This window comes from Amaricoccus sp. (assembly GCF_017993425.1).
GTDB lineage: Bacteria > Pseudomonadota > Alphaproteobacteria > Rhodobacterales > Rhodobacteraceae > Amaricoccus.
In genome coordinates this window covers 57,672-112,293 of sequence record NZ_JAGOMQ010000005.1, presented here as the reverse complement: position 1 = coordinate 112,293, position 54,622 = coordinate 57,672, and the positions used below count along the sequence as shown (strand labels likewise).

Below are 54,622 nucleotides of genomic sequence, written 5' to 3'. Positions count from 1 at the left end.
GCATCAGCTCCGCCACCGCGTCGTGCGGCAGCGAGCCGTGCAGGGTCACCCGCCCGTCGAGCTTGTGCGCGGCGATGGCCTCGCGGCAGCTTTCGGCCAGCGGGCCGTCGCCGACGATGTCGAGCCGCGCCTCGGGGAAGCGGCCGGCGATGCGGGCGAAGGCCTCGATCGTCAGGTGCGGGGCCTTCTTGTCGACGAGACGGCCGACGGCGAGGAGGCGGTTCGGGTCGGGCTCGCCGGGCTGGAAGCGGTCGACGAGGACGCCGCTCGCGTTCACCCGGATCAGCCCCGGCGGGCAGCCCATCGCCACGACCCGGTCGGCGATGGCCTGGGAGACGCAGAACACCCCCTTCACCTGGGCGAAGAGCTTGCGGTAGCGGCGCTGCATGTGGCCGCGGGTGGCGGTCACGGAGGCGTCCATGCCGCGGAAATAGACGTAGAGCGGGATGCCGAGGGTGCGGCAGACGTCGGCGACCATCACCGCGGAATAGCCGAACTCGCCGAGCACCCGGTCGACCTTGTGCTCGCGGAAGAAGGCGGTCAGCCGCATCCGGTCGTCGTAGCCGAGCGAGGGGCCGTACTTGCGGCGCAGGCGCTGCACGACGTGCTTCAGCCGGGCGTCGAGCCGGCCGAAGGCCACGGGCTCGGGCGCCATGTGGCTGAGGACCGGCAGGCCGTACTGCTCCGCGCCGCGGCTCTCGCGGCAGACGAGGACGGTGTCGCCGGGCGCGAGGGTGCGCACGTGGTCGGCGATGAAGGTCTCGGAGACGGCGTCGAAGCTGGTGGCGACGAGGGCGAGGGTCATGCGCCCGCCTCCGGACACGCTGCTGGCGCTGCGCTGGCGCGCGCACTCGGGATGCTGGTCACGACGGGCACCGCTCACTCATGGCACGCCGCGTCCTCTAGCGCGGGCGGGCCGCGCGATCAACCACGCGCCGAGCAGGACGGTTAGCTGTGCCCGACCAGCCCTCCAGCGTCCGCATGGCGAGCCAAACCCCGTTATATTTCTAAGCCCGTGTGCTGCTCTAGCTTTTTCTTTGCGATAGCAAAGGCAATTCTCTTCACAAGCTCCAATGTAAAACTTCCACCAGCCTCTTCAACTTTGCTTTTTGTCTCTTCCCAGACGCCACTGTCGCGAATTGCATCGAGATAGTCGTGGCCTACCCACGTAATCTCAAAATATACAAAGTCATGATCATCAGATTTCCTTAATATAAATCCAGCGTCCTTAAGTTTATCTATCTGATACAACTCTAGAGGAGATAGCTTGGTATCGAGGGAAAAACCGTCCTCTTCATAATGGCTCACGCGCTCGTAGTGACCGATTGGGTACCACGGATGCTCCGATGCCTCCGCCCTCAAAAGCAGGTCTCGGATAACATCAAGATCTCGCCTCAACGACTGATGCCGCCCTGCAACGTCGGCACGTCGAGGGCGGCGAAGCCGTAGTGGCGGAGCCAGCGCAGGTCGCTGTCGAAGAAGGCGCGCAGGTCGGGGATGCCGTATTTCAGCATGGCGATGCGGTCGACGCCGAGGCCGAAGGCGAAGCCCTGCCACTGGCCGGGGTCGACGCCGGCAGCGGCGAGGACCTTGGGGTGGACCATGCCGGAGCCGAGGATCTCCAGCCAGTCGTCGCCCTCGCCGATCTTGAGCTGGCCGTCCTTCCACGAGCAGCGGATGTCGACCTCGGCCGAGGGCTCGGTGAAGGGGAAGTGCGAGGCGCGGAACTTGAGCTCGACGCCGTCGACCTCGAACATCGCCCGGCAGAACTCCTCGAGCGTCCACTTGAGGTTCGCCATGGTGACGTCCCGGTCGATGGCGAGGCCCTCGAGCTGGTGGAACATCGGCGTGTGGGTCTGGTCGTAGTCGGCGCGGTAGACGCGGCCCGGGGCGATGACGCGGATCGGCACGCCCTGGCCTTGCAGCGCGCGGATCTGCACCGGCGAGGTGTGGGTGCGCAGCACGTGGGGCGGGCGGTTGTCGCCGTCGGCGCGGGCCATGTAGAAGGTGTCGTGCTCCTGCCGCGCCGGGTGCTCGGGCACGATGTTGAGCGCGTCGAAGTTGTGCCAGTCGTCCTCGACCTGCGGGCCCTCGGCGACGGCGAAGCCGAGGTCGGCGAAGATCGCCGCCATCTCGTCCATCACCTGGCTGATCGGGTGGATCGTGCCCTGCGCCGCCGGGCGCGGCGGCAGGCTGACGTCGAGCCATTCCGCGGCGAGGCGGGCGGAGAGCGCGGCGTCGGAGAGCGCGGCCTTGGCGGCGGCGAGCGCCGAGGCGATCTCGTCGCGGAGCGCGTTCAGCGCCGGGCCGGCGACCTGGCGCTCCTCCGGGCTCATCGCCCCGAGGCCGCGGAGCGCGAGCGCCACCTCGCCCTTCTTGCCGATGGCGGCGAGGCGGACCTCCTCGAGCGCGGCCTCGTCCGCCGCGGCGGCGATGGCCGCGAGGTGTTTCGCGCGCAGCTCGGCGACGTCGTCCATGGGCTCCCTCCGGTCGGGCGGGAGCCCTACCATACGGCCGCCGGATTGCAAGCGCGCGGCCCCCTGCGCGCGCCCCTCCGGCTTGCGGGCGGGCGGGGTTGCGACTAGGGTCGCGGGCGCTCCCTGATCCCGAGGCCCCCCATGTTCCGAGGCTCCATCCCCGCGCTCATCACCCCCTTCGCCGGCGGCAAGGTCGACGAGGCCGCGCTGGTGAAGCTCGTCGAGTGGCAGATCGCCGAGGGCAGCCACGGGCTGGTGCCGGTCGGGACCACCGGCGAGAGCCCGACGCTGACCCACGAGGAGCACGAGCACGTCATCGAGGTGGTGGTGCGGACCGCCCGCGGCCGGGTTCCGGTGATCGCCGGCGCCGGCTCCAACAACACCGAGGAGGCGATCCGGCTTATGCGCTTCGCCCGCAAGGTCGGGGCCGACGCGGCGCTGGTGGTGACGCCCTACTACAACAAGCCGAGCCAGCGCGGGCTGTTGCGGCACTACAAGGCGCTGCACGACGCGGTGGAGCTGCCGATCTTCATCTACAACATCCCCGGCCGGTCGGTGATCGACATGGCCCCGGCGACGATGGGCGAGCTGGCGCGGCTGCCGCGGATCGTCGGCGTGAAGGACGCGACCGGCGACATCGGGCGGGTCTCCGACACGCGGATCGCCTGCGGGCCGGACTTCATCCAGCTCTGCGGCAACGACGACATCGCGCTCGGCTTCAACGCCCATGGCGGGGCGGGCTGCATCTCGGTGGTGGCCAACATCGCGCCGCGGCTCTGCGCCGAGTTCCAGGACGCGATGCGCGCCGGCGACTACCGCCGCGCGCTCGCCTATCAGGACCGGCTGATGCCGCTCCACCGCGCGGCCTTCGCCGAGCCCAACCCCTGCCCGACCAAGTACGCGCTGTCGGTCCTCGGCGTCTGCGAGGAGGAAGTGCGCTCGCCGATGGTGACGGTCGAGGAGCCGACCCGGGAGAAGGTCCGCGCCGCGCTGCGCCATGCGGGGCTGGTGAGCGAGGTCGCCGCCTGACGGCCGGCCCGGGCGGGAGGACGCGCCCGGGTTCCGCTAACGAGGTCTCCGCGTTCACTGTCGGCCGTCGGGCGACCTTTGGTCGCGGAGTTCCATCGGACGCTGACAGCGGAGCAGCCGTGCGCGCCTGGGTCGATCTCGAAGACGCACGGGTCGCGGCCCTCGACCAGCTCGCGAAGCGGCTTGGCCGCTCGCGCGCGTCGGTGCTGCGTGAGGCGGTGAACGAATAGCTGCGACGGCATGGGCCGGGCGAGAGGGCGAAGCGTTCGGCCTCCGGGGCAAGGCCGCGACGGAAAGGCCGACGTCTCAAACCGGAACGGGTTCATCTGTTCCGGATTGACAGGCCCGGTACTGTCGAAGTGGTAGGTGGGCAAGCGATCGAGGGCGGTCTGGAAATCCACTTGCTTTGCGCGCAAATGTATTTCGAAATATTTTGAATATGAACGGTGAAAATCATTGCATCGTTATCAGCGCCGCATTTCGCGGCGCCGCTTGACTCACTTTGCAGTTCCGCCGTCCCGGCGCCAGCCGCCCCGCGTCGAGCCGGGTGACATGCGCATGTCACCCGGCAGGCGCCGTCGCGGGAGGGACCTCGCCGCTCGGGAGCGGCGGAGACGCCGGGAGCAGGTCGGGACTGAATTGCCGCAACATGTTTCAGCGCGCGCGGATGGTGAGGCCGCTCACGCCGGGCGGCTCCTCCGGCCAGCTCCGCGTCAGCGTGCGGCCAGCTCCAGCCCGGCCTCGGGCAGCTCGACGCCGGCGAGCTTCCAGGCGTAGCCGTCGCGGCGGAAGACGAGCGCCGCCTCGGCCGGAGCGTCGCGGCGGGCGACGCGGAAGGTCGAGAAGCCGTCGCGGTCGATCGCGAGCTCGCCCTCGGCGCCGAAGCCGCCGAGGGGCGCGGCGCCGCCCCGGGCGGGCTCGGCCGCGAACATCATCCGCAGGCCGGCAGGCGAGACCAGCCCGTCGACGAGCGGGTCGATCATCGCGACGCCGAGCGCCGCGCCGAGGGCGGCCGCGCCGTCCGGTTGGGCGGCGGCCTCGGCCAGCATCGCGGCGGCGAGCTCCGACTTCAGGCTCTCGCGCAGCGCCGGAAAGTCGACATGCGCGGCCAGCGCCGCCGGGTCGCGCGCCGCGGCCGCCGCGCGCATCTCGCGCAAGGTCCACCATGGCGAGGCGATCGCCCAGACCGCCCCCGCCACCAGAAAGGCGAACGCCGCCGCCGAAAACGAGCCCCCGCGCATCGCGCCCCCTCACCCTTTTCCCCGGCGGCAGGGTAGCGCGGGCGCGCGGCGGAGCGTGAGGGCGCAGGCGTTACCCGGTTAAGCGCCGCTCACCACGGATAGGTCCGGCCGTCGTGGTTGGGGAAGCTGCCGGTCCGCGACAGGTCGAGCCCCGCGAGGAGCCGGCGCATGTTCCCCACGCTCTCCTCGACGCGGAGCGGCGCCGAGGCGCCGCCCATGTCGGCGCGGGCGCGGTCCGGCCTTCGCCGGCGGGCGGGCGCACGCGCCGGAGGCCGCGGCTGGCCGAGGGGAGGGGGCCATCAGGCGGCCTCCGGCGCCGAGATCCAGTCGCGGGCGGCGGCGAGGGCGTCGGTCGGGAAGACCCGCACCTCGCCGGGGATCAGCGGCGCGAAGACCCGGACGGAACGGGCGATCCAGTCGATGTCGGTGACGATCGCCACCCGCTCGAAGTCGCTCCAGTGCGTCAGCCCGAGCCGGGCGTCGGCGAGGACGGCGCCGGCGCTGTAGCCGAAGTCCGGCCCGACGAGGTAGAGGAGCTTCAGCTTCGGCCGGAGCCTGAGGCGCGCCTCGATCAGCGGGCGCAGCGTCTCGGCGTAGTCGCGCGCGGTGATCTCGCCGGCGGCGGCGATGCCGAGCACGTCGTCGGGCAGGCCCTCCATCACCCTGAGCCCGCCCGGCGCGGCGATCCAGGCGAGCGCGTCGTCGAGCCCGGAGGCCGGGAAGTGCCGGATCTCCGCCGAGACGAAGAGCCCGGCCACCTTCGGGCCGAAGTCGAGCAGGCGCGAATCGGAGACCAGGGCGATCTTCTCCACCCGGGCCGCGTGGGTGCGCACGAAGTCGAGATGCGCGAGGAAGCCCGCGAAATCCGCCCAGCCCGGGAAGGCGGGCGCGTGGATGACGAGGTTGATCCGGCCGCCGTCGGCGGCGGCGCGGGCCTCGAAGCGGCGGCCGAGCTCGGCGAAATCCTCGCGGGTGAGCCCGCCCGACGGCTCGACGACGAGCGCGTGGCGGGCGGGGTCGTCGGAGATCCTCAGCATGGCGTCCTCTCCCCGCGGCGGACGCCGGCTGGACAGGCGCCGCCGCCGGTCCTACATGCGGACCGCCATGGCCGAAAAGCAACCCCGCCCCGTCAAGCTCGTCGCCGAGAACCGGCGGGCGCGCCACGACTACTTCATCGAGGACGACCTCGAGGCGGGGATCGTGCTGGAGGGCTCGGAGGTGAAGTCGCTGCGCACCGGCAAGGCGAACATCGCCGAGAGCTATGCGAGCGTCGAGGGGGGCGAGCTGTGGCTGATCAACGGCTACATCCCCGCCTATTCCCAGGCCAAGGCCTTCGGCCATGACGAGCGCCGCCGCCGCAAGCTGCTGGTGTCGAGGCGCGAGCTGGCGAAGCTGTGGCAGGGGACGGCGCGCGAGGGGATGACGCTGGTGCCCCTCAGCCTCTACTTCAACGAGAAGGGCCGGGCGAAGCTGAAGCTGGGCGTCGCCAAGGGCAAGAAGGCCCCCGACAAGCGCGCCACCGAGGCCAAGCGCGACTGGCAACGCCAGAAGGCCCGCCTGATGCGCGAGCGCGGGTGATCCGTTTCGGGCTGGCGGCGCAGGACGTTCCCCCGAAGGATCGCAGCGGCACGCCGGCCGGAGGGGCGCGACGGCGCGGGAGGGAGACCCCGCCCTTGCCTTCCGCGCACGGCGCTCCTGAGGCGAACGCCTTGCCCCGACGGTCGGCCCTCGTCCGGCGCAGCTCCCGAGGTCGTGTGCTGGACAGATCGCGGGGATCGGCCTATCGCTCCCGCGACGGGAGCCGCCGGCGCCCCGCGCTGCGCTGGAGCTTGAGCTTGCCCGACATCGACGCTGCGCGCGGAGGCGCCTGATGGAGCACCCGGCGATGAACCCCGCGGCCCCGCATCACCTGCCCGGCTTCGTCGCCGGCCCCGGCCAGTCCGACTGGCTGATGACGGTGATGCTGGTCTTCCTGCTCGTCGCGGTGATCTCCGTCGGCCTCGTCTACCTCAAGCTCCACGCGCTGCCCGAGCACATGGCGCACCGCACCAACAAGGTGCAGCTCCAGTTCGTCGCCGTGCTCGCGCTGCTCGCGCTCGTCACCCACAACCACGTGTTCTGGATCGCCGGCCTGCTGCTCGCCATGGTCGACCTGCCCGACTTCTCGACGCCGCTGAACTCCGTCGCGCTCTCCCTCGAGCGCATGTCGGGGCGCGACCGCGCGCCCGGGCCGGCGTCGCGCTGGAACGACCTGCTCTCCGACGACCTCTCCGACCTGCCGGCCGCGCCGCCCCCCGCCGACCCGAAGGGCCCGGAGGCCTGAGATGCTCGAGCTGCTGCTCTGCTCCGCCGTCACCGTCCTGCCGGACTTCCTCTACCGCCGCTACGGCCAGGGCAAGCGGCTGGGTCGCGAGATCACGCTGTTCTCCGTCTGGTACGAGCTGCGCTGGGGCATCACCCTCTGCGTGATCCTGACGCTCGCGCTCATCACCACGATCTTCTACTTCCACCCCTCGACCTCGAGCGCCGTCTCGGTGTTCCGCACCGTGACCATCCTGCCGGAGCGCAACGGCCGGGTGGAGGAGACCTTCATCGACATCAACCAGCACGTCGTCGAGGGCCAGCCGCTCTTTCGCCTCGACACCACCGAGGAGGAGGCGGAAATCGTCACCGCCCAGCGCCGCATCGCCGAGATCGAGGCCAACGCCGAGGTGGCCGAGGCGCAGCTCGCCGAGGCCGAGGGCCGCGTCGCCCAGGCCCGCGGCGCGCTCCGCCAGGCGCAGGACGAGTATGAGACCCGCGCCGAGCTGATGCGCCGCAACGCCAGCGCCATCTCGCAGCGCGAGGTCGACCGGGCGCAGGTCGCCGTCGAGACCGCGCAGGGCGCGGTCGACGCCGCGGTCGCGGGCAAGGCCGCGGTGCAGTCCCAGATCGACTTCGCCCTGCCGGCGCAGAAGGCCTCCGCCGAGGCCGAGCTCCGCGAGGCCGAGGTCGCCCGCGACAAGGCGCTGGTGGTCGCCGGCACCGACGGGATCGTCCAGCAGTTCGCGCTCCGCCCCGGCGACGTCGTCAACCCGATGCTGCGCCCGGCGGGCATCCTCGTTCCCGACCGCCGCGTCACCGGCCTCGCCGCCGGCTTCGGCCAGATCGAGGCGCAGGTGGTGAAGGTCGGCATGGTCGGCGAGATCACCTGCGCGGCGATCCCGTTCCGGGTGATCCCGGTCGTCGTCACCGACGTGCAGGACGTGATCGCCTCCGGCCAGATCCGCCCGACCGACCAGCTCCAGGACATCGCCGCCTTCGCCCGCCCGGGCACGATCACCGCGATCATGGAGCCGCTCTTCGAGGGCGGCCTCGACCGCCTGCCGCAGGGCTCCTCCTGCATCGCCAACGCCTACACCTCGAACCACGACGCGCTCCAGGACCCGGAGATCGGCGGCTTCCACGCCTTCGTCCTGCACGCGATCGACGCCACCGGCCTCGTCCACGCCGCCATCCTCCGCCTCCAGGCCCTGATCCTCCCGGTCCGCACCCTCGTCCTTTCCGGCGGGCACTGACGGCGACGACGGGGGCTACCGCACGGAGAACACCGCCAGCCGCGACGCGTGCTCGCCGAGCAGAGCCGCCAGCGGCCCCCAGAGGCTCCAGGCGCCGACGCCGGCGAGGGCGAGGACCAGCGCGCCCGCGACCAAAGCCGCCGCCGCGGGTATCCCGCGGCGATCGCGCAGCGCCCGCCCGACCACGTGGAGCAGCGCCCAGAGCGCCGCCGCCCCGAGGATGAAGCCAAGCCCCAGCCAGATCGACACGCTGCCGGCGACCAGCACTGAGATCGCCACCATCAGCACGCCCGCGAACAGCGTCAGCAGCAGCGCCCGCTCCGCGATCATCGCTGGATAGCCCCCGGGCGTGGCGAAGAGCGTCAGGCGCGCCGCGAGCACGCTGCCGCCCCGCACCGGCCGCCCCAGCCTGCCGAGCGCCGCCAGCGCGCCGGAATCCGGCAGGTCGTCGAGCATCCGCGCGAGGATGCGCCCGGCCCGGCTCGCCCACCCGGCGAGCTCGCGCGTCTCCGGATCGAGCGGCTTGTCGTAGAGCGCGCGAAAGCCGTCGCGGTCGGTGATCGGCGGCGCCTTCTCGAAGAGCGGCGCGATCGCGTCGCTGCGGTCCGCGCCGACGAGCCGGCGCAGCATCGCCTGCCGCCGCCGCTCGGATCCCGCGCCGAACTCCTGCCGGAGGATGGCGTCCTGCAGCCGCCCGACATACCCGGCCCGCTCCGCCGCCGCGCCCGGGTCGGGCATCAGCGCCGTCACGATGCGCTCCGCCCCGTCGAGCCGCCCCCACAGGATGTCGTGCTCGCGCCAGTCGCGGCTGAGGAACCCGCCGAAGGCCCCGAAGCTGATCCCCGCCAGCTTGTCGGCCCGCCGGTCCATCGGGTTGTCCGCGGGGCTCACCCGGAACACCTGCACCTCGCCATGCTCCTCGGCCGTGGTGCCCTCCAGGAACGGGAAGGTCACCATGTCGTGCCAGTGGAAGCGGTCGTACTCGTCCTTGAGGCCCTTCAGCGCCGGATCCTCCAGCGCCGCGCCGATCCGGACCGTCGCCTCGTCGAAGCTCCGGCGCAGCACCTCGCCGAGCTTCGTCATCGCGGCGTTCACCAGCTTCCCCGGAGCCTCCGTGCCGCCGAGATCCGCGAAGGCCACGCCCGCGAGCGTCCCGTCGTAGAGGTCGCACGCCGCCCGATACTTGCCGTCGAGGTCGGTCGCCGCCGCGAAGGCCGGATAGCCCGCCTCCAGCGCCCTCTCCACCGCGGCGACGTCGATCCCGCCCAGCATCACCGCGCGGTCGGACGGCGTCGGGCCGGCCAGCCGCCGCAGCCGCGACAGCTCCGCCTCGATCGCGCGCCACAGCCCCCATGCGGCCGCGTCCTCGCCGTCGCCCGCCAGCCGCTCGTCGACGCAGGCCCGCAAATGCGTCAGCCGCCGGCGTCGGAACTCCAGGTCGAAGCGGCCGAGGAACACCGTCTCCGACGGCAGCCCCTTGTCCCGGTAGGCCTCGAACGACCGGTCGCGCCAGGCCCGGACCAGCTGCCGCAGATAGGCCGCCGTCGAGGACTCGGCCGGAATGCCGCCCAGCCCGCCGACGAGGCCCGAGAGCGTATCCGTCGCCCCGTAGACCCGCAGGTGATGATAGAGCGCGTAGTGCTTGCCGTAGCCCTCCCGCTTCACCAGATCGTCGAGGTAGAGCGCCTCGATCTCCTGCGGCTTCCCGGGCTCGTCCCCCTCCCCGTGCCGCCTCCGCTCCATGTCCCAGCGCTTCTGCAGGGCGCCGAGCCGCTCCAGCCGCCGGTTGATGGCGTTGATCTGGCGGATGTCCTCGCGGATCACCTCGCGCCGCGGCAGCGTCGTCGCGGCGAGCTTCGCGTTGGTGACGAAATCCACCTCGCCCGCGGCGTCCTTCGCTCCCCGTCCCTCCGGGAACGGATCGACGAACAGGAGCTTGCGCTCGCCCGGCAGGCGGGCGGGGCGGAACGGGATCAGGTCGATCGCGTAGCTGAACGGCTTGGTGTCGAGATAGCCGCCGTCGGCGTAGACCCGAGCCTCGTAGTCGTCGTCGCCCGGAAAATGCCGCGCGAAATCCCCGCCCCGGCGCAGCCGCTCCGGCGTGTCGCCGAGGCGCATCGGCGGGAAGGCCACCGGGAACGACGACGTGCAGCGCGCCGCGAAGGCGAGCATGACGTCGTTCGTGAAGTCGTTGACCCGCGCGTTTCCCGGCGAGGCGTCCTCCGGGTCCGCCTCGTAGGAGAAGCGGAACACCTTCTTGTGGACGCGCTCGTCGATGCTCGTGCCGGTCAGCTGCACCGGGGCCCGCTGGCCGAGGAGGTCCGTCGCGGTGACGAAGAGATCGACCATGTCGACGAGCGGCCTGCCCCTGGCCGCGTCGCCCATGCCGGCGAGCGTGTCGTGGAGCAGGTCGAACATGTGGCCGCCGTCGAGCACCGCCTCGGTCCGGCCCGGCCGCCACGTCCGCCGGTCGTTGAGCAGCTTGTCGATGGTGGCCTCGTCCGTCCACGCCTTGCGCAGGACGTCGAGGTTGCGGCTCCCGAGCACCAGCGCCTTGGCGAGCGCCACGCCGTTGATGCCGCCCGCGGAGGTGCCCGAGATGATGTCGATCACGAACCGCGTCCGGATCGGCGGCCGGGGCGGCCCGGCGTCCTCTCCGAGCTTCCCGGTGATCGCGTGGAGCCTCTCGGCGATCTCGCGGTAGATGCGCTCGACCTCGTCGAGCTCCGCCTCCTCCGCCTCGCTGCCGCCCCGCACCATCCGCAGCAGCTCCTGCGAGATGCCGTTCATGTAGATGGCGAGCGACGTCCCGCCATAGAGCACCACCGCGAAGCGCACCTCGCGAGTCGCCTTGGTCATGGTCTGCCCCCGAATTTGCGTGGTCACGCCGAGAAAGAATGGGTCGTCCGTCGAAAATCCCTCCGAGCCTACCCCATTTCCGCCCGTGCGACTACACGCCCCGCGCGCAGCTTGCGCCCGCGGCGCGGGCGGGTAGGATCGCGGCCCCGGCGCCCCCGCGTGGCGGAACGGTAGACGCATGGGTCTTAAACACCCTGTCCGAAAGGAGTGCCGGTTCAAGTCCGGCCGCGGGGACCATCACGCAATAAAATTACTTCACGGATATTTCTTACTTAAATCAGATCATTGGCCAATGTATCACTGTGGGACACTTCTCGCGTCACTCCCGCAGGCGCAGCCGGATCGGTTGCGAGCTGCGGTCGAGCTCGAAGCGGCCGGTCTTCTCGATGAGCGCCGAGAGCTTGGACGAGCCGTAGGTGCGGGTGTCGAAGTCGGGGGCGATCTTCTGGAGCTGCGTCCCCAGCGCGCCGAGCGCCACCCAGCCGTCGTCCTCCTCGAGCTCCTCCACCGCCGTGGTCAGCAGCGCCACCGCGGCGGCCGGGCTCTCCTTGCGCGCCGCCGCCGGGTCGCCCTCGGGCGGGGCGGGCATCAGGTTCTCGGTGAAGAAGAACCGCTTGCAGGCCTGCCGGAACGCCTCCGGCGTCTTCTTCTGCCCGAACCCGTAGGCGTCGAGCCCCTGCTCGCGCACCCGGGCGGCCAGCCGGGTGAAGTCGCTGTCCGAGGAGACGAGGCAGAACCCGTCGAAGCGGCCCGAATGCAGCAGGTCCATCGCGTCGATGACCAGCGCGATGTCGGCGGAGTTCTTGCCCGTCGTGTAGGCGAAGTTCTGCTGCGGCACGATGGCGTGCCGCGGCAGCGCCTCGGCCCAGCCGCGCATCCGGGCGTCGGCGAAGTCGCCGTAGATCCGCCGCACGCTGGCCTCGCCGAGCTTGGCGATCTCGAGGAACAGGCCCTCCACGACGCGGGCCGAGGTGTTGTCCGCGTCGATCAGCACCGCGAGGCGGGGGCTCCTGCCGTTGGTCATGGCGCGCGTCCTCCGTTATGGCGACAACCTGCGCGATAGCGCCGCGCCGCGCAACCTCGGGGGAGGGGGATCATGATCTACGTCGACGCCGACGCCTGTCCGGTCAAGGACGAGGTCCTGCGGGTGGCCGAGCGGCACGCGACCCCGGTCGTCTACGTGGCGAACGGCGGCATCCGCCCGGCGACCCATCCGCTCGCCCGCGTCGAGGTCGTGCCGGAGGGGCCCGACGCGGCCGATCGCTGGATCGCCGACAGGATCGGGCCGGGGGACCTCTGCGTCACCGCCGACATCCCGCTCGCCGCCCGCTGCGTCGAGGCGGGGGCGCGGGTGCTGAAGCCGAACGGCGAGGCGCTGTCCCGGGCCAATGTCGGCGCGGCGCTGGCCACCCGCGACCTGATGGCCGACCTCCGCGCCGCCGACCCGTTCCGGCAGGGCGGCGGACGACCGTTCGCGAAGGCCGACCGCTCGCGCTTCCTCGACGCGCTGGAGCGGGAGCTGCGCGCCATCGCCCGCGGCTGAGCGTCGGGCCCCCGGAATGCCGCCCCGTTCCGCGGGGGCTGTTGAGGACGCCGTCCGCTCGCGCCGCGTCGGAGCGGGAGCCGCGCGGCGTCGCCCCCGCATTTCGCGGCGCCGGTCGAGGCGCTTCGGGGCTCCCTCGTCCCTGCCCACGCCGCGCCGCGTCTCGGGAGGAACGGAGAGGCCGGGCGCAGGGTCGGAGCTGGGCCGGCGGATCGTGTATCAGGCGATCTCGGCGAGGATCGCCCGGGCGGCGGCCGTCGGGTCCGGGGCGGCGATGACGGGGCGGGCGACGACGATGCGGTCGGCGCCGGCGGCGAGGGCGGCGGCGGGGGTGGCGACGCGCTTCTGGTCGTGGGCCGCGGCGCCGGCGGGGCGGACGCCGGGGGTGACGATCAGCTTGCCCGCGGCCTCCGGCAAGGCGCGGATGCGGGCGGCCTCCTGCGGCGAGGCGATCACCCCGTCGGCGCCGGCCGCGAAGGCGCGGGACGCCCGCTCGGCGACGAGGTCGGACATCTCGCCCGGGGCGATCAGGGCGGCGTCGAGGTCGGCGCGGTCCAGGGCGGTCAGGATGGTGATCGCGAGGATCCGCGTCGGCGCCGCCCCCCGGCCCTCCACCGCGGCGCGGACCACGTAGGGGTCGCCGTGGACGGTCAGGAGGTCGGGGGCGATGGTCGCGGCGAGGCCGCGGGCGGCGCGCTCGACGGTCGCGGGGATGTCGAAGAGCTTCATGTCGAGGAAGACGTCGGCCCCCTCCGCCTTCAGCTCGGTCGCGAGGCCGAGGCCGCCGTCGTGGAGGAGGCCTAGGCCGATCTTCCAGGCCGACACCACCCCGGCGAGCCGGGCGGCCATGGCGCGGGCGGCCGGCGTGTCGGGCAGGTCGAGGCCCACGATGAGGCGGGGATCGGGCATGGCGTCCTCCGACGGGATGGGGCCTGCCATAGGCAGGCGGCGGGCTCCTTGCAAGCGCCGGAGACCGTGCCGGGAAGCCTCCGGAAAAATCGCGCACAGTGCGGCATGGCTCAAGTTATTGGAGGTAAACCAGAACAAGAAGGCGCAGCTTTATCGCACGCGCCCGCAGCGCCACCCGGGAGGCTCTTTCCCGGGCGTTCAGGTCCTCGCACGTTGCGTGCCGGAGGGCGGGCGAATGATCAGAACGTCGTGGTCAGCGTCACCGTCGCGGTGCGGGGCGCGCCGTAGTTGTTGCCGTGGCGCGGCCAGCTGATGCCCTCGTAGTATTCCTCGTCGAAGATGTTGTCGACGTTGAGCAGGATCGAGGCCTGCTCGGTCAGGCGGTAGCGCGCCATCAGGTCGACCACGGTGTAGGGCTTTTGCTCAACCCGGTAGTCCTCCTCGTAGTCCACGCCGCCCTCGGACCAGCCGTAGACGCCCTCGTCGTAGACCTTGCTCTGCCAGCGGATCTGGCCGCCGACGGTCAGCCGGTCGCCCATCAGGTCGTAGGTCGTGGAGAGCTTGAAGGTGTTCTCCGGGTAGTAGGTCGAGAACGGCTCGCCGGTGTCGTTGTGGTCGGAGGAGACGTAGGAATATCCGGCCAGCACGTTCCAGTCCGGCGTGATCGCGCCCGACAGGCCGATGTCGACGCCCTTGGTCACCACCTCGCCGGCGGGCATGGCGCAGTACCAGCCGTTGCAGACCATGCCGCTCGCATAGTCGTCCTCGGGGAGGTTCTCCTGCACCAGGCGATAGACCGCGAGGCTCGCGTCGAGGCGGCCGCCGAAGAAGCTGCCCTTCACGCCGGCCTCGTAGTTGTGGCCCTCCACCGGCGGCAGCACGCCGCCCGAGGCGTCGAAGAGGGTGCTCGGCTCGTAGATGCGCGAATAGGAGGCATAGGCCGTGCCCCACTCGTTGAAGTCCCAGGTGATGGCGGCATAGGGGGTGAACGCGGTCTCGTCGATGGTGTCGAGCCCGCCGTCCTCGTATTCCCACCACGTGCCGCGGCCGCCGAGGATGAGGTGCGTCCCCTCCGCCACCGAGAAGCGGCCCCCGGCGTAGGCGCCGAGCTGCCGGGTCTCGGAATCCCACGGCCCCCAGGCCTGCCACCAGTCCGAGCCCCGCGGCCGCGGCACCGACCCCGGCCGGTGGCGGAAGGCGTAGCTGACCTGCAGCACGCTCCATTCGTCGCGCGGGTTGGCGATGCCGTCCACCCAGTAGCCGCCGATCGTGTGCTCCTGGTTCTTCAGCCAGTTGACGCCGAGCATCAGCTCGTGGGTGCGCCCGAAGAGGTTGACCGTGCCCGCGGCGTAGCTGTCGAGGCTCCAGGTGGTGTTCTCCCAGCCCTCCTTCTGCGCCTGCACGACGTAGAGGTAGTCCTCGCCCGGGAAGAACGGCCCCTGCGGGATCGCCTCGCGCAGGCGGGACTGCGAATGCGTGTAGTTGAGCGCGCCGCGCAGCTCCCAGTCGGCGGGGAGGTCCTGGTCGAACTTCAGGAAGACGTACTCGCCCTCCCGCTTGTCGCGGCCCCAGTCGGCGCCGAGGTTCACGTCGCGCGGCAGGTCGACGAAGCTGCCGTCGACCATGGTCGGCAGCCCGTAGCCGGCCGCGGTCGCGGCCTCGTAGTCGACATACATGCCGCCGAGCGCGAGCGTCGTCCCCTCGCGCACGTCCGCCTCCAGCACGCCGTAGACCGATTTCGTGTCGACCCAGGCGTCCTCGACGAAGGAATCCTGGTCGTAGAGGACGCCGATCACCCGGCCCCGCAGCGCGCCGGACTGGTTGAGCGGGCCGGAGATGTCGCCGACCAGCCGGCCGCTGCCCTCGCTGTCGACGCCGGTCTCCAGCGTCGCCTGGAAGGTCGGCGTCGGCATCTTGCGGACGATGTTGATGACGCCGCCGGCCCCGCCGAGGCCGCCGAGCAGGCCCTGCGCGCCGTAGACGATCTCGGTGCGGTCGATGAAGGCGGTGTCGAACGGCAAGGCGCCGCGGCTGCCGACGGAGGCGGGTCCCGGGATGCCGTCGAACTGGATGTCCATCTCCTCGGTGCCGCGGGTGTTGACGACGAACACTCCCGGGCTCCGCTCGGTATAGACGTTGATGAAGGGCGCGGTCTCCAGCACCTGCCGCACGTTCGTCAGGTTGAAATCCTCGATCACCTGGTTGGTGACCACGGCCACGGTCTGCGGCGTCTCGCGCGGGGTGAGCACGAACTTGGTCGCGGTGTTGGTCGCGGGGGGCGTGAAGGTCCCGGTGCCCTCGGTGCGGCCGGCGGCGAGGCCGCGGCCGGACTGGCCCTCGACGGTGATGGTGTCGAGCAGGACCTGCTCGTCCTCGGCGGCGGCGGCGTCCTGCGCGACCGCCGCGCCGGGCAGCATCAGCCCGGCGATGGCCGCAGCGATGCGCGCGCCGGCGCCGGGATGGAAGCCGTCTTTCCGCAGATTCGCGACCATGCGCCACCCCCGTCCGCTCGTGGATGGCTCGGCGCTCCCCGGCGCCTGGCTGCTGGTTTGCGGATGCCAATAACAAAGTGTTTTTGTCAAGCATCCCGCGCCGCGGCGCGCCGGGCGTCGGGCGGCGCGTTTGCGCGCCGCGGCGGCGGCGGTCGGGGGATTCTGCTGGAAAGGCAGGGAAAATCGAGACTGGAATCCGGCCGGAATCCGGCTGGAATCCGGCTTGCCACTTTTTTACGAAGGATTGACGCGGAAGGCCCGGCGGGGAGGCGGGCGGCGTCAGTCGGGCATGTCGACGAAGGCTTGGCGGAGGGCGCGGCTCCAGGCGTCGGACATGGCGGCGAAGCGGGTGTCGCCGGGCTCGAAGCGCTCACGGACGCCGACCCGGCATTCGTCGCGGCGGATCACCGCGAGGTCGAGGGGCATCCCCACGGAGAGGTTGGAGCGCATCGTCGAATCCATCGAGAGCAGCGCCACCTTGCGGCCCTCGGCGAGCGAGGTGGAGGGGCGCACCACCCGGTCGAGGATCGGCTTGCCGTACTTGAACTCGCCGATCTGCAGGTAGGGGGTGTCGTCGGTCGCCGCGATGAAGTTGCCCTCGCGGTAGATGTGGAAGAGCCGCATCCGCCCGCCCTTGCGCTGGCCGGCGAGCAGCATCGAGGCGGAGGCCGAGGCGGCCTGGTCCATCTGCTTCATGCGGCTGCGCACCGCGACGGAGACCTCGAAGAGGGTGCGGCCGACGATCTCGGCGACGCCGAGCATGGTCGGCGCCTTCAGGATCGAGGTCTCGGGCGTGGCGTCGGGGCTTGCGGCCTCGTGGGCGAGCTTGGCGATGACGGTCTGGGTGACCGAGAGGTTGCCGGAGGTCATCATGGCGATGACGCGCTCGCCCGGCTCCTCGAAGAAGAACAGCTTCCGGAAGATCGAGATGTCGTCGATGCCGGCGTTCGTCCGCGTGTCGGCGAGAAGGACGATGCCGGCGTCGAGCAGGAGGCCGACGCAGTAGGTCATGGCGGGCCGTCTATTGCTGGGTCTGGGACTGCGACCGGGCGGGAGCTTGGGCGACCGACACGTCGACGTCCAGAACCTCGGTTCCGCCGCCGCGGGAGACGCCGCGGATCGGCGCCGCCTCGCGGGCGTCGCGGCCCGAGCCGAGGCGGATGTAGCGCTCGTCCGGGCAGCAGCGGTTGGCGGCGTCGAAGCCGATCCAGCCGAGGCGGGAGACGAAGATCTCGGCCCAGGCGTGGCTCGCCTCGGCGGCGGCGTCCTCCTCGCCGGCGTAGAGGTAGCCGGAGACGTAGCGGGCGGGCAGGCCGCAGCGATGCGCGAGCGCGATCAGCGCGTGGGCGTGGTCCTGGCAGACGCCCTTGCCCTGCTCGAGCGCCTCGGCGGCGGTGGTGTGGGCGTCGGTGGCGCCCGGGGCGTAGGCGATGGCGTCGGCGACGGCGGCGGCGAGGCGGTGGGCGCGGGCGAGCTCGTCGGCGTCGGAGGCGCCCTTGACGGCGGCGTCGGCGAGCTCGGCCAGCGCCCGGTTCGGGTGCGTCGCCGCGGTGGCGACGAGGTAGGCGCGGGGCGAGATGATCTCGCGGTGGTCGCGCAGGATGCCGGAGGTGTCGGCCGTCTCGACCTCGCCCTCGACGAGGACCTCGACGCGCTCGACCGGCCCGACGATGGTGAGCGTGCTGACCGCGTCGCCGGCGCCGTCGACGAAGGCCGCGCCGATCTCGCCGCCGTCGGCGGCGACGGTCCAGGCGAGGGTACGCTGCGAGGCGCAGGCCGACGGGGTCAGGCGGTGGCTCTGCACGATCCAGCGCATCGGCGCGTCGAAGGCGTAGACGGTGCGGTGGCGGACGGAGAGGCGCATCGCGGCTGACCTGCTACTGGGGGCCGAACAGGTAGGCGTCGGCGACGTCCTGTCCGAGGGCGGCGTTGCGGTCGATGAAGCGCGTCAGGAACTCGTGCAGGCCTTCGCCGATGACGTCCTCGATGCGCGCCTCGGAGAGGTCGACGACGATCTCGTGGATGCGGTCATGGGCGAAGGTGGTGCGGCCGTAGGCCTGGGCCAGCCGCTCGAGGTGGAAGTCGGCCTTGCCGGAGCAGTGCAGCAGCGACCGCGGGCAGGCGCGGTTGAGGATGAGGAAGTCGGCGATCTTGCGGGGCGTGTACTCGCCGCCATAGGCCCAGTGGAAGGCGCGGAAGGCGGAGAGCGAGCGCAGGAGCGTCGTCCACTGGTAGGTGTCGATGGTGCCGCCGACCATGTCGGTGGTCGGCAGCAGGACGTAGTACTTCACGTCGAGGAGGCGCGCCGTGTTGTCGCCGCGCTCGAGGTAGTAGCCGAGGTTGAGGAAGTCGTAGCCGTCGTTCTGGAGGTGCGAGGTCTCGGTGGCGCCGCGGAGGAGCGCGCCCTGCCTCTTGGTCCACTCGCAGAGCTTCGGCAGCAGCGCCTCGGTGCGGGGCTCGCGCTCGATGCCGGCGATCTCGAGATAGGCGCCGTTCAGCGATTCCCACATCTCGGTGGTGAGCGCGGTGCGCACCGCGCGGCCGTTCTGGCGGGCGGTCTCGATGCAGGCGATGACGGAGGAGGGGTTCTCGCGGTCGTAGAAGAGCCAGGACTCGACGTCGCGCTGGCGGTAGGCCTCGCCGAACTTCGCCTCGAAGCCGGGCGACGAGCCGGCGGCGGCGACGAGCGAGGCCCATTCGTTGCGGTAGCCCTCGGCGGCCGAGGGCATCATCGCCATGCGGTAGCCGACCTCGAGGAGGCGGGCCATGGTCTCGGCCCGCTCCATGTAGCGGGCCAGCCAGTAGAGGTTCTCGGCGGTGCGGCTCAGCATGTCAGTCGGCCAGCACCCAGGTGTCCTTGACCCCGCCGCCCTGGGACGAGTTCACGACGAGCGAGCCCTCGCGCATGGCGACGCGGGTGAGGCCGCCCGGCACGAGATGCACCTCCCGCCCGACGAGGCAGTAGGGGCGCAGGTCGACGTGGCGCGGCGCGAGGCCCTTCTCGACGAAGGTGGGCACCGTCGAGAGCGAGAGCGTCGGCTGGGCGATGAAGTCGTCGGGCGCCGCCTTGATGCGCTCGGCATAGGCCGCGATCTGCTCCTTGGTGGAGGCGGGGCCGACCAGCATCCCGTAGCCGCCGGAGCCGTGGACCTCCTTGACGACGAGATCCTTGAGGTTGGCGAGCACGTGCTTGCGGTCGGTCGGGTCGGCGCATTTCCAGGTCTGGACGTTCTTCAGGATGGGCTGCTCGCCGAGATAGAAGCGGATCATCTCGGGGACGTAGGTGTAGACCGCCTTGTCGTCGGCGACGCCCGAGCCCGGGGCCGAGCAGATCGAGACGCCGCCGGAGCGGAAGACGTTCATCAGGCCGGGAACGCCGAGCATGGAATCGGGGCGGAAGCAGAGCGGGTCGAGGAAGCTGTCGTCGATGCGGCGATAGATCACGTCGACGCGCTTGGGGCCCTCGGTGGTGCGCATCCAGACGAACTCGCCCTGGACGAACAGGTCCTGCCCCTCGACGAGCTCGACGCCCATCTGGTCGGCGAGGAAGCTGTGCTCGTAGTAGGCCGAGTTGAAGGAGCCGGGGGAGAGCACGACGGTGGTCGGCTCGGCGTCGCATTTCGGGGGCGCGACCGAGGCCAGCGTGCGGCGCAGGCGCTCGGGGTAGCCGTCGACCGGCTCGATGCGGATCGAGCGGAAGAGCTCGGGAAACATCCGCATCATGATCTCGCGGTTCTCCAGCATGTAGGAGACGCCGGAGGGGGTTCGGCAATTGTCCTCGAGGACGAAGAACTCCTCGGCGCCGGTGCGCACGATGTCGATCCCGACGATGTGGGAATAGACGTTGGCCGGCGGGTCGATGCCGACGACTGCGGGCTCGTAGGCCTCGTTGCGGTAGACGAGGTCGGCCGGGATCACCCCGGCGCGGATGATCTCGGCGCGGTGGTAGACGTCGTAGAGGAAGGCGTTGAGCGCGCGGGCGCGCTGCTTCACGCCGCGCTCGAGCTTGCGCCACTCGCGCTCGGTGAAGACGCGGGGCATCATGTCGAAGGGGATCAGCCGCTCGACGTCGCCGCCCTCGCCGTAGACCGCGAAGGTGATGCCGATGCGGCGGAAGAGGGCCTCGGCCTCCTGCTTCTTCTGGGCGATGACCTCGGGGGGCGTGCGCTGGACCCAGGCGTCGACGGGTCCGTAGGCCTCCCGCAGGACCTCTCCGTCATACATCTCGTTGAAGAAAGAGATGACGGCCTCCCCCGTTGGTCCGGGGCCAGCATAGAGGCCACGGCCCGGGAAAACGCAAGCGGGTTGGTCGCGTTCCGGAGTCGCCCGCGCGCGCCGGCGCCCGTTTGATGGGCGCCTGCACGCGCATCGGCCCGGGATTCGCGCAGACTTGCAGCCCGAGGTCGCGGAAGCGGCGGCCCGGGGGCGGCGCCGCGGGGGCTGAGGAGGGCGCCAAGGTCGAGAGCCGCGCGGAGGAGCCGTTCGGCGCGGGTGAGGTTGTCGGCCGCGTGGCGGGCGGAGGCGTCGCCGAGGGTGGTGGGGTCGGCGAGGCGCGGGGCCAGGGCGGCGGTCGTCGGGTATACGGGGGCCTCACGGCCCGGTGCGGCGGGGCCGAGGCGGGCGTCGAGGTCGAGGAGCGCGGGGAGGAGCCGGTCGAGCGGGCGCGGGTGAGGTTGTCGGCCGCGTGGCGGGCGGAGGCCGCCGAGGGTCGCGGGGTCGACGCGGAGCGGGGCGAGGCGGCGGTCGTCGGGGGGGGGCCTCACGGCGCCGGTGCGGCGGGGCCGAGGCGGGCGTCGAGGTCGAGGAGGGCGCGGAGGAGCCGGTCGGAGCGAGCGCGGGTGAGATGGTCCGCCGCGTGGCGGGCGGCGGCGTCGCCGAGGGCGGCCGCGGCGGCGGGGTCGGCGAGGAGCGCGGCGAGGGCGTCGGCCATGGCGGCGACGTCGCCCTCGGCGACGAGGCGGCCGGTGACGCCGTCGACGACGTGCTCGGGGATGCCGGCGTGGCGGGTGGCCACCACGGGGACGCCGGCGGTCATCGCCTCGGCGATGGCGGTGGGGAAGCCTTCGGTGGCGCCGCGCGGGCCGGTGGCGGAGGGGAGGGCGAAGACCGCCGCGCGGGCCATCAGGGCGGCGCAGGCGTCGTGGGGGAGGGCGCCGTGGAGGCGGATGCGGCCGGCGAGGCCGGTCGCGCGGGCGGCGGCCTCGACCTCGGCGCGGAGCGGCCCGTCGCCGACGAGGTCGAGGCGGGCCTCGGGGAAGCGCGGGGCGATGCGGGCGAAGGCGGCGAGGGTGACGAGCGGGGCCTTGGTCGGCACGAGGCGGCCGACGCCGAGGATGCGGCCGGGCTCGCGCGCGCTGGGCAGGAACTGGCCGGAATCGGCCCCGCTGGGGCTGACGTGGAGCTTCGCCTCCGGGCAGCCGAGCGCGACCACCCGGTCGGCGATGAAGCGCGAGACGGCGAGGACGCCGGCCGCCTGGCGGAACAGCCGGCGGTAGAAGCGGCGCATCGTCGGGAAGCGGCTGGCCTCGGTGGCGTCGGGGCCGCGGAAGTAGACGTAGAGCGGCAGGTCGAGGTCGCGGCAGACGTCCATGACCGCGGCGCCCATGCCGCCGAACTCGGCGAGGACGAGCGCCACGTCCTGGCCGCGGAGGAATCCGGCGAGGCGGCGGCGGTCGCCGGCGTCTAGGATGCTCCCGAAGCCGCGGGCGCGCCGCAGCGCCGGGACCAGCCGGGCGCGCAGCCGCCCCAGCGGCCCGGGCGCCGCGTCGGTGGGGCGGAGGCCGGAGAGGACGGGGCAGCCGAAGCGCCCGGCCCCGGCGCCGTCGTAGCAGACGAGGACGGTCCGGCCGGGCGCGAGCGTGCGCACGTGGTGGTGGACGAACGTCTCGGAGGGCTGGGAGAAGCCGGGAGCGGCGATGGCGAGCCTGGGCATCCCTCGGCGGTCCTCGCGGCGGGGCGGGCGGCCGTTCGCCGGAGCGCCAGTCTAGGCGACCGCGCCGGCGGCGCCAACGACGCCGGCACATGGGGGTTTGCGTCCCGGCAGGCGACGTGGTTTATTCCGCGGTCAAATCGTGCCCGGACACGATAACAAGCAGCAGGGATGTCGCATGAACGCCGGACGCGGCGACGGGGCCTTCGTGGCCTTCGAGCATGTGCAGAAGAGCTATGACGGCCAGTCGCTGGTCGTGAAGGACCTCAACCTCGACATCGGCCGGGGCGAATTCCTGACGATGCTCGGGCCTTCCGGCTCGGGCAAGACCACCTGCCTGATGATGCTTGCGGGCTTCGAGACCGCCACCCATGGCGAGATCCGGCTGGCCGGGCGGCCGATCAACTCGGTGCCGCCGGAGAAGCGCGGCATCGGCATGGTGTTCCAGAACTACGCGCTCTTTCCGCACATGACGGTCGGCGAGAACCTCGCCTTCCCGCTCGAGGTGCGGAAGATGGGCAAGGCCGAGATCGAGGCGAAGGTGCGGCGCGCGCTCGACATGGTGCAGATGGGCGCCTTCGCCGCGCGGCGGCCTGCGCAGCTCTCGGGCGGGCAGCAGCAGCGCATCGCGCTGGCCCGCGCGCTGGTCTTCGAGCCGGAGCTGGTGCTGATGGACGAGCCGCTCGGCGCGCTCGACAAGCAGCTCCGCGAGCACATGCAGTTCGAGATCAAGCACCTGCACGAGCGGCTCGGGGTGACCGTCGTCTACGTCACCCACGACCAGGGCGAGGCGCTGACGATGTCGGACCGCATCGCCGTCTTCAACGACGGGCGCATCCAGCAGCTCGCGCCGCCGGAGGATCTCTACGAGCGCCCCGGAAACCGCTTCGTCGCGAGCTTCATCGGCGAGAACAACGCGTTGCAGGGCACGGTCGAGACGATCTCGGGCGACGCCTGTACGGTGCGGCTGCCGACGGGCGAGCTGCTCGACGCGATCCCCGTCAACGTCTCGCGGCCCGGCGAGCGCACCACGGTCTCGATCCGCCCCGAGCGGGTGGAGTTCAAGCCCGAGAACATCCCGCCCGGCGTGCGCACGGTCGAGGCCGAGGTGCTCGAGTTCGTCTACATGGGCGACGTGTTCCGCACGCGGATGCGGGTGGCCGGCCAGGACGATTTCGTGATGAAGTGCCGCAACGGCATCGGCCAGCGCAAGCTCGAGCCGGGCGAGCGGATCCCCATCGGATGGGCGCCGCAGGACGCCCGCGCGCTCGATCCGCCATGAGATGCGTCGTCCCGGGGCCGCGGACGGCATGACGGACGACGACGACCTATAACACTTGGGAGTACGCCACATGAAGAAAGTCCTGTTCCTCACCAGCGCGCTAGCCTCCTTCGGCCTCGCGGCAGCCGCGCAGGAGATCACCATCGTCTCCTGGGGCGGCGCCTACGGCGCCAGCCAGGTCGAGGCCTACCACAAGCCCTACATGGCGCTCACCGGGGTCAAGATAAACTCGGTCGACGCCGACAACCCGGCGACCCCGATCAAGGCCCAGGTCGAGGCCGGCAACGTCACCATCGACGTGGCCGACGTCGAGCCCTCGGACCTGGTGCGGCTCTGCGACGAGGGCGCGCTGGAGGTGCTGGCGATCGACGAGCTGCCCCCCGGCGCCGACGGCACGCCGGCGGCCGAGGACTTCATCGAGGGCGGGCTCTACGATTGCGGCGTGGGCACGATCGTCTACTCGACGCTGATCGCCTATCGCGGCGACGGGCCGGCTCCGGAGACGACCGCGGACTTCTTCGACCTGGAGAAGATCCCGGGCAAGCGCGGCCTGCGCAAGGGCGCGAAATACGCGCTGGAGCTGGCGCTGATGGCCGACGGCGTGCCGCCCGCCGAGGTCTACGACACGCTCGCCACGCCCGAGGGCGTCGACCGCGCCTTCGCCAAGCTCGACACGATCAAGGACCAGGTGATCTGGTGGGAGGCCGGCGCGCAGCCGCCGCAGCTCCTCGCCGACGGCGAGGTGGTGATGACCACCGCCTACAACGGCCGCATCTTCAACGCGATGATCGCGGAGGGCCAGCCCTTCGAGCTGTTCTGGCCGAACCAGATCCTCGACTTCAACCTGTTCGTGATCCCCAAGGGCGCGCCGAACAAGGAGGCGGCCTGGGACTTCATCAAGTGGGCGACCGACACGCAGCGCCTCGCCGACCAGGCGAGCTTCATCAGCTACGGCCCGGCGCGCAAGTCCTCGGCCCCGCTGGTCGGGCTCTTCAAGGACGGCAAGACCGAGATGGGTCCGCACATGCCGACCAATCCCGAGCACATGGCCGACGCGCTCACGACCAACATCGAGTTCTGGGCCGACCATGACATCGAGCTGAGCGAGCGCTTCAACGCCTGGCTCGCCGCCAACTGACGCCGACCGGGGCGGCGGGGCATCGCCTCCGCCGTCCCGGCAGATCGAGGAGGCGCGCATGGCCGAGGGCCGGTCGGTCGGCGCTACGGTGATGACCGCGGCGGACGGGCGGCCGCTGAAGCTGGCGCTCGCCCGCGCCCAGGCGCGCGCCCGGCGACGGGCCTTCCTCCTCGTGCTGCCGCTCCTCGCCTTCGTGCTCGTCAGCTTCGTCATCCCGATCGGGCAGATGCTGCACCGCTCGGTGCATAACCCGGTCTTCGCCGACAACATGCCGGCGACGACCGTGTGGCTCCGCGCCCATCCGGTCGGGGCCGAGCCCGACGAGGCGGCCTTCGCCGCGCTCGCCTCCGACCTCGCCGCCGCCGCCGCCGCCCGCACCATCGGCGCGGTGGGCACCCGGGTGAACTACGAGATGCAGGGCACGCGCTCGCTCTTCACCGCGGCGGGGCGCCGGGCGGGCGGCCTGGAGCCGCCCTTCCGCGAGGGGATGCTCGGCCTCGACGCGAAATGGGGCGACCCCGAGCTGTGGAACACGATGCGCAACGTGTCCTCGGCCTACACGGCGAACTTCTACCTCGCCGCGCTCGACCGGTTTCGCGACATCGACGGCGCGATCAGGCCCGTGCCGCCGGACCGTCAGGTCTACCTGATGCTGTTCCAGCGCACCTTCCTGCTCTCGGCGCTGATCACCGGCCTCTGCCTCGCGCTCGGCTTCCCGATCGCGCACCTGCTGGCGACGCTGCCGCTGCGCTACTCGAACCTGCTGATGATCCTGGTCCTGCTGCCGTTCTGGACCTCGCTCCTCGTGCGCACCACCGCCTGGATGGCGATCCTCCAGAGCCAGGGCGTGCTCAACAACGCGCTCATCGGCCTCGGCCTCATCGACGAGGGCGGCCGCGTCCAGCTCATGTACAACCAGGCGGGCACCGTCATCGCCATGACGCATATCCTGCTGCCGTTCATGGTGCTGCCGCTCTACTCGGTGATGCGCAACATCAACCCCTCCTACGTGCGCGCGGCGCGCTCGCTCGGGGCGACGTCGTGGACGGCCTTCCGCCGGGTCTACCTGCCGCAGACGCTGCCCGGGATCGGCGCGGGCTCGCTCCTCGTCTTCATCCTCGCGGTCGGCTACTACATCACGCCGGCGCTGGTCGGCGGCGCCTCGGGCCAGCTCATCTCCAACCTGATCGCCTTCCACATGCAGAGCTCGCTCAACTGGTCGCTCGCGGCGGCGCTGGCGGCGCTGCTGCTCGCGGCCGTGCTGCTGCTCTACTGGCTCTACGACCGGCTGGTCGGGATCGACAACATGAAGCTCGGGTGACGGCCATGGCCCTGCCGATCTACGCAAGCCCGCTGGAGCGCGCCTGGCGCTACGCCTATCTCGCGATCTGCGCGCTGGTGTTCCTGTTCCTGATCGCGCCGATCATCATCATCATCCCGCTGTCGTTCAACGCCGAGGCCTATTTCACCTTCACCGAGAAGATGCTGCGGCTCGACCCCGAGGGCTACTCGCTGCGCTGGTACGACCGCCTGCTCACCTTCGGGATGGCCAATCCCGACGCGCCGCGCAACGCCGCCTGGTGGGCCGACGCCTGGCGCAACGCCGCCTGGATCAACGCGGCGAAGAACTCGGTGATCATCGGCTTCTTCTCGACCATCCTCGCCACCGTGCTGGGGACGGTGGCGGCGCTCGGCCTGTCGCGGCCGGAGATGCCCTACCGGCGGGCGATCATGGCGATGCTGATCTCGCCGATGATCGTGCCGATCATCATCGTCGCGACGGGGCTCTTCTTCTTCTACTCGGCGGTGGGGCTGGCGAACTCGTACGTGGGAATCATCCTCGCCCATGCGACGCTGGGGATCCCGTTCGTCATCATCACGGTGACGGCGACGCTGGTCGGGTTCGACCAGTCGCTGAACCGGGCGGCGCTGTCGCTCGGGGCCTCGCCGACGCGGACGTTCTTCAAGGTGACGATGCCGTTGATCATGCCCGGGGTGATCTCCGGGGCGCTCTTCGCCTTCGTGACCTCGTTCGACGAGGTGGTGGTGGTGCTCTTCGTCGCCGGGCATGACCAGCAGACGATCCCGCGGCAGATGTGGAACGGCATCCGCGAGCAGATCTCGCCGGCGATCCTCGCCGTGGCGACGATCCTCGTGATCATCTCCGTCGCGCTCCTGACGGTGCTGGAGCTGCTGCGGCGGCGGTCGGAGCGGTTGCGGGGGGTGACGCCGGCCTGAGCGGGCCGCGGCCGCTTCGCTGTTGACCCGGACGCGCCGCGGGGGTCACCTTCGCATCCGGGATGCGGGCAAGCCGCGCCAGCAGGGGACCGACGATGTATGCGAATATTCTGATACCGACCGACGGCTCGCCGCTCGCCGGGCAGGCCGTCGAGACGGGCGTCGCGCTCGCCAAGGCGCTGGGCTCGCGGGTGACGGTGATGACCGTCGTCGAGCCCTTCGACGTGATGGAGCACTTCACCACCGACGACCATGTCCGGCTCGACGAGATCATGGCGCGCTACGAGCGGGGCGCGTCCGCGCATGCCGCCGAGGTCCTCGGGGCGGCGGCGGCGCGGGCCGGCGAGGCCGGGGTGGCGGCGAAGACCGTGCAGGTGGTCGGGAGCCGCCCCTGGGAGGCCATCCTGAAGACGGCCGAGGAACAGGGCGCCGACCTGATCGTCATGGCCTCGCATGGCCGCAAGGGCGTCTCGGCGCTGCTCGTCGGCAGCGAGACGCTGAAGGTGCTGACCCACAGCAAGATCCCGGTCCACGTCCTGCGCTGAGCCGCGCGGGAGGTCGCGACGGGGCGCTTCCGCTTGCCCCTGCCGGGCCGGCTCTCTAGGTTGAGGGCCGACCAGCCAGACGGGTAGACCTTGTCCGACGCCGCAGACAGCGCCTATCGCGTGCTCGCGCGCAAGTATCGGCCTGCGACCTTCGCCGACCTGATCGGGCAGGAGGCGATGGTCCGCACCCTGCGCAACGCCTTCGCGGCCGGGCGGATCGCCCATGCCTTCGTGCTGACCGGGGTCCGCGGCGTCGGCAAGACCACGACGGCGCGGATCGTCGCCAAGGGCCTCAACTGCGTCGGCCCCGACGGGACCGGCGGCCCGACCATCGAGCCCTGCGGCGTCTGCGAGCCCTGCCGCGCCATCGCCGAGGGCCGCCACGTCGACGTGCTGGAGATGGACGCGGCGTCGCGCACAGGCGTGAACGACATCCGCGAGATCATCGACGGGGTGGCCTACCGGGCGGCGAGCGCGCGCTACAAGGTCTACATCATCGACGAGGTGCACATGCTGAGCGCCTCGGCGTTCAACGCCCTCCTCAAGACGCTGGAGGAGCCGCCGCCGCATGTGAAGTTCATCTTCGCCACCACGGAGATCCGCAAGGTGCCGGTGACGGTGCTGTCGCGGTGCCAGAGGTTCGACCTGCGGCGGATCGAGCCGGAGACGATGCTCGGGCACCTGCGGCGGATCGCGGCGGCGGAGGGGATGGAGATGGCCCCCGACGCGCTCGGGCTGATCGTGCGCGCCGCCGAGGGCTCGGCGCGCGACGCGCTGAGCCTGCTGGAGCAGGCGATCGCGCAGGGGTCGGGGGCCGCGGCGGAGGTTCGGGCGATGCTCGGGCTCGCCGACCGGGGGCGGGTGCTCGACCTCTTCGAGGCGGTGATGCGGGGCGACGCGGCGGGGGCGCTGGCGGAGCTCGGCGGGCAGTATGCCGACGGGGCGGATCCGCTGGCGGTGCTGCGCGACCTCGCCGAGGTGACGCACTGGGTGTCGATCCTGCGGATCACGCCGGCCGCCGCCGACGACCCGACCGTGGGGCCGGACGAGCGGGCGCGGGGGCTGCACCTCGCGGGGCGGCTCTCGATGCGGACGCTGTCGCGGGCGTGGCAGATGCTCCTGAAGGCGCTGGAGGAGGCGGCGACGGCGCCGAACCCGATGATGGCGGCGGAGATGGCGGTGATCCGGCTGACCCATGTCGCCGACCTGCCGCCGCCGGAGGATCTGGTGCGCAAGCTCTCCGGCGGGCGACCCGCCGCCCCGGCCGGCGCGGGCGGCGGCAAGGGCGGCGGCGGGGTTCCGCGGGGCGACGGCGGGGGGCCGGCGGCGCGGGCCGTGGCGGCGCCGGTGGCGCGGGCGGAGGCGGCGCCGGTGGCGTCCGCCGTGGCGGCCCCCGCGCCGGAGGCGACGCGGGCGTCGGATGCGGAGGCGCTGGCGCGCTATGCGACCTTCGAGGACCTGGTGGCGCTTGTGCGGGCGCGGCGGGACGTGAGCCTGCTCCTCGAGATCGAGCACGGGCTCAGGCTGGTGCGCTATGCCCCGGGGCGGATCGAGTTCGAGCCTTCGGCCAGCGCCGCGCCGGATCTGGCGCCGCGGCTGGCGCAGCGGCTGCTGGCCTGGACCGGGGCACGCTGGGGGGTGAGCGTCGTCGGGTCCGGCGGCGGGGCGACGATCGCCGAGGTCGCGGCCGAGCGGCGGGGCGACCTGATGCGCAAGGCGGAGGCGCACCCGCTGGTGCAGGCGGTGATGGCGGCGTTCCCGGGCGCGACGATCCGCGACGTGCGGGCGGTCGCGGGGCCGGGCGAGGCCGCGGGGGAGGCGGGTGGAGAGGCGGGCGCTCCGGCGCCGGCGCCCGAGGATGACGATGCATGGGATCCGCTCGATCCCTTCGACGAGGAGTGAGGCACGATGCTGAAGGGGCTGGGCCAGATCGGCGACATGGCCAAGATCATGAAGCAGGCGCAGGAGATGCAGGCCAGGATGGCCGAGGTCCAGGCGCGGCTCGACGGGATGGAGGTGACCGGCGAGGCCGGGGCCGGGATGGTCAGGGCGACCGCGACGGCCAAGGGGCAGCTCAAGGGGCTGTCGATCGACCCGTCGCTGTTCCGGCCCGAGGACCGCGAGGTGGTCGAGGACCTGATCGTCGCGGCGGTGCAGGACGCGCAGGCGCGCGCGCAGGCGGCGGCGGCCGAGGAGCTCGGGCGGGTGACCGAGGGCATGGGCCTGCCGCCGGGCATGAAGCTGCCGTTCTGAGCCCATGGCGGACCGGGGGGCCGAGGCGGTCGAGCGGCTGATCGCGCTCCTCGCGCGGCTGCCCGGGCTGGGGCCGCGCTCGGCGCGGCGGGCGACGCTCGCCATGCTGAGGAAGCGCACGACGCTGCTGGAGCCGCTGACCGCGGCGATGGCGGAGGTCGCCGCGACGGCGCGGGAATGCGACCGCTGCGGCAACATCGCCACCGGGGCGCTGTGCCCGGTCTGCGCCGACCCGGCGCGGGCGACGGGGGAGCTCTGCGTGGTGGAGACGGTGGCCGACCTCTGGGCCATGGAGCGGTCGGGGGCATACCGGGGGCGCTATCATGTGCTGGGGGGCGTGCTGTCGGCGATCGACGGGGTGGGGCCGGAGGCGCTGCGCATCCCCGGGCTGTCGGCGCGGATCGCGGAGGAGGGGGTGGGCGAGGTGATCCTCGCGCTCAACGCCACCGTCGACGGTCTGACGACGGCGCATTACATCGCCGAGACGCTGGAGCCGGCGGGGGTCCGGGTGACCTCGCTCGCCAAGGGCGTGCCGATCGGGGGCGAGCTCGACTACCTCGACGACGGCACCATCGGCGCCGCGCTGGCGGCGCGCCGGGCGATGTGAGGGGCGGGGCCGGCAATGTCCCACAGTGAGACGTCCCACAGTGAGACGCTATTCAAGCCACTGAATTCTATAGATAATCAAGTTATCAACAGGATTATCCACAGCCGGTCCGCTCGGCTTTCTCAGGAGATCGGCGAAAAGCAGGAGGCGTTCGATGCGCGACCTTTTCCTTGTGTGCCTGGCGGTGATTTCGGTCGCTGGTCCGGCCGGGGCGGCGTCGCTCAACACCGGCATCGGATCGGTTGGCGAGGCCGAACCGGGCTGAACCGTGGTCTCGCGTGGGGGCCCGCTCGACCTGATGATCTCGCGACATCCTGCCTGGCTCGAGCCGGGCGAATCGGGCCTCCGGGCGAATTGGATCTCGCCGTTCGTGTTCCCCGACGGGGAGGCTGCGGCGGCGCCGCTCGGCGATCGGGACGTCGTCTACACCTATAGCAGGACGTTCGATCGCCCCGCGGGTGCGATGACCATCGCATGGGCATCGGACAATGCCGCCGTGCTCCGGCTCAACGGCCGCGTGCTGGACAGCGCCGACGACTGGGGATTCCTAAATCCGCGCCGGTTGACCGTCGGCTTGGCCGGGCTGCTGGACGCGGACAACCTCCTCGAGGTCGAGGTGGTGAACTTGGCCTGCGATTGCGCGAATCCCACCGGGCTCCTCGTGAACGTCGCGCCGGTTCCGCTTCCCGCGGCGTCGGGCGTCATGGTCACGGGGCTCGCGTTCCTCGCGATGGCGGCGCGCCGCCGACGGCCGTCCGGTTCGCGTCAGGAATAGCCGCCGCGTGACAGGCGGGCGGCGATCTGGTCGGCGAGGGCCTCGACGGCGCGGGCGTGGGCGTCGATCAGGCCCTGGTAGCCGGCGCCCTGCGGCGGCAGGGTGATGGCGAAGCGGTCGGAGGAGATCACCCGGCCGGAGAGGTTCGAGACGATCACGTACTGCCCGGAGAACTGGAAGGGGCCGTCGGGCGCGCCGATCATGCGATCGACGAAGACCTCGACGCGGAGGTCGGGCTGGTCGAAGGCCGGCCAGGGCTCGGTCGCCACCTGCGCGGCGAGGCGGGATTGCAGCGCGGCGACGAGGTGCCGGGTGAGCGCCCGGCGCGGGGTGTCGGCCCAGAGCGCGCCCTTGGAGAGCGTGACCGCGCCAGTGTCGTTCATCACCGCGATCTCGACCGTCTCGGCGTAGGCGGGCAGGCTCATGTCGGCGACGGCGACGCTGCCGGCCGAGCCCTGCCGGCTCGCCCCGCCGACCGGGGGCACCAGGTAGTAGTCGGGTTTGCCGGCGCAGGCGGCGAGGCCGAGCGCCGCGAGGAGCAGGAGGAGGCTGCGGCGCATCGTCATCTCCCGAAGAGGACCGAGTTCGGCTTGCGCTCCAGCGCGATGACCAGCGCGTTGACCGACTGGGCGGCGTTGCGCAGGTCGCGCAGCATCGCCTGGGTCTCGCGGGTCAGCTCGGAGCCGGGCGCGAAGCCGGCGATCGTGGTGTCGGCGGTGGCGGTGAGCCGGTCGATGCGCTCGATCAGCGCCGGGAGCAGGGCGGCGGCGGAGGTGATCGCCGCGGCCGCCTCGTCGGCGGAGGCGAGCGCGCTGTTGACGTTCTGGACCGCGCCGCCCTCGCGCAGCTCGGCGACGAGGGCGCGGACCTGGGCGAGCGACTGCGACAGCTCGGCCGGGACCTGCTTCATGCCGTCGGAGGCGAGGAGCGTCTCGGTGGCGTCGAGGGTGCGGGTCGCCTGGGCGACGAGCTGGTCGAGCGGCAGTTGCTCGACGCGGGCCGAGAGGGCGCGGAGGTTGTCGATCACCTCCGGCAGCTGCGCGGTGGCGGTGTCGACGTTGGCCGCGGCGCGCTCGGCGGAGGCGACCGCCTTCGAGATCTCGGCCCCGAGGTTGGCGGCGTTGAGCTCGTCGGTCAGCCGGCGCAGCGAGGCCACGGTGGCGTTGACGTTCTCGACCGTGCCGCCGGCGCGCAGGTCGGCGATCAGCCCGCGGATCTCGGCGAGCGCCGCGTCGACGGAGCCGGGGATGGCGCCGACCTTCTCGGAGCGGACCAGCGCGTCGATGCCGTCGACGGTGCGGGTCGCCGAGGCGACGAAGTCGTCGAGCGGGAGCGCGCGGGCCTCGTCGGCGACGCCGCCGACGCTGGTCATCAGCGCGGGCACGCCGTCGGCGACGACGCCGAACTTCTCGATGGTCGTGCGGGTGGTCTGGATCGTCTCGGTGAGCGCGGTGACCAGCTCCTGGGTCTCGACCTGGGAGACGACCTCGCGGATCGTGGCGAGGGTCTGGGCGATCTGCGCCGGGGTGTCCTTGATGCCGCTGGTGTCCACCGTCTCGCGGATGTCGGCGATCAGCGCGCCGATGTTGGCCGGGACGGTGCGGACGTTCGGGTCGGCGACCACGGCGTTCACGTTGGCGAGCAGCGTCGTGAAGGTGCGGATCAGGTCCTCGAGCGGCAGCGCGGCGAGGCGCTTCATCACGCCCTCGGCCGAGGCGGCGAGGCCGGAGGCCTCGGTGGCGGCGGAGGGGATGACGGGGAGCGGCAGCGCGTCGCGCTCGAGCGCGGCGGCGGGCGCGTCGGGCAGCTCGGCGAGGTTGACGAAGAGCGACTGGCCGAGGAGGCCGGCGCTGGCGAGCTGGGCGCGCAGGCCCTGGCCGACGAGGTCGGCGAGGAGGTCGAGGCCGGCCTCGGGGATCGCGCCTGCCTCGGCGACGATGCCCATGCGCTGGGGGACGATGGCGAGCGTGACGCGCATCCGGAGCCGGGTGGCGTCGCCCTCGCGCAGCACCACCGGCTGGAAGGCGGTGACCTCGCCGACGGTGACGCCGCGGAACTCGACCTTGGCGCCGGGCTCGAGGCCGCTGACGCTCGAATCGAAGAAGGCGTTGAGGCTGACGCGCTCGCCGGGCAGGTCCTCGATGGCGTTCTGGCGGGCGGCCGATTCGGAGGCGTAGAGCTCGAAGACGTGCCCTGCCTCGACCTGCTGGGCCTGCGCGCCGATCTGGGCGAAGCCGACGCCGCCGCGGACGAGCGCGGCGAGGCTCTCGACGCTGATCGTCGCGCCGCCGGCGCCGAGGTTGAGCGAGAAGCCCGAGGCGTTCCAGAAGCGGGCGCCCTCGGTGAGGAAGGCGTCGTAGGGGGCGTTGACGAAGAGGTCGACGAAGACGTCGCCGTCGGTGGTGAGCTCGACCTTCTCGACGCGGCCGACCGGGATGCGCTTGTAGAGCACCGGCGCGCCGGCGGAGAGGGAGCCGCCGTCGGGGGCGCGCAGGCGGATGCGCAGGCCCGGCTGGTCGGCGCGGGTCAGCGGCGGCTGCGGCAGGGCGGTGAAGCGCTGGGCCGGGGTTCCCGGCTCGCCGCTCCAGAAGGCCTCGATGTAGACGCCGGAGAGGACGGTCTCGATGCCGGTGACGCCCTGGGTGGAGACCTGCGGGCGGACCACCCAGAACTCGGCGTTGGAGTCGAGGAAGCGCGCCATCGACTTCTCGATGCGGGCGGTGGCGACGACGTTCTTGAGGTCGTCGCTGAAGGCGACGCTCTCGACGATGCCGATGTTGACGTCGCGGAAGCGGATCGTGGTCTTGCCGGCCTCGATGCCGGCCGCGCTGTCGAGGACGATGTCGATCGCCGGGCCGCGCTCGGAGTAGCTCTGCCAGGCGACGAAGAGCGAGATGGCCAGCGCGACGAGGGGAACGAGCCATACCGCCGAGATGCGGCGCGAGCGCGGCTCGGCCTTCGGCTCCTCGATCATCGGCTCGTGTGCGTCAGTCATCGTCACCCGCGCGTCTGTCGACGCTGTCCCAGATCAGCCTCGGGTCCATAGCCTGCGCCGAGAGCATGGTAAAGGCGACGGAGAGGGCGAAGAAGGCCGCCGCCGGGCCGGGGCGGATCGAGGCGAAGAAGCCCATCTGGATCAACGCGGTGAGGATGGCGACGACGAAGACGTCGACCATGGACCAGCGGCCGATGAACTCGACGGCCTCGTATAGCTTCATGCGAGCGTGGACCGAGATCGGCAGGCGGCGCTGGATGGAGAGGGCGAGGACGGCGATGGTGAGGATCTTGGAGACCGGGATGACGACGCTGGCGAGGAAGACCACGCCGGCGATAAGCCAGGCGCCGTGATGGGCGAGGTCGACCACCCCGCCGAGGATGGTGGAGGAGAGCTTCCGGCCGGTGATGGTGGTGATCATCATCGGCAGGAGGTTCGCGGGGATGTAGGCGATCAGGCCGACGAGGAGCCAGGCCCAGACACGCTGGAGCGAGGCGGGGGCGCGGCTGTGCAGCGCCGCGTGGCAGCGCGGGCAGTGCGGCGTCCCCGCGGGCGACACCTTGCCGCAGGCGCGGCAGCCGACGAGGCCCGCGGCGCGGGCGGTCAGCGCGGGGCCGTGCGGTCCAGGATGCGCCATAGCGACCAGTCGTCGAGGGAGGTGGCCTCGAGGACCACGAGGAGGACCATGCAGACCATCGCCCAGAAGGCGGGGCCGAGCGAGACGGAGGCCATGCCGGCGACCTTCACCAGCGCCACGACGACGCCGATGATGAAGACCTCGGCCATCGACCAGGGGCGCAGCAGCCCGGCGAGGCGGAAGGCCTCGTGGGCTCCGGGCGCGGGCGGGCGGCCGAGGCGGATCGGCAGGATGACGTAGGCGAGCGCGAAGGCGCGCATCACCGGGATGACGACGATGAGCATCCCGACCGCGAGGGCGAGGGGCGCGGTCAGCCCGGAGGAGAAGGCGAGGGCGGCGTCGAGCACCGAGGCCTTGCGGGTGAGGCCGAAGGTGTGGAGCTCGAGGAAGGGGAACATCACCGCGCCGATCATCAGCACGACGACGGCGACGGAGGCGGCGAGGGTGCGGTCGAGGGCGTGCGGGCGGTTGGTCATCACCACCTCGCCGCAGCGGCCGCAGCGCACCCGCCCGCCGAGCGGCGGCTCGACCTCGCGGTTGAGCGCGTCGCAGTAGGGACACGCGACCAGCCCCTCGCCCGTCAGGGCGAGCGTGGACGTCCCGGCGGGAGGCGCTGCGATCATTGCGCCGGTCTAGGGTTTTTCCGGGGCGTGCGAAAGGCGCCGCGTCGGGAGATGCGGGGCGGGACCTGGTCCGCCCTGCGGATGGCGCGGGCGCAAGGCGCGCGCCCGCGACCGCCGTTCCGGGGTCAGCCGCCGCCGGCCTGCACGCGCGGCGGGTTATCCGGGTCGAGCGCCGGCACCGGGTTCTCCGGATCCTGCAGGTTCGGCTTGAGGTCGTTCGAGGCGCCGCCGGGGAACCGCTTGATGCTCGGGAACTGGATCAGCGACTTGTCGAACTCGATGAGCGGCGGATAGACGAGCGCGAGCACCCAGCCGTTGTCCTCGCCCGCGTACTGGCCGGGCGAGCTCTTGGGCAGCCGCGACGACATCGCGCCGTTGAACACCATGTCGTACTTCTCGTACGGGTCCATCGTCAGGTTGTAGAGCGAGCCGATCGAGCCGAGGTCCTGCGTCGGGCCGAGCCAGGTGTCCTTGGCGTTCCACGTATACTTCCAGGCGATGTTGACCCAGGGCTCCCTGGGATCCCCGGCGACGTCCACCCGGACCGCCTGGAAGGTCTCGCCGTCGATGTACATCCACGACCGCCGCGCCGAATGGTCGGCCTTGCCGAGGACGTAGGCGCTGTTGTCGATGCTGTCGAAGTAGATCGGCTTGCCGTCGTCGTCCTGCCAGGCGCCGTGCGGCGGCGGGGTCAGCCCGGACAGGGCGGCGAGCGTCGACCAGAGGTCGATGTGGCTCATCATCTCGCCGCGGACCTCGCCGGCCGGGATGTGGTCCGGCCACCACATCAGGCCCGGAACCCGCCAGCCGGCCTCGAAGGAGCTGCCCTTCTCGCCGCGGAACGGGTGCGTGCCGGCGTCCGGGTAGGCGTCCTGCCAGGCGCCGTTGTCGGCGGTGACGATGACGATGGTGTTCGGAGCCTCGGCGCGGATCGCGTCCATGATCCGGCCGATGTTCGAATCGAGCTCGAGCATCGAGTCGGAGTAGCGGCCGAGGTGGGTCTTGCCGGCGAACTCGGGGGCCGGGTTGTTGGGGTTGTGCATCTTCATGAAGTTGACGTCCATGAAGAACGGCTTGTCGGACCTGGCGTGGTCCTTGATGTACTGGACGGCGCTGTCGGCCTGCCGCACGTCGAAGGTCGAGAGATAGTCCCAGGAGAACTCGCCGACCTTCTCGGCGGGCTTTCCGGCGACGCCCTGCCACTCGTACATGTTGACGACGTCGAAATAGGCCTTGGCGATCTCCGGGTTGTAGGACGGGAACCACGGGTGGAACCACGGCGAGGTGTCGCTGTAGGTGTAGACGCCCGGATAGTAGGCGCCGAAGTGCTTCATCTCGTCGAAGCCGTGCTCTATCGGGTAGGCCTCCGGCTTGTCGCCGAGGTGCCACTTGCCGGAGAAGTAGGTGGTGTAGCCGTTGTCGCGGAAGAACTCGGCGATCGTCGGCGTGCTCGTCCGGAGGCTGTTCTCGTCGCCCGGCGCGACCACGATCGAGAGCGCGGAGCGGATCGGGACGCGGCCGGTGATGAACGAGGCGCGCCCGGCGGTGCAACTCGCCTGCCCGTACCAGGAGGTGAAGAGCGCCCCCTCCTGCGCGATCTGGTCGACGTGCGGCGTCGGGTGGCCGAGCGCCGCGCCGCCGCCGGTATAGGCGCCGAAGTCGGCCCAGCCGGTGTCGTCCGTCATGAGCATGACGATGTTCGGCCGCCTGGCCTCGGCGCCTTGCCCGAAGGCGGGCGGCGCCGTTGCGAACGCGACCGACAGGAGGAGCAGGCCGATGCCGCGCGAACGCATGAGGTTCTCCTTGGGATGCAGCGGATGGCGCGGACAATCTAGCACCGCGGGGCGGGGGCGGGGTGATTCGTTTCCCGCGGCGGGCCCGAGGCTTGATGCCGGCGGCGTATGGGGTGAAGTTGCGGGGCCGGAGGAGCAGAGCATGGCCGAAGCCGTCGTCAGGGTTCCGCATTGCAGCCACTGGGGGGCCTACACGCTCCTCGTCGAGGGCGGGCGGATCGTCGGGGTGGAGCCCTTCGCGCTCGATCCGGCGCCGTCGCCGATCATCCGCTCCGTCGAGGAGTGGACGCGGCCCGAGCGGCGGGTGCTGCGGCCGATGGTGCGCGAGGGCTGGCTGGCCGCACGCGGGGCCGGCGACCGGCGGGGGCGCGGCGGCGAGCGCCTCGTGCCGGTGAGCTGGGACGAGGCGACGGAGCTGGTGGCCGGCGAGGTGCGGCGGGTGACGGAGACGCACGGGCCCGCGTCGATCTTCGCGGGGAGCTACGGCTGGGCGAGCTGCGGGCGGCTGCACCACCCGGCGACGCTGCTCAAGCGGATGCTGAACCTCGTCGGCGGCTATACCGGCCATGTCGACACCTATTCCATCGCTGCGGGGCCGGTGATCCTGCGCCACGTGCTCGGCGACGAGCGGGCGTGCTGGGGGCAGGCGAGCACGCTCGACACCATCGCCGCGCACGGCGAGACGCTGGTGGTGTTCGGCGCGATGACCCCGCGCACCGCGCAGACCGAGTCGGGCGGCATCGGCGCGCACCGGCTGGAGGAGGACCTGCGGGGAATCGTGGCGCGCGGGGTGAAGGTGGTGCTGGTCTCGCCGCTCGCCGACGACCTGCCGGAATGGGTGGGGGCGGAGTGGTGGCCGGTCCGGCCGAACACGGATGCGGCGCTGATGCTCGGGCTCGCCGGCGAGATCGTCGCGGCCGGGCGGCACGACGAGGATTTCCTCGCGCGCTGCACCAGCGGGTCGGAGGCGTTCCTCGCCTATCTGCGGGGGGAGACGGACGGGACGCCCAGGACCGCCGGCTGGGCGGCGGCGATCACCGGGATCCCGGCGGAGGCGATCGCCGGGCTGGCGCGGCGGCTGGTAGAGACGCGGTCCATGCTCACGGTGAGCTGGTCGCTGCAGCGCGCCCATCACGGCGAGCAGCCGTTCTGGGCGGCGCTGGGCCTCGCCGCGGTGGCGGGGCAGATCGGGCTGCCCGGCGGCGGGGTGGGCTACGGCTACGGCTCGCTCGGGGGCATGGGCGCGCCCTTCGTCACCTCGGCCTCGCCGGGGATGTCGCAGGGGCGGCAGGCCATCGACAGCTTCATCCCGGTGGCGCGGATCGCCGACATGCTGCTGAGCCCGGGCGGGGGCTACAGCTACGAGGGCGAGGCGAGGACCTATCCCGACATCCGCCTGCTGTGGTGGGCGGGCGGCAACCCGTTCCACCACCACCAGGACCTCAACCGGCTCGCCGAGGCCTGGACGCGGCCCGAGACGGTGATCGTGCAGGACCCGATGCTGACCGCGACGGCGCGGCGGGCGGACATCCTGCTGCCGGCCTCGACCTCGGTGGAGCGCAACGACCTCGCCGGCAACAAGCGCTCGGACTTCATCCTCGCCATGGCGAAGGCGGTGGAGCCCCTGGGCGAGGCGCGGTCGGACTTCGAGATCCTGCGCGGCGTGGCGGCGCGGCTCGGGGTGGGCGCGGCCTTCGACGAGGGGCTGGACGAGATGGGCTGGATCCGGCGGCTCTACGAGGGAAGCCGGGCGGATGCGGCGCGGCGGCGCGGCTTCGCGATGCCGGACTTCGAGACGTTCTGGGCGCAGGGCCACGCGCGCTGCCCGGTGCAGGGGGACCACACCTATCTCGACGGGTTCCGCGCCGATCCGGAGGCGGCCCCGCTCGCCACGGAGAGCGGGCGGATCGTGCTGGGGAGCCGGCTTCTGGCGGCGCTCGGCTATGCCGACTGCCCGGCGCATCCGGCGTGGATCCCGCCGGCGGAGTGGCTGGGCGGCGCGGCGGGGGACGAGCTGCACCTCGTCTCGCACCAGCCCGCCGGGCGGCTGCACAGCCAGCTCGAGACCGGGCCGGCGAGCCGGGCGGACAAGCGCGGCGGGCGCGAGCAGGCGCGGATGGCCCCGGCCGAGGCGGCGGCGCGCGGCATCGCCGACGGGGCCACGGTGCGGCTCTGGAACGCGCGCGGGGCCTGCCTCGCCACGGCGCGGGTCGACGCGGGCGTGGCGGCGGGGGTGGTGGCGCTGCCGACGGGGGCCTGGCTGACGCCGGTCGGCAACAGCGGGCTCGACATCGCCGGCAACCCCAACGTGCTGACGCTCGACATCGGCTCGTCGCAGTTCGGCCAGGGCTGCGCGGCGCATACCTGCCTCGTGCGGGTCGAGCCCTACGAGGGCGAGGCGCGGGACGCGATCGAGACCTATGGCCGGCAGGTCGCCGAGCTGCTGGCGGGGTGAGGCGATGACGGACGAGACGCGGTTTCCGTTTCCCGAGCTGGGGGGCCTGCCCGACGACGTGCGGGAGCGCATCCTCGCGGTGCAGGAGAAATCGGGCTTCGTGCCCAACGTGTTCATGGCGCTGGCGCGGCGGCCGGAGGAGTTCCGCGCCTTCTTCGCCTATCACGACGCGCTGATGGAGCGGCCGGGCGGGCTCAGCAAGGCCGAGCGCGAGATGATCGTCGTCGCCACCTCGGGCGAGAACCGCTGCCTCTACTGCGTGGTGGCGCACGGCGCGATCCTGCGCATCCGGGCGAAGGACGCGCAGGTGGCGGACCAGGTCGCCGTGAACTGGCGCAAGGCGGCGATCAGCCCGCGGCAGAAGGCGATGCTCGCCTTCGCGAGCAAGGTGGCGGCTCGGGCGCACGAGGTCGGCGCGGCGGACTACGCGGGGCTGGAGGGCCACGGCTTCTCGGTCGAGGACATGTGGGACATCGCGGCGATCGCGGCGTTCTTCGCGATGTCGAACCGGCTCGCCAACGCCTTCGACGTCCGGCCGAACCCGGAGTTCTACGCGCTGGGGCGCTGAGGGAGCCCCGGCAGGCGAGGGCCTGCCGGGGCTCCGCGTCAGTCGCCGCGGCGACGCGCCTTGTCGGCCATCGCCCGCCGCGCCATCCGGCTGAAGCCGCGCTCGGCGCGGCGGGACTCGGCGAGGGTGGCGCTGTTGCGCGCCTCCTCGCGCTCTAGCTTCCGCCAGCGCGCGAGGCGGGCCGGGTCGAGGCGGCCGGCGTCGATCGCCGCGCGCACCGCGCAGCCCGGCTCGCCGTCATGGGCGCAGTCGGCGAATCGGCACCCGCGGGCGAGCGCGCCGAGATCCCCGAAGACCGCGGCGACGCCCTCGGCGGCGTCGGCGAGGCGGAGGGCCCGCATCCCCGGCGTGTCGATCAGCCAGCCGCCGGCGCGGGTGCGGCGCAGGCTGCGCGCGGTGGTGGTGTGGCGGCCGCGGGCGTCGTCCTCGCGAATCGCCGCGGTGGCGAGCGTCGACCCGGTAAGCGCGCCGGCGAGCGTCGACTTGCCGACGCCGGAGGAGCCGACGAGCGCCACCGTCTCGCCGGGGCCGCACCAGGGCTCGAGCCGGGCGACGGCGCCCGGGTCGAGGGCGTTCACCGCCTCGACGGGGAGCGCGCGGGAGAGCTCGCGCACCCGGTCGACGTAGAGGTCCGGGTCGGCGCAGGCGTCGGCGCGGGTCAGCACGACCACCGGCGTCACGCCGGACTGCCGCGCCAGCGCGAGGTAGCGCTCGAGGCGGGCGACGTTGAAGTCGGCGTTGCAGGAGGTGACGACGAGGAGCGTGTCGACATTGGCGGCGACGAGCTGGAGCTCGGCGCCCGTGCCGGCGGCGCGCCGCGCGAGCAGCGACTTGCGCGGCAGGAGCGCGAGCGCCCGCGGCGCGGCGCGGTCGGCGAGGAGCCAGTCGCCGACCGCGATCTCGCCCACGGCGAGCGGTCCGGGCGCGAGGCGGCGCGGCCCGGCGGCGTCGAGGGCGTCGACCCCGGTGCGATGCACGGCGGCGACGCGCATCGGCTCCCCGGCGGCGAGCGCGCCGGGGTCGAGGTCGGATTGCAGGAAGGGCGACCAGCCGAGGTCGCGAAGCGAGGGGGTGGAGTCCATCGGGGTCCGTCCGAAGCCATGACGCAAGAGCGCGCTCCCGGGTGGGGCGCGCGGCGGCGGCAGGCGGACGAGGGAGCGCTAGAGGGCGCGCGACTCCGGGTCCGCCCGGCGGGCGACGGCGACAGTCATGAGCGGACACCCTCCCTTGCTGGCGGACACGAACGGCGAGAGGCTGACAACGACCCAAGCGGGACCCGTTACGGCTGCTTCCTTCCGGACCTGACCGGGTTGGCGAGGCGCCTGCCCGCGCCAACCTCTCGGGCGCAAATATAATCAGGACGGCGGACAGGGGCAAGCCGGCCGTCGGCCGCGCCCGCGACGACCGCCCGAAGGCCCCGTCGGCTCCCGCCGCCCCGACCTCCCTTTCTTCTCTTTTCCCTGACCTGTCGTGCAGGTTCCCCTTTGGGGGCGGGGGGAAGGGGGGCGGGGGAACGCGCGCAACGGCGCGCAGGGGCCCCACCCGCGCTTGCGCGGGCGGGGAGACCGGCTCCCCGGAACGCAAAGGCGCTCCGTCCGATCTCCCGGCGGCGTCCCGCGATCTCGCCGCTCGCGGCGGTAGCAACGCCGGGGCGGGGAGACGGCGACGTCCGCGCCACGGCGCAGCGCGCCGCGGGCGGGACGGTCGAGCCGGCGCGACGTCGACGCGGCGCCTGGGTCCGGCCGGCGCAGCCGGGCGGAGGGCGGCCCCGCGGGTTCGGAGCGCCGGCTCGGCAAGGGCGCTTCGGGCTTGGTTGACGCCATGCGAGTCGATGGGTAGGACGTGAGGGGACCGGGCGGCCTGCCGCCCGTCGCGGGATGTGCTTGCGGAGGGCGCGTTTTGGACGACATTCTGCGCGAGTATCTCCCCATCCTGATCTTCCTCGGGCTCGCGATCGCGCTCGGCCTCGTCCTGCTCCTCGCGGCGGCGGTGGTGGCGGTGTCGAACCCCGATCCCGAGAAGATCTCGGCCTACGAGTGCGGGTTCAACGCCTTCGACGACGCGCGCATGAAGTTCGACGTGCGCTTCTACCTGGTGTCGATCCTCTTCATCATCTTCGACCTCGAGGTGGCCTTCCTGTTCCCCTGGGCGGTGAGCTTCCCGCTGCAGGGCGAGGTCGGCTTCTGGTCGATGATGGTCTTCCTCGCGGTGCTGACGATCGGCTTCGCCTACGAGTGGCGCAAAGGAGCCCTGGAATGGGAGTGATGGAGCCGTCCCCGGCCCTGGCCACCGCCGCCGGACCGGACAGGGAGGTCGCGGCGCGGGCGATCTCCGACGAGCTGGCCGACAAGGGCTTCCTCGTCACCTCGACGGCCGACGTCATCAACTGGGCGCGCACCGGCTCGCTGCACTGGATGACCTTCGGCCTCGCCTGCTGCGCCGTCGAGATGATGCACACCTCGATGCCGCGCTACGACCTCGAGCGCTTCGGCACGGCGCCGCGCGCCTCGCCCCGGCAGTCCGACCTGATGATCGTCGCCGGCACGCTGACCAACAAGATGGCCCCGGCGCTGCGCAAGGTCTACGACCAGATGCCGGAGCCGCGCTACGTGATCTCGATGGGATCCTGCGCCAACGGCGGCGGCTACTACCACTACAGCTACTCGGTGGTGCGGGGCTGCGACCGGGTGGTGCCGATCGACGTCTACGTGCCCGGCTGTCCCCCGACGGCCGAGGCGCTGCTCTACGGCATCCTCCAGCTGCAGCGGAAGATGCGGCGCACCGGGACGATCGTGCGATGAGCGCGCCCGCCCGCCTGGCGGCCGCCGAGGCCGCGCTCGAGGAGCTGCAGGAGAGCATCCTGCTGCGCCGCGCGGACGCGGTGCGCGAGGCGGAGATCCGCTTCGGCGAGCTGACGCTGCATGTCGGCCCGGGCGCCATCCCGGAGTTCCTCGAGTTCCTGCGCAGCGATCCGTCCTGCCGCTTCACCACGCTGATCGACGTGACGGCGGTGGACTGGCCGGACCGCGAGAAGCGCTTCGAGGTGGTCTACCACCTGCTCTCCATGTCGCTGAACGCCCGCGTGCGGGTGAAGGCGGCGGTCGCGGACGGCGAGATCGTGCCGTCGATCATCGGCGTCTACCCCTCGGCCAACTGGTACGAGCGGGAGGTCTTCGACATGTACGGGATCCTGTTCTCGGGCCATCCCGACCTGCGGCGGCTGCTGACCGACTACGGCTTCCGCGGCCATCCGCTGCGCAAGGACTTCCCGACCACCGGCTACGTCGAGGTGCGCTACGACGAGGAGCAGAAGCGGGTGGTCTACGAGCCGGTGAAGCTCGTCCAGGAATACCGGATGTTCGACTTCATGAGCCCGTGGGAAGGCGCCGACTACATCCTGCCGGGCGACGAGAAGAAGGACGCGCGCTGATGCCGCGCCCCCGCCTCCGCCTCCGCCTTCCCGCATGTCGCGAGCCGATCGGGCCAGCCTGAGGAACTCCAATTGGCCATCGCTCCGGACCCACGCTTCGCCAGGCCTCGGACCCTCTTCTTCGGGGTAGGCGCGCAGAAGGCGGCCACCTCGTGGCTCGACGCCTATCTGCGCGCGCATCCCGAGATCTGCATGCCGGTGCGCAAGGAGCAGCATTACTGGTCGACGCTCGCCGGGGCGCCCGGGCGCGACCGCCTCGCCCGGGCGCGGCGCAAGATCGCCCGGATCGAGGCGCGGTCGCTCTGGAAGCGGACCACGCGCTCGCGGCGGGATCGCAGCGTCGAAACGGCCTGGCGGCTGAGCGAGCAGATGCTCGCCGACCGGCGGGGCGACCATGCGGCCTATGCCGACGTGCTGCTCCAGGCCTGGGCGGGCGAGCCGGTCGTCGGCGAGATCACCCCGGCCTATGCGCTGCTCGACACGGAGAGCTACGCCGAGATGGCCGCGCTGAACCCCGACGTGCGCTTCCTCTTCGTCCTGCGCGACCCGGTGTCGCGGCTGGTGTCGGGGGTGAACATGAACGTGCGCAAGGACCAGCCGAGGGGGCGCGGCGACTTCTCGACCCGGCTGGCGGCGGCGCTGGCCGACCCGGAGGACTCGAGCGTGCTGCGCTCGCGCTACGACCTGACGATCGAGCGGCTGGAGCGGGCGGCGCCGCGGGAGCGGATCTGCTACCTGTTCTTCGAGACGCTGTTCCGCCAGGAGGAGATCGACCGGCTGACCGACTTCCTCGGGGTGGCGCGGCGGCCGGCGGGCCTCGGCGAGAAGGTGAACGCCGCGCGCAGGGGCGGCGAGAAGGCGAGCGAGCGGGAGATCGCGCAGGCGGTCGAGACGCTGCGGCCGACCTATGAGTTCGTGCGCGCCCGATTCGGCGACGCGGTGCCGCCGTCGTGGCGGAGGCCGGCGGCCCGGCGGGCGGCGGCGGTCTGAGACGGGGGCGGGACGATGGACGAGGCGACCCAGGGCCTGCTGAAGGACGAGCAGCGGATCCGCAACTTCAACATCAACTTCGGCCCGCAGCATCCGGCGGCGCACGGGGTGCTGCGGCTGGTGCTCGAGCTCGACGGCGAGCTGGTCGAGCGCTGCGACCCGCATATCGGGCTCCTGCACCGCGGCACCGAGAAGCTGATGGAGAGCCGCACCTACCTGCAGAACCTGCCCTATCTCGACCGGCTCGACTACGTGGCGCCGATGAACCAGGAGCATGCCTGGTGCCTCGCCATCGAGAAGATGACCGGCGTCGAGATCCCGCGGCGGGGCTCGCTGATCCGGGTGCTCTATTCCGAGATCGGCCGGATCCTGAACCACCTGCTCAACGTCACCACGCAGGCGATGGACGTCGGCGCGCTCACGCCCCCGCTCTGGGGATTCGAGGAGCGCGAGAAGCTGATGATCTTCTACGAGCGCGCCTGCGGGGCGCGGCTCCACGCCGCCTATTTCCGCCCCGGCGGCGTGCATCAGGACCTGCCGCAGGATCTGATCGACGACATCGCCAAATGGGCGCACGAGTTCCCGGCGGTGCTCGACGACATCGAGGGGCTGCTGACCGAGAACCGCATCTTCAAGCAGCGCAACGTCGACATCGCCATCGTCAGCGCCGAGGAGTGTCAGGCGCTGGGCTTCTCGGGCGTGATGGTGCGCGGCTCCGGCCTCGCCTGGGACCTGCGGCGCTCGCAGCCCTACGAGTGCTACGACGAGTTCGACTTCAAGATCCCGGTAGGGGTGAACGGCGACTGCTACGACCGGTATCTGATCCGCATGTGGGAGATGCGCGAGAGCACGCGGATCATCCTTCAGGCGATCGACAAGCTCAACGCCTGCAAGGGGCAGGAGGTGCTGGCGCGCGGCAAGCTGTCGCCGCCGAAGCGGGCGGAGATGAAGACCTCGATGGAGGCGCTCATCCACCACTTCAAGCTCTACACCGAGGGCTTCCACGTGCCGGCGGGCGAGGTCTACGCCGCGGTGGAGGCGCCGAAGGGCGAGTTCGGGGTCTATCTGGTCGCCGACGGCACCAACAAGCCGTGGAAGGTCAAGCTCCGCGCCCCCGGCTTCGCGCATCTCGCGGCCATGGACTACATCTGCCGGGGCCACATGCTGGCGGACGTCTCCGCGGCGCTCGGCTCCCTCGACATCGTGTTCGGAGAGGTCGACCGCTGATGCTCCGCCGCCTTTATCACGAGCAGCCCGAGAGCTTCGCCTTCACGCCGGGGAACCTGGCATGGGCGCAGACGATCATCGCGAAGTATCCGGAGGGGCGGCAGGCCTCGGCCGTGATCCCGCTCCTGTGGCGGGCGCAGGAGCAGGAGGGCTGGGTCACGCGGCCGGCGATCGAGGAGATCGCGCGGATGCTCGGCATGGCCTATATCCGCGTGCTCGAGGTCGCGACCTTCTACTTCATGTTCCAGCTCCAGCCCGTCGGCAGCGTGGCGCATGTGCAGGTCTGCGGCACCACCTCCTGCATGATCTGCGGGGCGGAGGACCTGATCGCGGTCTGCAAGAAGAAGATCGCGCCCCACGCGCACCAGCTCTCGGCCGACGGCAAGCTGAGCTGGGAGGAGGTCGAGTGCCTTGGGGCCTGCGCCAATGCGCCGATGGCGCAGATCGGCAAGGATTATTACGAGGATCTGACCGCCGAGAGCTTCGGCGAGATCCTCGACGCGCTCGCGCGTGGCGAGGTGCCGCGGCCGGGGCCGCAGAACGGGCGCTTCGCGTCGGAGCCGCTCGGGGGAACGATCCTGCCGGCGGGCGAGCGGACCGAGGCGGCCAACGGCTCGGTGGCGCTGGCGCTCGCACTCGGCGACACGGTCGCGCGCATCACCGGCGAGCCGGTCCGGCGGAGCCCGGCGCCCGCGGCGGAGGCCGGGCCGGTGGCCGCTCCGGCTCCCGTCGCGCCGGCCGGGGAGCGGACGCGGCCCGCGGCGCTGACGGCGGCGCGGGACGGCGGCGCGGACGACCTCAAGCGGATCAAGGGCGTCGGGCCGAAGCTCGAGGCGCTGCTGCATTCGCTCGGCATCTTCCATTTCGACCAGATCGCGGCCTGGGGGCCGGCGGAGCTCGGCTGGATCGACGAGAACCTCGAAGGGTTCCACGGCCGGGCGAGCCGCGACGACTGGATCGGGCAGGCGCGGATCCTCGCCGCGGGGGGCGAGACGGAGCATTCGCGGCGCGTCGACCGGGGCGAGAGCACCTGAGGCGCGAGAGGCAGGCGGCCCGGGCGCGGGCCGCGGGAAAGGCGTGACGGAGGTCCGGGCTGCGGGCCGGACGAGAGGGAACGAGACCGATGCTGGCGGACAAGGACCGGATCTTCACCAACCTCTACGGCATGTTCGACCGCAGCTTGGCGGGGGCGCGCTCGCGCGGCTGCTGGGACGGCACGGCCGGGATCATCGGCCGCGGCCGCGACAAGATCATCGAGGAGATGAAGGCCTCCGGCCTGCGCGGCCGTGGCGGCGCGGGCTTCCCGACCGGGCTCAAGTGGTCGTTCATGCCGAAGCAGAGCGACGGCCGGCCGCATTACCTCGTCGTCAACGCCGACGAATCCGAGCCCGGCACCTGCAAGGACCGGGAGATCATGCGCCATGATCCCCACACGCTGATCGAGGGCTGCCTGATCGCCTCGTTCGCGATGGGGGCGAACGCGGCCTATATCTACCTCCGGGGCGAGTATATCCGCGAGCGCGAGGCGCTGCAGATCGCGGTGGACGAGGCCTATGACGCGGGCCTCCTCGGCCGGAACGCCGCGGGATCGGGCTGGGACTTCGACCTCTACCTGCACCACGGCGCCGGCGCCTATATCTGCGGCGAGGAGACGGCCCTCATCGAGAGCCTCGAGGGCCGGAAGGGGATGCCGCGGCTGAAGCCGCCGTTCCCGGCCAATACCGGGCTCTACGGCGCGCCGACCACGGTGAACAACGTCGAGTCGATCGCCGTGGCGCCGACGATCCTGCGCCGCGGCGCGGCGTGGTTCTCCTCGATGGGCCGGCCGAACAACGTCGGCACCAAGGTCTTCGCCATCTCGGGGCACGTGAACCGGCCCTGCGTGGTCGAGGAGGCGATGTCGATCCCGCTGCGCGAGCTGCTGGAGAAGCACTGCGGCGGGGTCCGCGGCGGCTGGCAGAACCTCAAGGCGGTGATCCCCGGGGGCTCGTCGGTGCCGCTCCTGCCGGCGGCGGTGTGCGGCGAGGCGATCATGGACTTCGACTGGCTGCGCGAGCAGCGGTCGGGCCTCGGGACGGCGGCGGTCATCGTGATGGACCAGTCCACCGACATCATCAAGGCGATCTGGCGGCTGTCGAAGTTCTACAAGCACGAGAGCTGCGGCCAGTGCACCCCCTGCCGCGAGGGCACCGGCTGGATGATGCGGGTCATGGAGCGGCTGGTCACCGGCGAGGCCGATCCGGCCGAGATCGACATGCTGCTCGACGTGACCAAGCAGGTCGAGGGCCACACGATCTGCGCGCTCGGCGACGCCGCGGCCTGGCCGATCCAGGGCCTGATCCGGCACTGCCGGGGCGAGATCGAGGACCGCATCAAGGCGAAGCGGACGGGGCGGGTCAGCGCCGTCGCGGCGGAGTGAGGCTCGTGCCCGGGGATCATCTCGCCCAGCTCAACGTCGGCCGGCTCGTCGCGGAGACGCACGATCCGCGCGTGGCGGAGTTCATGGCGGCGCTCGACCGGGTGAACGGGCTCGGCAAGCGGATGCCGGGCTTCGTCTGGATGATGGAGGGCTCGGGCGAGCCGGGGAAGGGCAACACCGAGACGAAGCTCGACGGCGATCCGCGTTACGTCGCCAACCTGACGGTGTGGGAGAGCGTCGAGGCCCTGGAGGCGTTCGTGTGGAACACGGCGCACCGGCAGTTCTACGCCCGCCGGGCCGAGTGGTTCGAGCTGATGCCGGAGCGGCATTTCGTGATGTGGCGCGTGCCGGCGGGCCATCGGCCGACCCTCGACGAGGGGCTGGAGCGGCTGGCGCATCTGCGGGCGCACGGCGACAGCGACCATGCCTTCGGCTGGGAATTCGCGCGCGAGGCGCGGCTGTGGCGGACGCGCGCCTGCGCGGTGGCGGCGGAGTAGGGCGATGGAAGCGACCACGACGGTCACGACGGACTACGGCGCGATCGGCCTCGTGCCGGTGCTGGTCATCCTCGCCCTGGCGGTGATCCCCTACTGGAAGATCTGGCGGCGCACCGGGCATTCGGGGGCGTGGTCGCTCCTGATGATCATCCCGGTGGCGAACCTGATCTCGCTCTGGGTGCTGGCGTTCAAGGACTGGCCGGCGCTGCGCGACGGGGGGCGGCGATGACCTTCGCGCCGGACGATCTCGGGCGGGCCTTGTCGGACCTCGCCGAAGCCATCTTCGACCGCCGCGGCGAGGCCGCGACCGTGGACATGACGCGCGTTCCCCCCGCCGCTCCGAAGCGGCCGGAGGACGCCGGGAAGGCCCGTGAGGGGAAGAAATGAGCGACCTGCGCAAGCTGATCGTCGATGGCGTCGAGGTGGCGGTTCCGCCGCAGATGACGCTCCTGCAGGCCTGCGAGGTCGCGGGCGTGGAGATCCCGCGCTTCTGCTACCATGAGCGGCTCAGCATCGCCGGCAACTGCCGGATGTGCCTCGTCGAGGTGGTCGGCGGCCCGCCGAAGCCGGCCGCGTCCTGCGCGATGCAGGTCAAGGACCTGCGCCCCGGGCCCGAGGGGCAGCCGCCGCAGGTCAAGACCAAGAGCCCGATGGTCAAGAAGGCCCGCGAAGGGGTGATGGAGTTCCTGCTCATCAACCACCCCCTCGACTGCCCGATCTGCGACCAGGGCGGCGAGTGCGACCTGCAGGACCAGGCCATGGCCTACGGCGTCGACTTCAGCCGCTACCGCGAGCCGAAGCGGGCGGCGATCGACATGGACCTCGGGCCGCTCGTCAAGACCGAGATGACCCGCTGCATCTCCTGCACCCGCTGCGTGCGCTTCATCACCGAGGTCGCGGGCGTGCCGGAGATGGGCCAGACCGGGCGCGGCGAGGACAGCGAGATCACCTCCTATCTCGGGCGGATGCTGACCTCCGAGATGCAGGGCAACGTCATCGACCTGTGCCCGGTCGGGGCGCTGACCTCCAAGCCCTATGCGTTCACGGCGCGGCCCTGGGAGCTCTCCAAGACGGAATCGATCGACGTCATGGACGCGCTCGGCTCGGCGATCCGCGTCGACGCCAAGGGGCGCGAGGTGATGCGCATCCTGCCGCGCAACAACGACGGCGTGAACGAGGAATGGCTGGCCGACCGCTCGCGCTTCGTCTGGGACGGCCTCCGGCGGCAGCGGCTGGACAGGCCCTATATCCGCGAGGGCGGCAAGCTCCGGCCGGCGACCTGGGCCGAGGCCTTCGCCGCGGTGAAGGCGGGGCTCAAGGGCAAGAAGGTCGCCGCGCTGGCGGGCGATCTCGCCTCGGTCGAGGCGATCTTCGCGCTGAAGCTCTTGTCGGAGAGGCTCGGCGGCGTGACCGAGTGCCGGCTCGACGGGGCGGCGCTGCCGGCGGGGAACCGCTCGGGCTATGCCGGCTCGGCGCGGATCGGGGACATCGACGCGGCGAAGCGCATCCTGCTCGTGGGCGTGAACCCGCGGCACGACGCGCCGGTGCTGAACGCCCGGCTGCGCAAGGCCTGGTTGAACGGCGCGCGGATCGCCTCGGTGGGCGCGCCCGCGGACCTGACCTATCCGGTCGAGCATATTGGCGCGGGGCGGCAGGCGCTGGCGGCCCTGAACCGCGAGACGCTGACCGACGAGGAGAAGGCGACCCCGAGCGTGATCGTGCTCGGCGCCGACGCGCTGACCGCCGGCGACGGCGCGGCGGTGCTCGGCGAGGTGATGGCGCTGTGCGACCTGACCGGCTCGAAGCTCCTGATCCTGCACACGGCGGCGAGCCGGGTGGGCGCCATGGACCTCGGGTTCACCACCGAGGGCGGGCTCGCCGCGGCGCTGGACGGCGCGGGCGCGGTCTATGCGCTCGGCGTCGACGAGATCGACATCCCGGCCGGGCCGTTCGTGGTCTACCAGGGCTCGCACGGCGACCGCGGCGCGCATCGGGCGGACGTGATCCTGCCGGCGGCGGCCTGGACCGAGGAGGCGGGCGTCTTCGTCAACACCGAGGGGCGGCCGCAGATGGCGCTGCGCGCCGGCTTCCCGCCGGGGCAGGCGCGGGAGAACTGGGCGGTGCTGCGGGCGCTGTCGGCGGAGCTGGGCGCGACCCTGCCGTTCAACGCGTTGGGCGAGCTGCGTCGGCAGCTCTTCGCGGCATTCCCGCATCTGGGGCATATCGAGGAGGTCCCGGAAAATCCGTGGACGCCCCTGCCCCGCGGCGATATGACCGGGCAGGATTTCGGGGGACCCGTGCAGGATCATTATCTTGGCAACCCGATCCTGCGGGCCAGCACGGTCATGGCCGAGCTGTCGCGGCTCGCCGCCGGGCGGCATCACGCAATGGCGGCGGAGTAGGCGATGGACGGGTTCCTCGACACCGGCTTCGGGATCTTCCTGATCGTCCTCCTCCAGTGCCTGGTGGTGACGGTCTTCGTCCTCGTCTGCCTCGCCTTCCTGATGTACGCCGACCGCAAGATCTGGGCGGCGGTGCAGCTGCGCCGGGGTCCGAACGTCGTCGGGCCGTGGGGGCTGATGCAGTCCTTCGCGGACTTCCTGAAATACATCGTCAAGGAGATCGTCATCCCGGCCGGGGCCAACAAGCCCCTGTTCCTGCTGGCGCCGATGATCTCCTTCGTGCTGCCGGTGATCGTCTGGGCGGTGATCCCCTGGGCGCCCGGCTGGGTGATCTCCGACATGAACGTCGGGATCCTGTTCATCTTCGCGATCTCGTCGCTGCACGTCTATGCGATCATCATCGGCGGCTGGGCCTCGAACTCGAAATATCCGTTCATGGGCGCGCTGCGCTCGGCGGCGCAGATGATCTCCTACGAGGTCTCGATGGGCCTGATCATCGTCGGGGTGCTGATCTCGGCCGGGACGCTGAACCTCAGCCGCATCGTCGAGGCGCAGGCCGGGAGCTGGGGGCTCTTCCACTGGTTCTGGCTGCCGCAGCTCCCGATGGTGGTGCTGTTCTTCGTCTCGTGCCTCGCCGAGACCAACCGGCCGCCCTTCGACCTGCCGGAGGCGGAGTCGGAGCTGGTGGCGGGGTATCAGGTCGAGTATTCCTCGACGCCGTTCCTGCTCTTCATGATCGGCGAGCTGACCAGCGTGTTCTTCATGTGCGCGCTGATCTCGGTGCTGTTCTTCGGCGGCTGGCTGTCGCCGATCCCGGGGCTCCCCGACGGGGCGTTCTGGATGTTCGCCAAGATGGTGTTCTTCTTCTTCATCTTCGCGATGGTGAAGGCGATCGTCCCCCGCTACCGCTATGACCAGCTCATGCGGATCGGCTGGAAGGTGTTCCTGCCCTTGTCGCTGGGCTGGGTCGCCCTGGTGGGGCTCTTCGCGCAGTACGGCTGGTTCTGGGGCGCCTATCAGCGCTGGGCTATCGGAGGCTGATGATGATTGCCACGAGCAAGAAGTACTCTTGGCTTGCAGGCGGTCACCGCTTTGCCATTTTGCCGATCTCCGTTGGCGGCTACGTTGTGAGTATCAACGAGCAGCTCAGAGGCTTCTATCCGAATGCCGAGAGCGCGGCGGATGATTTCCGTCGTGGCCACATAGCGACCATCATAGACGGTAAGCGTCCCTATCTTATCCGGACGCGGGAGTATGAGTTTCCGCGTGATCTGGTCGGATGGAAGATGACGGAGATCATCCCTATCGAGATCGACGAACACCCCACGTTCGTGGCTGTTGGAGGCTGATGATGGGGATCCCGTTCGACAAGGCCGCCCGCTACTTCCTGCTCGCCGACTTCATCGGCGGGTTTCGGCTGGGGATGAAGTACTTCTTCAAGCCGAAGGCGACGATCAACTATCCCCACGAGAAGGGCCCGCTGTCGCCCCGGTTCCGTGGCGAGCATGCGCTCCGGCGGTATGCGAACGGCGAGGAGCGCTGCATCGCCTGCAAGCTCTGCGAGGCGATCTGTCCGGCGCAGGCGATCACCATCGACGCCGAGCCCCGCGACGACGGGTCGCGGCGGACGACGCGCTACGACATCGACATGACGAAGTGCATCTATTGCGGCTTCTGTCAGGAGGCCTGCCCGGTCGACGCCATCGTCGAGGGGCCGAACTTCGAGTTCTCGACCGAGACGCGCGAGGAGCTCTTCTACACCAAGGAAAAGCTGCTCGCGAACGGGGATCGCTGGGAGGCGGAGATCTCCCGGAACCTCGAGCTCGACGCGCCCTATCGCTGAGAGGCAGCCCATGGCCACCTTCTCCTTCTACCTGTTCTCCCTCGTGGCCGTGCTCTCCGGCTTCCTCGTGGTGTTCGCGCGGAGCCCGGTGCATTCGGTGCTCTGGCTGATCCTCGCCTTCTTCTCCGCCGCGGGGCTCTTCGTGCTCCTCGGGGCTGAGTTCGTGGCGATGCTGATGCTGATCGTCTATGTCGGCGCCGTCGCGGTGCTGTTCCTCTTCGTGGTGATGATGCTCGACGTCGACTTCGCGGCGCTCCGCGAGGGGATGGCGGCCTATCTGCCGGTCGGGCTCTTGATCGGGGTGATCCTGCTGGTGCAGCTCGGCTTCGTCTTCGGGGCCTGGGAGACGACGGACATCGCGCTGGCGCAGCGCGCCGCGGTGACGCCGCCGCCGGCGGAGATGGAGAACACCGCCGCGCTCGGGGCGCTGATCTACACCAAGTACATCTTCCTGTTCCAGGCGGCCGGGCTGGTGCTGCTCGTCGCGATGATCGGGGCGATCGTGCTGACCCATCGCAAGCGCGTCGGCGTGAAGCGGCAGGACGTGCTGACGCAGATGTACCGCGACCCCGCCAAGGCGGTGGACCTGAAGGACATCAAGCCGGGGCAGGGGATATGAGCCGCGTCGGGGCGCCGCCGGCGAACGGAGGGAGCAGGGGATGATCGGGCTCGGGCACTATCTCACCGTCGCGGCGATCCTGTTCGTCACCGGCATCTTCGGCATCTTCATCAACCGCAAGAACGTCATCATCATCCTGATGTCGATCGAGCTGATGCTGCTCGCGGTCAACATCAACCTCGTGGCCTTCTCGGCGCATCTCGGCGACCTCGTCGGCCAGATCTTCACCCTGTTCGTGCTGACCGTGGCCGCCGCCGAGGCGGCGATCGGGCTGGCCATCCTCGTCTGCTTCTTCCGCAACACCGGAACGATCGCCGTCGAGGACATCAACGTGATGAAGGGCTGAGCCGCGATGGTCACCATCATCCTCCTCGCGCCGCTGTTCGCCGCCCTCCTCTGCGGCTTCGGCTGGAAGTTCATGGGCGAGCAGGCGGCGACGTATCTCGCCACCGGCGTGCTGTTCCTGTGCTGCCTGCTGTCGTGGATCGTGTTCCTCGGCTTCGACGGCGTGGCGCGGCACGTGCAGCTCTTCCCGTGGATCCAGTCCGGCACGCTGGCCGTCGACTGGGGCGTCCGGCTCGACCGGCTGACCGCGATCATGCTGATCGTCGTCACCACGGTATCGGCGCTCGTCCACATGTACTCGCTGGGCTACATGGCCCATGACGACAACTGGAAGCACGGCGAGAGCTACAAGCCGCGGTTCTTCGCCTATCTGTCGTTCTTCACCTTCGCCATGCTGGCGCTGGTGACCGCCGACAACCTCCTCCAGATGTTCTTCGGCTGGGAGGGCGTCGGCGTCGCCTCTTACCTGCTGATCGGCTTCTACTACCGCAAGTCGTCCGCCAACGCCGCCGCCATCAAGGCCTTCGTCGTCAACCGCGTCGGCGACTTCGGCTTCGTGCTCGGCATCCTCGGCGTCTACGTGATGGTCGACTCGATCTGGTTCGACGACGTCTTCGCCGCCGGCCCGACGCTCGCGGCCTCGCAGTTCCACTTCCTCTGGCGCGACTGGAACGCCGCCGAGGTGATCTCGGTGCTGCTCTTCGTCGGCGCCATGGGCAAGTCGGCGCAGCTCTTCCTGCACACCTGGTTGCCGGACGCCATGGAGGGCCCGACCCCGGTCTCCGCCCTCATCCACGCCGCGACCATGGTCACCGCGGGCGTGTTCCTCGTCTGCCGCATGTCGCCGGTGATCGAGTTCGCGCCCTACGCCAAGGACTTCATCGTCATCATCGGCGCCACGACGG

General features: G+C 71.4%; 55 protein-coding genes, 1 tRNA gene and 1 other RNA gene (2 of these 57 only partly in view). 35 read left to right on the top strand and 22 right to left on the bottom strand.

Annotated features, from left to right (window positions below; all coding sequences use genetic code 11):
• The 3 genes from KBB57_RS04065 to pheS form a co-directional block, all read right to left on the bottom strand.
• Positions 1-805, bottom strand: the 5' portion of a protein-coding gene (locus KBB57_RS04065; RefSeq protein ID WP_290747161.1) for a glycosyltransferase. 341 nt of this gene lie to the left of the window's left edge; 805 of the gene's 1,146 nt are visible here — the first part of the coding sequence; the start codon lies at positions 803-805; its stop codon lies off the left edge, out of view.
• A gap of 194 nt (positions 806-999) precedes the next feature.
• Positions 1,000-1,398 carry a DUF2513 domain-containing protein gene (locus KBB57_RS04060; protein WP_290747159.1) on the bottom strand — a complete coding sequence of 133 codons (399 nt, stop codon included), beginning with the start codon at positions 1,396-1,398 and terminating at the stop codon, positions 1,000-1,002.
• The gene (gene pheS, locus KBB57_RS04055; protein WP_290747157.1) at positions 1,395-2,477 is read right to left on the bottom strand and encodes a phenylalanine--tRNA ligase subunit alpha; all 1,083 of its coding nucleotides are present in this window, start codon (positions 2,475-2,477) and stop codon (positions 1,395-1,397) included. Before pheS ends, KBB57_RS04060 begins: the two co-directional genes overlap by 4 nt.
• 141 nt (positions 2,478-2,618) lie before the next feature.
• Between pheS and dapA the strand changes: the two genes are divergently transcribed.
• Together dapA and KBB57_RS04045 are read left to right on the top strand one after the other, a co-directional pair.
• Positions 2,619-3,506 carry a 4-hydroxy-tetrahydrodipicolinate synthase gene (gene dapA / locus KBB57_RS04050; RefSeq protein WP_290747155.1) on the top strand — a complete coding sequence of 296 codons (888 nt, stop codon included), beginning with the start codon at positions 2,619-2,621 and terminating at the stop codon, positions 3,504-3,506.
• Positions 3,507-3,625: 119 nt separating this feature from the next.
• Positions 3,626-3,736 carry a ribbon-helix-helix protein, CopG family gene (locus tag KBB57_RS04045; RefSeq protein ID WP_290747153.1) on the top strand — a complete coding sequence of 37 codons (111 nt, stop codon included), beginning with the start codon at positions 3,626-3,628 and terminating at the stop codon, positions 3,734-3,736.
• 483 nt (positions 3,737-4,219) lie between these two features.
• On the opposite strand, the gene KBB57_RS04040 is transcribed toward KBB57_RS04045, so the two are convergent.
• The 3 genes from KBB57_RS04040 to KBB57_RS04030 all read right to left on the bottom strand — a co-directional run bounded on the left by KBB57_RS04040 (position 4,220) and on the right by KBB57_RS04030 (position 5,784).
• Positions 4,220-4,747, bottom strand: a complete 528-nt coding sequence (locus KBB57_RS04040; RefSeq protein ID WP_290747151.1) for a DUF2939 domain-containing protein — start codon at positions 4,745-4,747, stop codon at positions 4,220-4,222.
• 89 nt (positions 4,748-4,836) lie between these two features.
• The gene (locus KBB57_RS04035; protein ID WP_290747149.1) at positions 4,837-4,965 is read right to left on the bottom strand and encodes a hypothetical protein; all 129 of its coding nucleotides are present in this window, start codon (positions 4,963-4,965) and stop codon (positions 4,837-4,839) included.
• 81 nt (positions 4,966-5,046) lie between these two features.
• A complete protein-coding gene (locus KBB57_RS04030; RefSeq protein WP_290747148.1) occupies positions 5,047-5,784 on the bottom strand; it encodes an STAS/SEC14 domain-containing protein in 738 nt (245 codons plus the stop codon).
• A 67-nt stretch (positions 5,785-5,851) separates the two neighbouring features.
• Between KBB57_RS04030 and smpB the strand changes: the two genes are divergently transcribed.
• The 3 genes from smpB to KBB57_RS04015 all read left to right on the top strand — a co-directional run bounded on the left by smpB (position 5,852) and on the right by KBB57_RS04015 (position 8,304).
• Positions 5,852-6,325, top strand: a complete 474-nt coding sequence (gene smpB, locus KBB57_RS04025) for an SsrA-binding protein SmpB (RefSeq protein ID WP_290747146.1) — start codon at positions 5,852-5,854, stop codon at positions 6,323-6,325.
• A 292-nt stretch (positions 6,326-6,617) separates the two neighbouring features.
• Positions 6,618-7,070 (top strand): hypothetical protein, encoded by a 453-nt coding sequence (locus KBB57_RS04020; protein ID WP_290747144.1) that lies wholly within the window; start codon positions 6,618-6,620, stop codon positions 7,068-7,070.
• A 1-nt stretch (position 7,071) separates the two neighbouring features.
• A complete protein-coding gene (locus tag KBB57_RS04015; RefSeq protein WP_290747142.1) occupies positions 7,072-8,304 on the top strand; it encodes an HlyD family secretion protein in 1,233 nt (410 codons plus the stop codon).
• A gap of 15 nt (positions 8,305-8,319) precedes the next feature.
• On the opposite strand, the gene KBB57_RS04010 is transcribed toward KBB57_RS04015, so the two are convergent.
• Positions 8,320-11,163 (bottom strand): patatin-like protein, encoded by a 2,844-nt coding sequence (locus KBB57_RS04010; protein WP_290747140.1) that lies wholly within the window; start codon positions 11,161-11,163, stop codon positions 8,320-8,322.
• Positions 11,164-11,316: 153 nt separating this feature from the next.
• On the opposite strand from KBB57_RS04010, the gene KBB57_RS04005 reads away from it, so the two are divergent.
• Positions 11,317-11,400 (top strand) — tRNA-Leu (locus KBB57_RS04005).
• Positions 11,401-11,482: 82 nt separating this feature from the next.
• Here KBB57_RS04005 and KBB57_RS04000 read toward each other — a convergent pair.
• Complete coding sequence (locus KBB57_RS04000; RefSeq protein ID WP_290747138.1) at positions 11,483-12,187, bottom strand: NYN domain-containing protein; 705 nt, start codon at positions 12,185-12,187, stop codon at positions 11,483-11,485.
• Positions 12,188-12,259: 72 nt separating this feature from the next.
• Between KBB57_RS04000 and KBB57_RS03995 the strand changes: the two genes are divergently transcribed.
• The gene (locus KBB57_RS03995; RefSeq protein WP_290747135.1) at positions 12,260-12,706 is read left to right on the top strand and encodes a YaiI/YqxD family protein; all 447 of its coding nucleotides are present in this window, start codon (positions 12,260-12,262) and stop codon (positions 12,704-12,706) included.
• Between the two features lie 219 nt (positions 12,707-12,925).
• On the opposite strand, the gene pyrF is transcribed toward KBB57_RS03995, so the two are convergent.
• The 7 genes from pyrF to KBB57_RS03960 all read right to left on the bottom strand — a co-directional run bounded on the left by pyrF (position 12,926) and on the right by KBB57_RS03960 (position 22,039).
• Positions 12,926-13,615, bottom strand: a complete 690-nt coding sequence (pyrF, locus tag KBB57_RS03990) for an orotidine-5'-phosphate decarboxylase (protein ID WP_290747133.1) — start codon at positions 13,613-13,615, stop codon at positions 12,926-12,928.
• Positions 13,616-13,854: 239 nt separating this feature from the next.
• A complete protein-coding gene (locus KBB57_RS03985; RefSeq protein WP_290747131.1) occupies positions 13,855-16,107 on the bottom strand; it encodes a TonB-dependent siderophore receptor in 2,253 nt (750 codons plus the stop codon).
• A gap of 279 nt (positions 16,108-16,386) precedes the next feature.
• Positions 16,387-17,118: a peptidase gene (locus tag KBB57_RS03980; RefSeq protein ID WP_290747129.1), complete on the bottom strand. Its 732-nt coding sequence runs from the start codon at positions 17,116-17,118 to the stop codon at positions 16,387-16,389.
• A 10-nt stretch (positions 17,119-17,128) separates the two neighbouring features.
• A complete protein-coding gene (locus tag KBB57_RS03975) occupies positions 17,129-17,971 on the bottom strand; it encodes a transglutaminase family protein (protein WP_290747127.1) in 843 nt (280 codons plus the stop codon).
• Positions 17,972-17,984: 13 nt separating this feature from the next.
• The gene (locus KBB57_RS03970) at positions 17,985-18,938 is read right to left on the bottom strand and encodes an alpha-E domain-containing protein (RefSeq protein WP_290747125.1); all 954 of its coding nucleotides are present in this window, start codon (positions 18,936-18,938) and stop codon (positions 17,985-17,987) included.
• Position 18,939: 1 nt separating this feature from the next.
• A complete protein-coding gene (locus KBB57_RS03965; protein ID WP_290747123.1) occupies positions 18,940-20,331 on the bottom strand; it encodes a circularly permuted type 2 ATP-grasp protein in 1,392 nt (463 codons plus the stop codon).
• Between the two features lie 535 nt (positions 20,332-20,866).
• On the bottom strand, positions 20,867-22,039 hold the full coding sequence (locus tag KBB57_RS03960; protein ID WP_290747121.1) for a glycosyltransferase: 1,173 nt from the start codon (positions 22,037-22,039) through the stop codon (positions 20,867-20,869).
• Between the two features lie 175 nt (positions 22,040-22,214).
• On the opposite strand from KBB57_RS03960, the gene KBB57_RS03955 reads away from it, so the two are divergent.
• The 9 genes from KBB57_RS03955 (at position 22,215) to KBB57_RS03915 (ending at position 30,874) form a co-directional block, all read left to right on the top strand.
• Entirely contained in the window at positions 22,215-23,318 is a 1,104-nt protein-coding gene (locus tag KBB57_RS03955) for an ABC transporter ATP-binding protein (protein ID WP_290747119.1), read from the top strand.
• 70 nt (positions 23,319-23,388) lie between these two features.
• Positions 23,389-24,456, top strand: coding sequence for an ABC transporter substrate-binding protein (locus tag KBB57_RS03950; protein WP_290747117.1), 1,068 nt, complete (start codon positions 23,389-23,391; stop codon positions 24,454-24,456).
• 58 nt (positions 24,457-24,514) lie between these two features.
• On the top strand, positions 24,515-25,777 hold the full coding sequence (locus KBB57_RS03945; RefSeq protein WP_290747115.1) for an ABC transporter permease: 1,263 nt from the start codon (positions 24,515-24,517) through the stop codon (positions 25,775-25,777).
• Positions 25,778-25,782: 5 nt separating this feature from the next.
• On the top strand, positions 25,783-26,694 hold the full coding sequence (locus KBB57_RS03940; RefSeq protein WP_290747199.1) for an ABC transporter permease: 912 nt from the start codon (positions 25,783-25,785) through the stop codon (positions 26,692-26,694).
• Between the two features lie 95 nt (positions 26,695-26,789).
• Positions 26,790-27,239 carry a universal stress protein gene (locus KBB57_RS03935; RefSeq protein WP_290747113.1) on the top strand — a complete coding sequence of 150 codons (450 nt, stop codon included), beginning with the start codon at positions 26,790-26,792 and terminating at the stop codon, positions 27,237-27,239.
• Between the two features lie 90 nt (positions 27,240-27,329).
• Positions 27,330-29,141, top strand: coding sequence for a DNA polymerase III subunit gamma/tau (locus KBB57_RS03930; protein WP_290747111.1), 1,812 nt, complete (start codon positions 27,330-27,332; stop codon positions 29,139-29,141).
• Between the two features lie 6 nt (positions 29,142-29,147).
• Positions 29,148-29,492 carry a YbaB/EbfC family nucleoid-associated protein gene (locus tag KBB57_RS03925; RefSeq protein ID WP_290747109.1) on the top strand — a complete coding sequence of 115 codons (345 nt, stop codon included), beginning with the start codon at positions 29,148-29,150 and terminating at the stop codon, positions 29,490-29,492.
• A 4-nt stretch (positions 29,493-29,496) separates the two neighbouring features.
• The gene (gene recR / locus KBB57_RS03920) at positions 29,497-30,099 is read left to right on the top strand and encodes a recombination mediator RecR (RefSeq protein ID WP_290747087.1); all 603 of its coding nucleotides are present in this window, start codon (positions 29,497-29,499) and stop codon (positions 30,097-30,099) included.
• Positions 30,100-30,397: 298 nt separating this feature from the next.
• Positions 30,398-30,874 carry a hypothetical protein gene (locus KBB57_RS03915; RefSeq protein ID WP_290747085.1) on the top strand — a complete coding sequence of 159 codons (477 nt, stop codon included), beginning with the start codon at positions 30,398-30,400 and terminating at the stop codon, positions 30,872-30,874.
• Here KBB57_RS03915 and KBB57_RS03910 read toward each other — a convergent pair.
• From KBB57_RS03910 to KBB57_RS03890, 5 genes are all read right to left on the bottom strand, one after another.
• Complete coding sequence (locus KBB57_RS03910) at positions 30,865-31,434, bottom strand: membrane integrity-associated transporter subunit PqiC (RefSeq protein ID WP_290747083.1); 570 nt, start codon at positions 31,432-31,434, stop codon at positions 30,865-30,867. The genes KBB57_RS03915 and KBB57_RS03910 overlap by 10 nt on opposite strands.
• Before the next feature lie 2 nt (positions 31,435-31,436).
• Positions 31,437-33,869, bottom strand: a complete 2,433-nt coding sequence (locus KBB57_RS03905; protein WP_290747081.1) for an MlaD family protein — start codon at positions 33,867-33,869, stop codon at positions 31,437-31,439.
• Entirely contained in the window at positions 33,862-34,506 is a 645-nt protein-coding gene (locus KBB57_RS03900) for a paraquat-inducible protein A (protein ID WP_290747079.1), read from the bottom strand. Before KBB57_RS03900 ends, KBB57_RS03905 begins: the two co-directional genes overlap by 8 nt.
• A complete protein-coding gene (locus KBB57_RS03895) occupies positions 34,473-35,129 on the bottom strand; it encodes a paraquat-inducible protein A (protein WP_290747077.1) in 657 nt (218 codons plus the stop codon). The genes KBB57_RS03900 and KBB57_RS03895 overlap by 34 nt, the downstream gene beginning before the upstream one ends.
• A gap of 125 nt (positions 35,130-35,254) precedes the next feature.
• Positions 35,255-36,922: an arylsulfatase gene (locus KBB57_RS03890; protein ID WP_290747075.1), complete on the bottom strand. Its 1,668-nt coding sequence runs from the start codon at positions 36,920-36,922 to the stop codon at positions 35,255-35,257.
• A 142-nt stretch (positions 36,923-37,064) separates the two neighbouring features.
• Between KBB57_RS03890 and KBB57_RS03885 the strand changes: the two genes are divergently transcribed.
• Both KBB57_RS03885 and KBB57_RS03880 read left to right on the top strand, forming a co-directional pair.
• Entirely contained in the window at positions 37,065-39,377 is a 2,313-nt protein-coding gene (locus tag KBB57_RS03885) for a molybdopterin-dependent oxidoreductase (RefSeq protein ID WP_290747074.1), read from the top strand.
• 4 nt (positions 39,378-39,381) lie between these two features.
• Entirely contained in the window at positions 39,382-39,945 is a 564-nt protein-coding gene (locus tag KBB57_RS03880; protein WP_290747072.1) for a peroxidase-related enzyme, read from the top strand.
• Positions 39,946-39,983: 38 nt separating this feature from the next.
• Here KBB57_RS03880 and rsgA read toward each other — a convergent pair whose 3' ends face one another.
• Together rsgA and ffs are read right to left on the bottom strand one after the other, a co-directional pair.
• Positions 39,984-41,027 carry a ribosome small subunit-dependent GTPase A gene (gene rsgA / locus KBB57_RS03875; RefSeq protein ID WP_290747070.1) on the bottom strand — a complete coding sequence of 348 codons (1,044 nt, stop codon included), beginning with the start codon at positions 41,025-41,027 and terminating at the stop codon, positions 39,984-39,986.
• 162 nt (positions 41,028-41,189) lie between these two features.
• Positions 41,190-41,287, bottom strand: an RNA gene (gene ffs / locus KBB57_RS03870) — signal recognition particle sRNA small type.
• Between the two features lie 557 nt (positions 41,288-41,844).
• Between ffs and KBB57_RS03865 the strand changes: the two genes are divergently transcribed.
• From KBB57_RS03865 to nuoL, 17 genes are all read left to right on the top strand, one after another.
• A complete protein-coding gene (locus tag KBB57_RS03865; protein ID WP_290747068.1) occupies positions 41,845-42,210 on the top strand; it encodes an NADH-quinone oxidoreductase subunit A in 366 nt (121 codons plus the stop codon).
• Positions 42,210-42,746, top strand: coding sequence for an NADH-quinone oxidoreductase subunit B family protein (locus tag KBB57_RS03860; protein WP_290747066.1), 537 nt, complete (start codon positions 42,210-42,212; stop codon positions 42,744-42,746). Before KBB57_RS03865 ends, KBB57_RS03860 begins: the two co-directional genes overlap by 1 nt.
• Positions 42,743-43,375: an NADH-quinone oxidoreductase subunit C gene (locus KBB57_RS03855; RefSeq protein ID WP_290747064.1), complete on the top strand. Its 633-nt coding sequence runs from the start codon at positions 42,743-42,745 to the stop codon at positions 43,373-43,375. The genes KBB57_RS03860 and KBB57_RS03855 overlap by 4 nt, the downstream gene beginning before the upstream one ends.
• A gap of 72 nt (positions 43,376-43,447) precedes the next feature.
• On the top strand, positions 43,448-44,365 hold the full coding sequence (locus tag KBB57_RS03850; RefSeq protein WP_290747062.1) for a sulfotransferase: 918 nt from the start codon (positions 43,448-43,450) through the stop codon (positions 44,363-44,365).
• 15 nt (positions 44,366-44,380) lie between these two features.
• Complete coding sequence (locus KBB57_RS03845; protein ID WP_290747060.1) at positions 44,381-45,592, top strand: NADH-quinone oxidoreductase subunit D; 1,212 nt, start codon at positions 44,381-44,383, stop codon at positions 45,590-45,592.
• On the top strand, positions 45,592-46,626 hold the full coding sequence (nuoE, locus tag KBB57_RS03840) for an NADH-quinone oxidoreductase subunit NuoE (protein ID WP_290747058.1): 1,035 nt from the start codon (positions 45,592-45,594) through the stop codon (positions 46,624-46,626). Before KBB57_RS03845 ends, nuoE begins: the two co-directional genes overlap by 1 nt.
• A gap of 89 nt (positions 46,627-46,715) precedes the next feature.
• The gene (nuoF, locus tag KBB57_RS03835; RefSeq protein WP_290747056.1) at positions 46,716-48,011 is read left to right on the top strand and encodes an NADH-quinone oxidoreductase subunit NuoF; all 1,296 of its coding nucleotides are present in this window, start codon (positions 46,716-46,718) and stop codon (positions 48,009-48,011) included.
• 5 nt (positions 48,012-48,016) lie between these two features.
• The gene (locus KBB57_RS03830) at positions 48,017-48,508 is read left to right on the top strand and encodes a DUF3291 domain-containing protein (protein ID WP_290747054.1); all 492 of its coding nucleotides are present in this window, start codon (positions 48,017-48,019) and stop codon (positions 48,506-48,508) included.
• Positions 48,509-48,512: 4 nt separating this feature from the next.
• Complete coding sequence (locus KBB57_RS03825) at positions 48,513-48,737, top strand: hypothetical protein (RefSeq protein WP_290747052.1); 225 nt, start codon at positions 48,513-48,515, stop codon at positions 48,735-48,737.
• Entirely contained in the window at positions 48,734-48,895 is a 162-nt protein-coding gene (locus KBB57_RS03820) for a hypothetical protein (RefSeq protein ID WP_290747050.1), read from the top strand. The genes KBB57_RS03825 and KBB57_RS03820 overlap by 4 nt, the downstream gene beginning before the upstream one ends.
• Positions 48,892-50,910, top strand: a complete 2,019-nt coding sequence (gene nuoG, locus KBB57_RS03815; protein ID WP_290747048.1) for an NADH-quinone oxidoreductase subunit NuoG — start codon at positions 48,892-48,894, stop codon at positions 50,908-50,910. The genes KBB57_RS03820 and nuoG overlap by 4 nt, the downstream gene beginning before the upstream one ends.
• Before the next feature lie 3 nt (positions 50,911-50,913).
• Positions 50,914-51,951 carry an NADH-quinone oxidoreductase subunit NuoH gene (nuoH, locus tag KBB57_RS03810; protein WP_290747046.1) on the top strand — a complete coding sequence of 346 codons (1,038 nt, stop codon included), beginning with the start codon at positions 50,914-50,916 and terminating at the stop codon, positions 51,949-51,951.
• Positions 51,951-52,259 (top strand): hypothetical protein, encoded by a 309-nt coding sequence (locus KBB57_RS03805; RefSeq protein ID WP_290747044.1) that lies wholly within the window; start codon positions 51,951-51,953, stop codon positions 52,257-52,259. Before nuoH ends, KBB57_RS03805 begins: the two co-directional genes overlap by 1 nt.
• Positions 52,260-52,261: 2 nt before the next feature.
• Positions 52,262-52,753 (top strand): NADH-quinone oxidoreductase subunit NuoI, encoded by a 492-nt coding sequence (nuoI, locus tag KBB57_RS03800; RefSeq protein ID WP_290747042.1) that lies wholly within the window; start codon positions 52,262-52,264, stop codon positions 52,751-52,753.
• A 10-nt stretch (positions 52,754-52,763) separates the two neighbouring features.
• Positions 52,764-53,372, top strand: a complete 609-nt coding sequence (locus KBB57_RS03795) for an NADH-quinone oxidoreductase subunit J (protein WP_290747039.1) — start codon at positions 52,764-52,766, stop codon at positions 53,370-53,372.
• Between the two features lie 40 nt (positions 53,373-53,412).
• Positions 53,413-53,718: an NADH-quinone oxidoreductase subunit NuoK gene (gene nuoK, locus KBB57_RS03790; RefSeq protein ID WP_290747036.1), complete on the top strand. Its 306-nt coding sequence runs from the start codon at positions 53,413-53,415 to the stop codon at positions 53,716-53,718.
• A 6-nt stretch (positions 53,719-53,724) separates the two neighbouring features.
• Positions 53,725-54,622: the 5' portion of an NADH-quinone oxidoreductase subunit L gene (nuoL, locus tag KBB57_RS03785; protein WP_290747033.1), read on the top strand. Its footprint extends 1,307 nt past the window's final position; 898 of the gene's 2,205 nt are visible here — the first part of the coding sequence; the start codon lies at positions 53,725-53,727; its stop codon lies off the right edge, out of view.

What these genes read in the sequence shown, in the direction of transcription:
- KBB57_RS03825 (WP_290747052.1), top strand. Translation starts at nt 48,513, where the DNA reads ATGGAAGCGACCACGACGGTCACGACGGACTACGGCGCGATCGGCCTC.
- nuoH (WP_290747046.1), top strand. Translation starts at nt 50,914, where the DNA reads ATGGACGGGTTCCTCGACACCGGCTTCGGGATCTTCCTGATCGTCCTC.
- KBB57_RS03880 (WP_290747072.1), top strand. Translation starts at nt 39,382, where the DNA reads ATGACGGACGAGACGCGGTTTCCGTTTCCCGAGCTGGGGGGCCTGCCC.
- nuoK (WP_290747036.1), top strand. Translation starts at nt 53,413, where the DNA reads ATGATCGGGCTCGGGCACTATCTCACCGTCGCGGCGATCCTGTTCGTC.
- KBB57_RS03845 (WP_290747060.1), top strand. Translation starts at nt 44,381, where the DNA reads ATGGACGAGGCGACCCAGGGCCTGCTGAAGGACGAGCAGCGGATCCGC.
- KBB57_RS03795 (WP_290747039.1), top strand. Translation starts at nt 52,764, where the DNA reads ATGGCCACCTTCTCCTTCTACCTGTTCTCCCTCGTGGCCGTGCTCTCC.
- KBB57_RS03900 (WP_290747079.1), bottom strand. Translation starts at nt 34,506, where the DNA reads ATGGCGCATCCTGGACCGCACGGCCCCGCGCTGACCGCCCGCGCCGCG.
- KBB57_RS03925 (WP_290747109.1), top strand. Translation starts at nt 29,148, where the DNA reads ATGCTGAAGGGGCTGGGCCAGATCGGCGACATGGCCAAGATCATGAAG.
- nuoG (WP_290747048.1), top strand. Translation starts at nt 48,892, where the DNA reads ATGAGCGACCTGCGCAAGCTGATCGTCGATGGCGTCGAGGTGGCGGTT.
- KBB57_RS04015 (WP_290747142.1), top strand. Translation starts at nt 7,072, where the DNA reads ATGCTCGAGCTGCTGCTCTGCTCCGCCGTCACCGTCCTGCCGGACTTC.
- KBB57_RS03905 (WP_290747081.1), bottom strand. Translation starts at nt 33,869, where the DNA reads ATGACTGACGCACACGAGCCGATGATCGAGGAGCCGAAGGCCGAGCCG.
- KBB57_RS04035 (WP_290747149.1), bottom strand. Translation starts at nt 4,965, where the DNA reads ATGGGCGGCGCCTCGGCGCCGCTCCGCGTCGAGGAGAGCGTGGGGAAC.
- KBB57_RS03890 (WP_290747075.1), bottom strand. Translation starts at nt 36,922, where the DNA reads ATGCGTTCGCGCGGCATCGGCCTGCTCCTCCTGTCGGTCGCGTTCGCA.
- KBB57_RS03975 (WP_290747127.1), bottom strand. Translation starts at nt 17,971, where the DNA reads ATGCGCCTCTCCGTCCGCCACCGCACCGTCTACGCCTTCGACGCGCCG.
- nuoI (WP_290747042.1), top strand. Translation starts at nt 52,262, where the DNA reads ATGGGGATCCCGTTCGACAAGGCCGCCCGCTACTTCCTGCTCGCCGAC.
- KBB57_RS03960 (WP_290747121.1), bottom strand. Translation starts at nt 22,039, where the DNA reads ATGCCCAGGCTCGCCATCGCCGCTCCCGGCTTCTCCCAGCCCTCCGAG.
- pyrF (WP_290747133.1), bottom strand. Translation starts at nt 13,615, where the DNA reads ATGCCCGATCCCCGCCTCATCGTGGGCCTCGACCTGCCCGACACGCCG.
- KBB57_RS04040 (WP_290747151.1), bottom strand. Translation starts at nt 4,747, where the DNA reads ATGCGCGGGGGCTCGTTTTCGGCGGCGGCGTTCGCCTTTCTGGTGGCG.
- KBB57_RS03885 (WP_290747074.1), top strand. Translation starts at nt 37,065, where the DNA reads ATGGCCGAAGCCGTCGTCAGGGTTCCGCATTGCAGCCACTGGGGGGCC.
- KBB57_RS04030 (WP_290747148.1), bottom strand. Translation starts at nt 5,784, where the DNA reads ATGCTGAGGATCTCCGACGACCCCGCCCGCCACGCGCTCGTCGTCGAG.
- KBB57_RS03945 (WP_290747115.1), top strand. Translation starts at nt 24,515, where the DNA reads ATGGCCGAGGGCCGGTCGGTCGGCGCTACGGTGATGACCGCGGCGGAC.
- KBB57_RS04000 (WP_290747138.1), bottom strand. Translation starts at nt 12,187, where the DNA reads ATGACCAACGGCAGGAGCCCCCGCCTCGCGGTGCTGATCGACGCGGAC.
- nuoE (WP_290747058.1), top strand. Translation starts at nt 45,592, where the DNA reads ATGCTCCGCCGCCTTTATCACGAGCAGCCCGAGAGCTTCGCCTTCACG.
- KBB57_RS03820 (WP_290747050.1), top strand. Translation starts at nt 48,734, where the DNA reads ATGACCTTCGCGCCGGACGATCTCGGGCGGGCCTTGTCGGACCTCGCC.
- KBB57_RS03985 (WP_290747131.1), bottom strand. Translation starts at nt 16,107, where the DNA reads ATGGTCGCGAATCTGCGGAAAGACGGCTTCCATCCCGGCGCCGGCGCG.
- KBB57_RS03980 (WP_290747129.1), bottom strand. Translation starts at nt 17,118, where the DNA reads ATGACCTACTGCGTCGGCCTCCTGCTCGACGCCGGCATCGTCCTTCTC.
- KBB57_RS03855 (WP_290747064.1), top strand. Translation starts at nt 42,743, where the DNA reads ATGAGCGCGCCCGCCCGCCTGGCGGCCGCCGAGGCCGCGCTCGAGGAG.
- nuoF (WP_290747056.1), top strand. Translation starts at nt 46,716, where the DNA reads ATGCTGGCGGACAAGGACCGGATCTTCACCAACCTCTACGGCATGTTC.
- KBB57_RS04020 (WP_290747144.1), top strand. Translation starts at nt 6,618, where the DNA reads ATGGAGCACCCGGCGATGAACCCCGCGGCCCCGCATCACCTGCCCGGC.
- KBB57_RS03950 (WP_290747117.1), top strand. Translation starts at nt 23,389, where the DNA reads ATGAAGAAAGTCCTGTTCCTCACCAGCGCGCTAGCCTCCTTCGGCCTC.
- KBB57_RS03955 (WP_290747119.1), top strand. Translation starts at nt 22,215, where the DNA reads ATGAACGCCGGACGCGGCGACGGGGCCTTCGTGGCCTTCGAGCATGTG.
- pheS (WP_290747157.1), bottom strand. Translation starts at nt 2,477, where the DNA reads ATGGACGACGTCGCCGAGCTGCGCGCGAAACACCTCGCGGCCATCGCC.
- KBB57_RS03915 (WP_290747085.1), top strand. Translation starts at nt 30,398, where the DNA reads ATGATCTCGCGACATCCTGCCTGGCTCGAGCCGGGCGAATCGGGCCTC.
- KBB57_RS03805 (WP_290747044.1), top strand. Translation starts at nt 51,951, where the DNA reads ATGATGATTGCCACGAGCAAGAAGTACTCTTGGCTTGCAGGCGGTCAC.
- recR (WP_290747087.1), top strand. Translation starts at nt 29,497, where the DNA reads ATGGCGGACCGGGGGGCCGAGGCGGTCGAGCGGCTGATCGCGCTCCTC.
- KBB57_RS03895 (WP_290747077.1), bottom strand. Translation starts at nt 35,129, where the DNA reads ATGATCGCAGCGCCTCCCGCCGGGACGTCCACGCTCGCCCTGACGGGC.
- KBB57_RS03910 (WP_290747083.1), bottom strand. Translation starts at nt 31,434, where the DNA reads ATGCGCCGCAGCCTCCTCCTGCTCCTCGCGGCGCTCGGCCTCGCCGCC.
- KBB57_RS03965 (WP_290747123.1), bottom strand. Translation starts at nt 20,331, where the DNA reads ATGTATGACGGAGAGGTCCTGCGGGAGGCCTACGGACCCGTCGACGCC.
- KBB57_RS03860 (WP_290747066.1), top strand. Translation starts at nt 42,210, where the DNA reads ATGGAGCCGTCCCCGGCCCTGGCCACCGCCGCCGGACCGGACAGGGAG.
- KBB57_RS03995 (WP_290747135.1), top strand. Translation starts at nt 12,260, where the DNA reads ATGATCTACGTCGACGCCGACGCCTGTCCGGTCAAGGACGAGGTCCTG.
- dapA (WP_290747155.1), top strand. Translation starts at nt 2,619, where the DNA reads ATGTTCCGAGGCTCCATCCCCGCGCTCATCACCCCCTTCGCCGGCGGC.
- KBB57_RS04010 (WP_290747140.1), bottom strand. Translation starts at nt 11,163, where the DNA reads ATGACCAAGGCGACTCGCGAGGTGCGCTTCGCGGTGGTGCTCTATGGC.
- KBB57_RS03940 (WP_290747199.1), top strand. Translation starts at nt 25,783, where the DNA reads ATGGCCCTGCCGATCTACGCAAGCCCGCTGGAGCGCGCCTGGCGCTAC.
- KBB57_RS03970 (WP_290747125.1), bottom strand. Translation starts at nt 18,938, where the DNA reads ATGCTGAGCCGCACCGCCGAGAACCTCTACTGGCTGGCCCGCTACATG.
- smpB (WP_290747146.1), top strand. Translation starts at nt 5,852, where the DNA reads ATGGCCGAAAAGCAACCCCGCCCCGTCAAGCTCGTCGCCGAGAACCGG.
- KBB57_RS03935 (WP_290747113.1), top strand. Translation starts at nt 26,790, where the DNA reads ATGTATGCGAATATTCTGATACCGACCGACGGCTCGCCGCTCGCCGGG.
- rsgA (WP_290747070.1), bottom strand. Translation starts at nt 41,027, where the DNA reads ATGGACTCCACCCCCTCGCTTCGCGACCTCGGCTGGTCGCCCTTCCTG.